Origin of the sequence: Streptomyces griseorubiginosus, from assembly GCF_001514195.1 — a bacterium.
Lineage (GTDB): Bacteria > Actinomycetota > Actinomycetes > Streptomycetales > Streptomycetaceae > Streptomyces > Streptomyces griseorubiginosus.
This window is the reverse complement of the sequence record NZ_KQ948740.1, coordinates 115344-171058: the sequence shown is the minus strand read 5'-3', so window position 1 is coordinate 171058 and position 55715 is coordinate 115344. Positions and strand designations below refer to the sequence as shown.

At 72.2% G+C, this 55715-nt stretch carries 53 protein-coding genes (1 of these 53 only partly in view); 24 read left to right on the top strand and 29 right to left on the bottom strand.

What is annotated here, in order from left to right:
• Positions 1-10 precede the first annotated feature (10 nt).
• Complete coding sequence (locus AQJ54_RS28790) at positions 11-991, bottom strand: ATP-dependent DNA ligase (protein WP_062242088.1); 981 nt, start codon at positions 989-991, stop codon at positions 11-13.
• Between the two features lie 755 nt (positions 992-1746).
• On the bottom strand, positions 1747-2496 hold the full coding sequence (locus AQJ54_RS28785; RefSeq protein ID WP_062242086.1) for an SDR family oxidoreductase: 750 nt from the start codon (positions 2494-2496) through the stop codon (positions 1747-1749).
• 114 nt (positions 2497-2610) lie between these two features.
• Here AQJ54_RS28785 and AQJ54_RS28780 point away from each other — a divergent pair, with 114 nt between their 5' ends.
• Positions 2611-3300 carry a TetR/AcrR family transcriptional regulator gene (locus AQJ54_RS28780; protein ID WP_062030590.1) on the top strand — a complete coding sequence of 230 codons (690 nt, stop codon included), beginning with the start codon at positions 2611-2613 and terminating at the stop codon, positions 3298-3300.
• A gap of 4 nt (positions 3301-3304) precedes the next feature.
• Here the strand turns inward: AQJ54_RS28780 and AQJ54_RS28775 are convergent, their stop codons facing one another.
• The 3 genes from AQJ54_RS28775 to AQJ54_RS28765 form a co-directional block, all read right to left on the bottom strand.
• On the bottom strand, positions 3305-3988 hold the full coding sequence (locus AQJ54_RS28775; RefSeq protein ID WP_062242084.1) for a response regulator: 684 nt from the start codon (positions 3986-3988) through the stop codon (positions 3305-3307).
• Positions 3985-4176 (bottom strand): hypothetical protein, encoded by a 192-nt coding sequence (locus AQJ54_RS28770; protein WP_062242082.1) that lies wholly within the window; start codon positions 4174-4176, stop codon positions 3985-3987. Before AQJ54_RS28770 ends, AQJ54_RS28775 begins: the two co-directional genes overlap by 4 nt.
• A gap of 235 nt (positions 4177-4411) precedes the next feature.
• Positions 4412-5896: an MFS transporter gene (locus AQJ54_RS28765; protein WP_062242080.1), complete on the bottom strand. Its 1485-nt coding sequence runs from the start codon at positions 5894-5896 to the stop codon at positions 4412-4414.
• Between the two features lie 281 nt (positions 5897-6177).
• Between AQJ54_RS28765 and AQJ54_RS28760 the strand changes: the two genes are divergently transcribed.
• The 4 genes from AQJ54_RS28760 (at position 6178) to AQJ54_RS28745 (ending at position 10273) form a co-directional block, all read left to right on the top strand.
• Entirely contained in the window at positions 6178-6831 is a 654-nt protein-coding gene (locus tag AQJ54_RS28760; protein ID WP_062242429.1) for a TetR/AcrR family transcriptional regulator, read from the top strand.
• Between the two features lie 175 nt (positions 6832-7006).
• Positions 7007-7387, top strand: coding sequence for a DoxX family protein (locus AQJ54_RS28755; RefSeq protein ID WP_062030598.1), 381 nt, complete (start codon positions 7007-7009; stop codon positions 7385-7387).
• Positions 7384-7851 (top strand): peroxiredoxin, encoded by a 468-nt coding sequence (locus tag AQJ54_RS28750; protein ID WP_062030600.1) that lies wholly within the window; start codon positions 7384-7386, stop codon positions 7849-7851. The genes AQJ54_RS28755 and AQJ54_RS28750 overlap by 4 nt, the downstream gene beginning before the upstream one ends.
• A gap of 64 nt (positions 7852-7915) precedes the next feature.
• Positions 7916-10273, top strand: coding sequence for a SpoIIE family protein phosphatase (locus AQJ54_RS28745; protein ID WP_062242078.1), 2358 nt, complete (start codon positions 7916-7918; stop codon positions 10271-10273).
• Positions 10274-10315: 42 nt separating this feature from the next.
• Here the strand turns inward: AQJ54_RS28745 and AQJ54_RS28740 are convergent, their stop codons facing one another.
• A complete protein-coding gene (locus tag AQJ54_RS28740; RefSeq protein ID WP_062242076.1) occupies positions 10316-10750 on the bottom strand; it encodes a cupin domain-containing protein in 435 nt (144 codons plus the stop codon).
• Between the two features lie 134 nt (positions 10751-10884).
• Here AQJ54_RS28740 and AQJ54_RS28735 point away from each other — a divergent pair, with 134 nt between their 5' ends.
• Positions 10885-11271, top strand: a complete 387-nt coding sequence (locus AQJ54_RS28735; RefSeq protein ID WP_062242074.1) for a VOC family protein — start codon at positions 10885-10887, stop codon at positions 11269-11271.
• Between the two features lie 52 nt (positions 11272-11323).
• Here AQJ54_RS28735 and AQJ54_RS28730 read toward each other — a convergent pair whose 3' ends face one another.
• Positions 11324-11911 carry a DNA polymerase ligase N-terminal domain-containing protein gene (locus tag AQJ54_RS28730; protein ID WP_062242072.1) on the bottom strand — a complete coding sequence of 196 codons (588 nt, stop codon included), beginning with the start codon at positions 11909-11911 and terminating at the stop codon, positions 11324-11326.
• A 25-nt stretch (positions 11912-11936) separates the two neighbouring features.
• A complete protein-coding gene (locus AQJ54_RS28725) occupies positions 11937-12767 on the bottom strand; it encodes an aldo/keto reductase (protein WP_062242070.1) in 831 nt (276 codons plus the stop codon).
• 95 nt (positions 12768-12862) lie between these two features.
• Here AQJ54_RS28725 and AQJ54_RS28720 point away from each other — a divergent pair, with 95 nt between their 5' ends.
• Entirely contained in the window at positions 12863-13927 is a 1065-nt protein-coding gene (locus AQJ54_RS28720; protein ID WP_062242068.1) for a LacI family DNA-binding transcriptional regulator, read from the top strand.
• Here the strand turns inward: AQJ54_RS28720 and AQJ54_RS28715 are convergent.
• From AQJ54_RS28715 to AQJ54_RS28695, 5 genes are all read right to left on the bottom strand, one after another.
• Positions 13890-15269: a glycoside hydrolase family 32 protein gene (locus tag AQJ54_RS28715; protein ID WP_062242066.1), complete on the bottom strand. Its 1380-nt coding sequence runs from the start codon at positions 15267-15269 to the stop codon at positions 13890-13892. The two genes, AQJ54_RS28720 and AQJ54_RS28715, sit on opposite strands and share 38 nt — an antisense overlap.
• Positions 15266-16120, bottom strand: a complete 855-nt coding sequence (locus AQJ54_RS28710; RefSeq protein WP_062242064.1) for a carbohydrate ABC transporter permease — start codon at positions 16118-16120, stop codon at positions 15266-15268. The genes AQJ54_RS28715 and AQJ54_RS28710 overlap by 4 nt, the downstream gene beginning before the upstream one ends.
• A gap of 16 nt (positions 16121-16136) precedes the next feature.
• A complete protein-coding gene (locus tag AQJ54_RS28705) occupies positions 16137-17099 on the bottom strand; it encodes a carbohydrate ABC transporter permease (RefSeq protein ID WP_062242062.1) in 963 nt (320 codons plus the stop codon).
• On the bottom strand, positions 17096-18505 hold the full coding sequence (locus tag AQJ54_RS28700; RefSeq protein ID WP_062242060.1) for an extracellular solute-binding protein: 1410 nt from the start codon (positions 18503-18505) through the stop codon (positions 17096-17098). Before AQJ54_RS28700 ends, AQJ54_RS28705 begins: the two co-directional genes overlap by 4 nt.
• A gap of 233 nt (positions 18506-18738) precedes the next feature.
• The gene (locus tag AQJ54_RS28695; RefSeq protein WP_062242057.1) at positions 18739-19365 is read right to left on the bottom strand and encodes an HIT family protein; all 627 of its coding nucleotides are present in this window, start codon (positions 19363-19365) and stop codon (positions 18739-18741) included.
• Positions 19366-19449: 84 nt separating this feature from the next.
• Here AQJ54_RS28695 and AQJ54_RS28690 point away from each other — a divergent pair, with 84 nt between their 5' ends.
• The 4 genes from AQJ54_RS28690 to AQJ54_RS28675 all read left to right on the top strand — a co-directional run bounded on the left by AQJ54_RS28690 (position 19450) and on the right by AQJ54_RS28675 (position 24667).
• A complete protein-coding gene (locus AQJ54_RS28690; protein WP_062242055.1) occupies positions 19450-20415 on the top strand; it encodes a TauD/TfdA dioxygenase family protein in 966 nt (321 codons plus the stop codon).
• Between the two features lie 596 nt (positions 20416-21011).
• On the top strand, positions 21012-21599 hold the full coding sequence (locus AQJ54_RS28685; RefSeq protein WP_243659826.1) for a TetR/AcrR family transcriptional regulator: 588 nt from the start codon (positions 21012-21014) through the stop codon (positions 21597-21599).
• Between the two features lie 64 nt (positions 21600-21663).
• Positions 21664-22335 (top strand): enoyl-CoA hydratase-related protein, encoded by a 672-nt coding sequence (locus AQJ54_RS28680; protein ID WP_062242053.1) that lies wholly within the window; start codon positions 21664-21666, stop codon positions 22333-22335.
• An 82-nt stretch (positions 22336-22417) separates the two neighbouring features.
• Complete coding sequence (locus AQJ54_RS28675) at positions 22418-24667, top strand: molybdopterin-dependent oxidoreductase (RefSeq protein WP_062242052.1); 2250 nt, start codon at positions 22418-22420, stop codon at positions 24665-24667.
• 152 nt (positions 24668-24819) lie between these two features.
• Here AQJ54_RS28675 and AQJ54_RS28670 read toward each other — a convergent pair whose 3' ends face one another.
• The 3 genes from AQJ54_RS28670 to AQJ54_RS28660 form a co-directional block, all read right to left on the bottom strand.
• Positions 24820-25848 (bottom strand): LLM class flavin-dependent oxidoreductase, encoded by a 1029-nt coding sequence (locus tag AQJ54_RS28670; protein ID WP_062030625.1) that lies wholly within the window; start codon positions 25846-25848, stop codon positions 24820-24822.
• Between the two features lie 74 nt (positions 25849-25922).
• Positions 25923-27425 (bottom strand): metallophosphoesterase family protein, encoded by a 1503-nt coding sequence (locus tag AQJ54_RS28665; protein ID WP_062242051.1) that lies wholly within the window; start codon positions 27423-27425, stop codon positions 25923-25925.
• A 43-nt stretch (positions 27426-27468) separates the two neighbouring features.
• Positions 27469-28383 (bottom strand): MHYT domain-containing protein, encoded by a 915-nt coding sequence (locus AQJ54_RS28660; protein WP_062242049.1) that lies wholly within the window; start codon positions 28381-28383, stop codon positions 27469-27471.
• Between the two features lie 298 nt (positions 28384-28681).
• Here AQJ54_RS28660 and AQJ54_RS28655 point away from each other — a divergent pair, with 298 nt between their 5' ends.
• Entirely contained in the window at positions 28682-29455 is a 774-nt protein-coding gene (locus AQJ54_RS28655; protein WP_062242047.1) for an SDR family oxidoreductase, read from the top strand.
• Between the two features lie 24 nt (positions 29456-29479).
• Here the strand turns inward: AQJ54_RS28655 and AQJ54_RS28650 are convergent, their stop codons facing one another.
• The 3 genes from AQJ54_RS28650 to AQJ54_RS28640 all read right to left on the bottom strand — a co-directional run bounded on the left by AQJ54_RS28650 (position 29480) and on the right by AQJ54_RS28640 (position 32056).
• Positions 29480-30244: an alpha/beta fold hydrolase gene (locus tag AQJ54_RS28650; RefSeq protein ID WP_248845453.1), complete on the bottom strand. Its 765-nt coding sequence runs from the start codon at positions 30242-30244 to the stop codon at positions 29480-29482.
• Between the two features lie 125 nt (positions 30245-30369).
• On the bottom strand, positions 30370-31131 hold the full coding sequence (locus tag AQJ54_RS28645; protein ID WP_062242043.1) for an ABC transporter permease: 762 nt from the start codon (positions 31129-31131) through the stop codon (positions 30370-30372).
• The gene (locus AQJ54_RS28640) at positions 31118-32056 is read right to left on the bottom strand and encodes an ABC transporter ATP-binding protein (RefSeq protein ID WP_062242041.1); all 939 of its coding nucleotides are present in this window, start codon (positions 32054-32056) and stop codon (positions 31118-31120) included. Before AQJ54_RS28640 ends, AQJ54_RS28645 begins: the two co-directional genes overlap by 14 nt.
• A 67-nt stretch (positions 32057-32123) precedes the next feature.
• Between AQJ54_RS28640 and AQJ54_RS28635 the strand changes: the two genes are divergently transcribed.
• The 4 genes from AQJ54_RS28635 to AQJ54_RS28620 all read left to right on the top strand — a co-directional run bounded on the left by AQJ54_RS28635 (position 32124) and on the right by AQJ54_RS28620 (position 37300).
• Complete coding sequence (locus AQJ54_RS28635; RefSeq protein WP_062242039.1) at positions 32124-32786, top strand: TetR/AcrR family transcriptional regulator; 663 nt, start codon at positions 32124-32126, stop codon at positions 32784-32786.
• A 161-nt stretch (positions 32787-32947) separates the two neighbouring features.
• A complete protein-coding gene (locus AQJ54_RS28630) occupies positions 32948-34117 on the top strand; it encodes an ABC transporter substrate-binding protein (RefSeq protein ID WP_079070062.1) in 1170 nt (389 codons plus the stop codon).
• Positions 34118-34257: 140 nt separating this feature from the next.
• Complete coding sequence (locus AQJ54_RS28625; RefSeq protein WP_062242423.1) at positions 34258-35094, top strand: phosphotransferase; 837 nt, start codon at positions 34258-34260, stop codon at positions 35092-35094.
• Between the two features lie 61 nt (positions 35095-35155).
• Entirely contained in the window at positions 35156-37300 is a 2145-nt protein-coding gene (locus AQJ54_RS28620) for a S9 family peptidase (protein WP_062242037.1), read from the top strand.
• On the opposite strand, the gene AQJ54_RS28615 is transcribed toward AQJ54_RS28620, so the two are convergent.
• Together AQJ54_RS28615 and AQJ54_RS28610 are read right to left on the bottom strand one after the other, a co-directional pair.
• On the bottom strand, positions 37297-38052 hold the full coding sequence (locus AQJ54_RS28615) for a dienelactone hydrolase family protein (RefSeq protein WP_062242035.1): 756 nt from the start codon (positions 38050-38052) through the stop codon (positions 37297-37299). The genes AQJ54_RS28620 and AQJ54_RS28615 overlap by 4 nt on opposite strands.
• A gap of 123 nt (positions 38053-38175) precedes the next feature.
• A complete protein-coding gene (locus AQJ54_RS28610; protein WP_030325138.1) occupies positions 38176-38796 on the bottom strand; it encodes an L-threonylcarbamoyladenylate synthase in 621 nt (206 codons plus the stop codon).
• 102 nt (positions 38797-38898) lie between these two features.
• On the opposite strand from AQJ54_RS28610, the gene AQJ54_RS28605 reads away from it, so the two are divergent.
• The 3 genes from AQJ54_RS28605 (at position 38899) to AQJ54_RS28595 (ending at position 41603) form a co-directional block, all read left to right on the top strand.
• Positions 38899-39492, top strand: coding sequence for a GNAT family N-acetyltransferase (locus AQJ54_RS28605; RefSeq protein WP_248845044.1), 594 nt, complete (start codon positions 38899-38901; stop codon positions 39490-39492).
• 90 nt (positions 39493-39582) lie between these two features.
• Positions 39583-41181: a helix-turn-helix domain-containing protein gene (locus AQJ54_RS28600; protein WP_062242033.1), complete on the top strand. Its 1599-nt coding sequence runs from the start codon at positions 39583-39585 to the stop codon at positions 41179-41181.
• 185 nt (positions 41182-41366) lie between these two features.
• Positions 41367-41603: a hypothetical protein gene (locus AQJ54_RS28595; RefSeq protein WP_020138240.1), complete on the top strand. Its 237-nt coding sequence runs from the start codon at positions 41367-41369 to the stop codon at positions 41601-41603.
• A 67-nt stretch (positions 41604-41670) separates the two neighbouring features.
• On the opposite strand, the gene AQJ54_RS28590 is transcribed toward AQJ54_RS28595, so the two are convergent.
• Positions 41671-42303, bottom strand: coding sequence for a class I SAM-dependent methyltransferase (locus AQJ54_RS28590; RefSeq protein ID WP_062242031.1), 633 nt, complete (start codon positions 42301-42303; stop codon positions 41671-41673).
• Positions 42304-42402: 99 nt separating this feature from the next.
• Between AQJ54_RS28590 and AQJ54_RS28585 the strand changes: the two genes are divergently transcribed.
• Entirely contained in the window at positions 42403-42855 is a 453-nt protein-coding gene (locus AQJ54_RS28585) for a flavodoxin family protein (protein WP_062030649.1), read from the top strand.
• Positions 42856-42980: 125 nt separating this feature from the next.
• On the opposite strand, the gene AQJ54_RS28580 is transcribed toward AQJ54_RS28585, so the two are convergent.
• Entirely contained in the window at positions 42981-43685 is a 705-nt protein-coding gene (locus AQJ54_RS28580; protein ID WP_062030651.1) for a response regulator, read from the bottom strand.
• The gene (locus AQJ54_RS28575; RefSeq protein ID WP_062242029.1) at positions 43670-44980 is read right to left on the bottom strand and encodes a sensor histidine kinase; all 1311 of its coding nucleotides are present in this window, start codon (positions 44978-44980) and stop codon (positions 43670-43672) included. The genes AQJ54_RS28580 and AQJ54_RS28575 overlap by 16 nt, the downstream gene beginning before the upstream one ends.
• 253 nt (positions 44981-45233) lie before the next feature.
• Here AQJ54_RS28575 and AQJ54_RS28570 point away from each other — a divergent pair, with 253 nt between their 5' ends.
• Both AQJ54_RS28570 and AQJ54_RS28565 read left to right on the top strand, forming a co-directional pair.
• Positions 45234-45926 carry an ABC transporter ATP-binding protein gene (locus tag AQJ54_RS28570; protein ID WP_062242027.1) on the top strand — a complete coding sequence of 231 codons (693 nt, stop codon included), beginning with the start codon at positions 45234-45236 and terminating at the stop codon, positions 45924-45926.
• Positions 45923-48268: an ABC transporter permease gene (locus AQJ54_RS28565; RefSeq protein WP_062242025.1), complete on the top strand. Its 2346-nt coding sequence runs from the start codon at positions 45923-45925 to the stop codon at positions 48266-48268. Before AQJ54_RS28570 ends, AQJ54_RS28565 begins: the two co-directional genes overlap by 4 nt.
• Before the next feature lie 3 nt (positions 48269-48271).
• On the opposite strand, the gene AQJ54_RS28560 is transcribed toward AQJ54_RS28565, so the two are convergent.
• Together AQJ54_RS28560 and AQJ54_RS28555 are read right to left on the bottom strand one after the other, a co-directional pair.
• Positions 48272-49435: an alanine--tRNA ligase-related protein gene (locus AQJ54_RS28560; RefSeq protein WP_062242023.1), complete on the bottom strand. Its 1164-nt coding sequence runs from the start codon at positions 49433-49435 to the stop codon at positions 48272-48274.
• A 247-nt stretch (positions 49436-49682) separates the two neighbouring features.
• Positions 49683-50012, bottom strand: a complete 330-nt coding sequence (locus tag AQJ54_RS28555; protein WP_062030661.1) for an ANTAR domain-containing protein — start codon at positions 50010-50012, stop codon at positions 49683-49685.
• A gap of 225 nt (positions 50013-50237) precedes the next feature.
• Between AQJ54_RS28555 and AQJ54_RS28550 the strand changes: the two genes are divergently transcribed.
• Positions 50238-51197 (top strand): helix-turn-helix transcriptional regulator, encoded by a 960-nt coding sequence (locus AQJ54_RS28550; RefSeq protein ID WP_062242021.1) that lies wholly within the window; start codon positions 50238-50240, stop codon positions 51195-51197.
• A 146-nt stretch (positions 51198-51343) separates the two neighbouring features.
• Positions 51344-53059 (top strand): hypothetical protein, encoded by a 1716-nt coding sequence (locus tag AQJ54_RS28545; RefSeq protein WP_062242421.1) that lies wholly within the window; start codon positions 51344-51346, stop codon positions 53057-53059.
• Positions 53060-53134: 75 nt separating this feature from the next.
• On the opposite strand, the gene AQJ54_RS28540 is transcribed toward AQJ54_RS28545, so the two are convergent.
• From AQJ54_RS28540 to AQJ54_RS28530, 3 genes are all read right to left on the bottom strand, one after another.
• On the bottom strand, positions 53135-53776 hold the full coding sequence (locus AQJ54_RS28540) for a cutinase family protein (protein WP_062030669.1): 642 nt from the start codon (positions 53774-53776) through the stop codon (positions 53135-53137).
• A gap of 84 nt (positions 53777-53860) precedes the next feature.
• Positions 53861-55093, bottom strand: coding sequence for a PucR family transcriptional regulator (locus tag AQJ54_RS28535; RefSeq protein WP_062242019.1), 1233 nt, complete (start codon positions 55091-55093; stop codon positions 53861-53863).
• Between the two features lie 122 nt (positions 55094-55215).
• Positions 55216-55715: the 3' portion of an alpha/beta hydrolase gene (locus AQJ54_RS28530; RefSeq protein ID WP_062030673.1), read on the bottom strand. It continues 424 nt past the right edge of the window; the window shows 500 of its 924 coding nt (coding positions 425-924); its start codon lies off the right edge, out of view; the stop codon is at positions 55216-55218.

Sequence of the window (55715 nt, the reverse complement as noted above, 5' to 3'; positions counted from 1 at the left end):
AACAACCGGATCACGCAGGTGGCTCCGGGAGATCGGCGGCCGAGTCCTCCGGGGCGAGATCGGGACGCAGCCGCAGCCAGGACGGCTGACGCAGCAGCCCGGCCCTCGTGCGGGTGCTGTAGCGCACCTCGCCGACCAACCGGGGCAGCACCCAGCGGGCACCCGGAGTCGGCGGCACGGGATCGAAGGGGCACACGTCCGTCGCCGCGGCCGCCAGCAGCGCGGCGAGTTCGCTGCGCTCCGCCGCGCTCCAGCCGGTGCCCACGCTGCCCACGAACCGCAGCCGCCCCTGCGCCCGCTGACCCACCAGCACCGCGCCCGGCAGCCCCGTGAGCCGCCCCTTGCCCGGCATCCAACCACCCACCAGGACGTCCTCGCTGCGCATGTTGCGAATCTTGATCCAGGCCCGGGAGCGCACCCCGGGTTCGTACACCGAGTCCAGCCGCTTGCAGACCAGCCCCTCCAGTCCGTGCTCCCGCGTGGCACGCAGGGCCTGCTCGCCGTGGCCGACGAGGGCGGCGGGCGTCGACCAGCGGGGCCCCGCGAGCTCCAGCTCCTCCAGCCGCGCGCGCCGCTGCGAGTAGGGCAGGGCCAGGAGTGAACGCCGGCCGAGGTGCATCAGGTCGAACAGCACGAGATGCACGGGCGCCTCGGCGGCTCTACGTGCCGCTCTGTCCGGGGCGTGAGCCAGTCCCATCCGCTGCTGGAGCAACTGGAAGTCCGCGCGTCCCTGTTCGTCCAGGGCCAGGATCTCCCCGTCGAGTACCGCCGGGGTGGAGCCGAGGGCACCGCCCAGCGGCGCGAGCTCGGGGTAGGCGCCGGTGATCTCCTCCCCGGACCGGGCCCGCAGCACCGCGCTGCCGTCCCCGGCGAGGTACACCACGACCCGCTGGCCGTCCTGTTTGGTCTCGTAGGCCCACCGGGCGTCCTGCGCCGCGGACGGCAGGGTGCCTGGTGTGGCCAGCATGGGGGCGATCAACGGGAGGGTCACGGGTGAGGTGTCGACACGACCACCGGTCCCCACGCACCCCGGGCGCGGGGTTCCCCTGAACGGGCGCGGGCCGGAGGGCGTTCTCCGCGGGAGGCCACGGGTCCGGTGGTCCGGGTGAGCGCTGGACGGGGGCGGTGTGTTGTGGCGCGGAAGGAGGGACACCATGTGGCGGGCGAGGGGCGAGGGGCGAGGGGCGAGGGGCGAGGGGCGAGGGGCGAGGGGCGAGGGGCGAGGGGTGCGGGGCGGGCGGCGGTGGCGCGGGGTGCGAATCGCGGGGTGAGCGGCACCTGCTCAGCCGTCCCGTCGGCCGGCCCAAGCCCGAGGACTTCGCCCTGGTCGAGGCGGAGGTCCGGCAGCCCGGCGAGGGACAGGTTCTGTCGTGGCGCGTGGCCCGTGGCGCGGGGCGCGGGGCGCGAATCGCGGCGTGAGCGGTGGTGGCGGGGTGAGCGCGGTGTTCGGACGCGCCGTCGGACATCCTGGTGCACGCCGACGACGTCGCCGTCCGGGACCCGCACCACCCCGGCCGGCGCCCTGCGGCTGGGGGGTCGGTGGCATCCAGGTCTCAGAAGCGCGGCGTGGCCCCCGGCCCCTCAGAGCGGCGTGGCTCCGGCGGGCAGGGCGGCGTGCCCCCGGCCGATCGGGGCGGGCGTGACTCCGGCGGGCGTCGCGGCTGGGCCCCGGCCGGTCAGGGCGGCGTGGCTCCGGCAGGCAGCGCGGTGTGGTCTTGGCAGGCACCGCGGCGTGACCCTGGCCGGTCAGATGATGCCCCCGTTCGCCCGGAGCACCTGGCCGTTGACCCAGTGGCCGGCCGGGCTCGTCAGGAACGACACGACGTTGGCTATGTCCTGGGGTGTGCCCAGCCGCTCCAGCGGGGGCTGGGCCGCGAGGCGGGCGACGGTCTCCTCGTCCTTGCCGTCGAGGAAGAGGTCGGTCGCGGTCGGGCCGGGGGCCACGGCGTTGACGGTGACGTCGCGGCCGCGGAGTTCACGGGCGAGGATCAGCGTCACCGCCTCGACCGCTCCCTTGCTGGCCGCGTAGGCGCCGTAGCCGGGAAAGGCGAGGCCGACGACCGAGCTGGAGAGGTTGACGAGCGCCCCGCCCGGTCGCAGCCGGCGCGCTGCCTGCTGGTCGACGACGAAGGTGCCGCGGATGTTGGTGCGGTACAGCGCGTCGAGTTCGGCCAGGTCGAGGTCCGCGATCGGGGACAGAGGCATCCGGCCCGCGGAGTGCACCACCGCGTCGACACCGCCGTAGGTGGCCTCCGCCAGGTCGAACAGGGCGGCGACCTCGGTCTCGTCGGCGACGTCCGCGCGGGCGGCGTACGCGGTGCCGCCCGCCTCCTCGATGGCCCGCACGGCCTCGTCGGCCGCCTCCTTGTTGCCCGCATACCCGACGACGACCGCGAATCCGTCGGCCGCCAGCCGCTGGGCGATCTGCCGCCCGATGCCGCGCGATCCGCCGGTCACGATGGCGACGCGCCGGTCCGTCCCGGGGTGAGTGGTCATGACCGCATCCTTTGTTAGCGCTGATACGAACGAGTCGTATCGACGATAACACGGGTTCGTAGCATTGGTAACCCCCCACTCGTAACGACGCTACGAATGTCGTACGGTAGGGGCATGGATGCGAGGGAAAAGATCCTGGAAGCCGCCACCGAGCTGCTGGCCGGCGCGTCGGCCGCCGACGTCTCCACGCGGGCCGTGTGCGAGCGGGCCGGGGTCGGGGCGCCGATGCTCTACCGGCTCTTCGGCGACAAGGCCGGTCTGCTGGCCGCCGTGGTCGACCGGGGCTTCGAGCAGTACCTCGCGTCCAAACGCGCGGCACGGCCGAGCGAGGATCCCGTCGAGGACCTCAAGGACGGCTGGGACAACCACATGCGCTTCGCGCTGGAGCACCCCAGCCACTACCGCCTGATGTACTCGCCCGAGCTCACCGTGCCCCCGGCCGCCGCCCAGGAGGCCCACGACCTGCTCCACGGCATCCTGGAGCGCTGCGCCGCCGAGGGGCGGCTGACGGTGCCGCCCGCGCTGGCCACCCGCATGATCATGTCGGCCAATGTCGGGGCGGCCCTGTCCATGCTGACCAGACCCGAGCAGTACACCGACGGGAAGTTCGCGGAGCGGCTGCGCGACGCCGTGCTGGACTCGGTGACCCGGCCCGCCGGCACCGCCGTACGGGACGAGGGACGTCAGGTGTCCGTCGCGGCCGCCACCCTGGCCGCTAGGCTCCGGGCCGAGCTGCCGCCGACGCTCACCGTGGCGGAGACGGCCCTGCTCCAGCAGTGGCTGGAGAAGCTGTCCGACAGGTGAGCGGTCAGCGCTCCTCGGGCGGCAGGGCCTGCACCAGACCCGACTGGTAGGCCATCACCACGAGCTGGGCGCGGTCCCGTGCGCCCAGCTTGGTCATCGCGCGGTGGACGTGGGTGCGGACCGTCAGAGGGCTGACGAAGAGCTTCGCCGCGATCTCCTCGTTGGAGTGCCCTTCGGCGACCCAGGCCATCACCTCGCGCTCCCGGGTGGTGAGACCCGTCAGGTCGTCGGCGGCCGCGAGCCGGGTGCCGAGTCCCGGGGCCGACAGGAAGCGGGTGATCAGGGTGCGGGTGGCGCCGGGGGAGAGCAGGGAGTCACCTGCCGCCACGGTCCGGATCCCGGCGAGCAGGTCCTCGGCGGTGACGTCCTTGCCCAGGAAGCCGCTGGCCCCGGCCCGCAGTGCCTGGGCCACGTACTCGTCGATCTCGAACGTGGTCAGGATCAGCACCCGGGTGCCGGAGAGCTCGGGATCCGCGCAGATCGCGGACGTGGCGGCCAGGCCGTCGGTCCCCGGCATCCGGATGTCCATGAGGATCACGTCGGGGTGGTGGACGCGTGCGAGGTCCAGGGCCGCGGCACCGTCGGGGGCCTCCGCGACCACCTCCATGTCGTCGCACGAGTCGATGAGGATCCGGAAGGTGGCCCGCAGCAGGGCCTGGTCGTCGGCGAGCAGCACGCGGATGGTCATGGTGTCCGTTCCTGGCGTTCCGGGCCGGTGGGGAGCAGGGGGAGCCCGGGGTGTGCCGCCTCGTCGGGCCGATCGGTGACGGGTTCGCCCTCGTCGTCCTGCGGTGGCGCGGGCAACCGCAGCCCGGTCGCCGCGGCGACGACCGTACGGACATGATCGTCGGCGTAATCCCGCAGGGGCATGCTCATCCGCTCTCCGGTCGCGTGCTGGACGGCTCCATTCTTCCTGGTCCCGGCCTCCCCGTCGTCGTACCTCCGCCGACCATCACGGCTACTGAGAACGCAGTACGCGCCGGGGTGCGTCTCCTCCCTGGGCAGGACCCATGACGTCTGCGCGGGATGCGGGCGGGCCTCAGGAACCTGCCGGGCGTGCGGGCCGGAGAAACCTGCCGGCCACCGCGCGGTGGCCGGCAGGGCGTACCTCTCAGTTGCCGGACGGCGCTCCCGCCGAGGTCGCCTCCGTGGTGGGTGCGGCGGAGGCCTCCGGCGTCGCGACGCGCGGGCGGGGGATGAACGACGCGATGGCGAAGGCGAGAAGGGCCGCTCCGGCGCCGATCGCCATGACGGTCCTGAAACCGTTCTCGGACGGCAGTGCGTAGCCGCCGAGATCGATCGTCATCTGTGCCAGGACCACACCGGCGATGGCGCTCGCCGTCGACGTACCGATGGATCGCATGAGCGTGTTGAGGCTGTTCGCGGCCGCCGTCTCCGAGGCGGGCACGGCGCCCATGATGAGCGCGGGCATCGAGCCGTACGTGAACCCGATACCGGCCCCGATCACGCACGAGACCATCACCAGGTGCCACACCTCGGACATCAGCACGATGTTGAGCCCGTAGCCCGCGGCCACGATCAGCGCGCCGATCATCAGCGTCACCTTGGGGCCCTTGGCCTTGGAGACCGCCGCCGAGACCGGGGCCAGGGCCATCATCACCAGGCCTGACGGGGCCATGACGAGACCGGCGGTCAGCAGGGACCTGCCGAGGCCGTAGCCCGTTTGGGTGGGCAGCTGGAGCAGCTGCGGCAGGACCAGCGACATCGCGAACATCGAGAAGCCGATCGCGATCGAGGCGAGGTTGGTGAAGAGCACCTGGCGGCGGGCGGTGGTGCGCAGGTCGACCAGCGGCTGGGCGGTGCGCAGCTCGAAGAAGCCCCAGGTCAGCAGGATGAGCACGGCCGCGGCGAACAGGCCGAGTGTGGTGCCGCTGGTCCAGCCCCAGTCGGCGCCCTTGGAAATGGCCAGCAGCAGCGAGACCAGTCCCGCGGCCATGCCGACCGCGCCGACCGCGTCGAAGCGGCCGCCGGTGCGCACCCGGGACTCCGGCACGAACGCCAGGACCAGGATCAGGGCTGTCGCGCCCATGGCGGCCGACGCCCAGAACAGGACGTGCCAGTCGAAGTTGTCCGCGATCAGCGCGGCGGTGGGCAGTCCCAGGGCGCCGCCGACACCCAGGGAGGCGCTCATCAGCGCGGTGGCGCCGGCCAGGCGGTCGGCGGGCAGTTCGTCGCGCATGATGCTGATGCCGAGCGGGATGACGCCGGAGGACAGGCCCTGGAGGGCACGGCCGACGATCATCGGGACCAGGGCGTCGCTCAGGCCGCAGACGACCGATCCGGCGACCAGCATCACCACACTGACCAGCAGCATCCGGCGCTTGCCGAACATGTCGCCGAGCCTGCCGACCACCGGGGTGGCCACGGCGGCGGCGAGCAGCGTCGCCGTGACCGCCCAGGCGGTGTCCGAGGCCGGCGCGTCGAGCAGCTTCGGCAGCTCCGGGACGATCGGGATCACCAGGGTCTGCATCAGGGAGACGACGATTCCGGCGCAGGCCAGCACCGCTACCACGGCGCCCGTCCGCGGCGGGGTCACGGCGCCCGCGTCGGCGGAACTGGCGGGAGCGTCGGTCATGAAAGGCCTCCATGGGGGGCGAGGCGGCAGGGTGCCGGGGGGAGATTAAGTCAGGTGCTTGACTTACCATAAGGGCTCCGGCTGGGTCGGTCGTACGGCGGTCGGGTGTGCCCTGTCGGTCGGACGTGGCGAGGCGGCGGGTGTGCCGAGAGGCCGGTTCGGCTCCGGCGTGCGGTTGCGTAGGCTTCCCGCACTGGAGACCGTCGCACCGCCGACGGCCTCGGGCGGCTCGTGGGACTGGCCGTCGGAGGGGTCAGCGAAGTCCCGGTGCGGTGGTGGTCATGGCGGGCAGGACGGTACGCGAGGAGCAGGTCAGCGCCACCAGGGAGCTGATCCTGACCGCCGCGGAGCGCCTCTTCGCCGAGCGCGGTGTCCTCGCGGTGTCCAACCGTCAGGTCAGCGAGGCGGCCGGGCAGGGCAACAACACCGCGGTCGGCTACCACTTCGGCACCAAGGCGGACCTGGTCCGGGCGATCGCCCGCAAGCACCAGGTCCGCATCGAGGAGATCCGGGCACGGCTGCTGGCCGAGACGGGCGACTCCACCGACGTACGCGACTGGGTGGACTGCCTGGTCCGGCCCGTGCCCGAACACCTGGCCGCGCTGGGCAGCCCCACCTGGTTCGCCCGGTTCTGCGCCCAGGTCATGACCGACCCGGTGCTCCAGCAGATCATGGTCGAGGAGTCCATGACCTCGCCGTCGCTGCGGAAGATCGTCGAAGGGCTGAACCGCTGTCTGCCCGAACTGCCCGCCGACGTGCGTGCCGAGCGCGGTGAGATGGCCCGCCATCTGATCGTGCACATGGCCGCCGACCGCGAACGGGCCCTCGCGGAGAACACCCCGACCCCACGCGCCAGCTGGCACGACGCGGCCACCGGCCTCGGTGACGCGGTGGTCGCCCTGTGGACGGCCCCCGTCACACCGACGGGACGGTAGGGGGCCCTTACGTCCGCCGGGTCCTGCAACCCCCTAGGGGCGCGGGGAACTCCGCGACCAGCCACGACGAACCCGCACCCGCCCGACAAGCGAACCCGGCACTACCTCACAGCCCGCCGCCGGAGGCCGCCGTACCGTCCAGTAATGTGCGCGGCAGCCCCCCGAAGGAGGAACCGTGTCCCGGTCCCCACGTTCGCCCCTGGTGCTCGCCGGACTGCTGGCCACCGCCGGCGTCGCCCATTTCGCCACCCCGCGTTCCTTCGACGCGACCATCCCGCGGGCCCTGCCCGGCGAGCCCCGCACCTGGACCTACGCGAGCGGCGCCGTGGAACTCGCGCTCGCCGCCGGTCTCGCGCTGCCGAAGACCCGGCGTACGGCAGCCCTGGCCACCGCCGCCTTCTTCGTCGGCGTGTTCCCCGCCAACGTCAAGATGGCCGTCGACTGGCGCCACCGCCCCGCGCCCCAGAAGGCGGCGGCCATCGGACGGCTGCCGCTCCAGATACCGCTCGTGCTGTGGGCACGCAGCATCGCCGAGAACGGGAAGGGCCAGGCATGAGCAGGACGATCGAGACCGGGGACATCGTCGAGGACTTCGAGCTCCCCGACGAGACCGGCACCGGCCGCAAGCTCTCCGAGCTGCTCGCCGACGGCCCGGTCGTCCTCTTCTTCTACCCCGCCGCCCTGACCGCCGGCTGCACCGCGGAGGCCTGCCACTTCCGCGACCTCGCCGCGGAGTTCGCCGCGGTCGGCGCCCGCCCGGTCGGCATCAGCGGCGACACCGTGGAACGGCAGCAGGAGTTCGCCGGACAGCACGCGCTCGGCATGCCCCTGCTCTCCGACGCCGACGGCACCGTGCGTGAGCTGTTCGGCGTCAAGCGCGGCTTCTCCCTGGCCCCCACCAAGCGGGTCACCTTCGTCATCGCCGAGGACCGCACGGTCCTGGAGGTCGTCCGCAGCGAACTGCGCATGAACACCCACGCCGACCGCGCCCTCGAAGCCCTGCGCGCCCACCGGTCGTGACGCACGGGGCCCGGTTGCCCCGTTTCGGTTGATGCGGTCCGACAAAGGGACCATCCTGGACGATATGGAGCACGTCTCCGCTACGGCGGTCATCGATACCGCAGGCGTTGTGACGGGCTGGAGCGAGGGCGCTCGGAGGCTGACGGGGTACACGGCCGAGGAGGTCGTGGGACGGGCGGCCCGGGAGCTGCTCGCCGAGGACCCGCCGGGGCCCGCCGTGGCGGCGCTGAAGGGGACCGTCGTCCTGCGACACCGCGACGGTTCCCCTCTCACGCACTTCGTGGAGGGGTGTCCCCTCGCAGGCTCCGACGGCACCCCCGTCGCGTACGTGCTCACCGCCCGGCCGCCCGCCTCAAGGGAACCTTCCGTCGCCGAGCAGGCCTTCCAGCAGGCGTCCATGTCCATGTCGGTGTTCGACCCCGACCAGCACTACCTGCGCCTCAACGACGTGGCCTGCCGGGTGATGGGGGTGCCCGAGGAGGCCCTGCTCGGCCGGCATTTCCCGGAGACCATCGAGGACGCCGAGCACAGCCGGGGATTCCACGCGCATCTGCGCCAGGTCGCCGAGACGGGCCTGCCCGTGCGCTACGAGAGCTTCACCGGCGCCCCCTCCCTCAACCGGGAACACGCCTGGAGCATCGAGATGTGGCCGGTCCGGGACGAGGACTCCGGAGAGGTGACCGGCGTCGCCCTGGCCGCCTTCGACAGCAGCAACCAGTACTGGGCCCGCCAGCGACTGGCCCTGCTCAACGAGGCGGCGACCGCCATCGGCACCACCCTCGACGTGGTGCGCACCGCCGAGGAACTCGTCGAACTGCTCGTGCCCCGCTACGCCGACTTCGCCAGCGTCGACCTCCTCGAATGGGTGCTCGGCGCCGACGAACCACCGACCGTGCTCGAGGGCGACATCGTCCTCCAGCGCGTCGCCCACGGCTCCGGACACGAGGGCACCCCCGAGGCCGCCGTCCGCCTCGGCGCGGCCGACACCTACCACGCCTCCTCGCCCCCCGCCCGGTCCCTGCGGAACGGCCGGGCGGTCGTGAGCCAGGCCGGCGAACCCGAATTCATCAGCTGGGTCGCCGAACGCAACGCCCGCGCCCCGGCCGGCCGCTCCTTCCGCGAGGGCGTCCACTCCATGCTCGCGGTGCCGCTCAAGGCCCGCGGCACCACCCTCGGTGTGGTGGTCGCCGTCCGCATCGCCCACCCCGACGACTTCGGCGAGGACGACGCCGTCCTCGGCGAGGAACTCGCCAGCCGGGCCGCCGTCTGCATCGACAACGCCCGCCGCTTCGCCCGCGAGCGCACCACCGCCCTGGCTCTCCAGAACAGTCTTCTGCCGCGCGGGCTGCCCGGACAGGCCGCGGTCGAGGTCGCCCACCGCTATCTGCCCTCCGGCTCGCTGGCCGGCATCGGCGGCGACTGGTTCGACGTCATCCCGCTCTCCGGCAGCCGGGTCGCCCTCGTGGTCGGTGACGTCGTCGGCCACGGCATCCCGTCCTCGGCGACCATGGGCCGCCTCTGTACGGCCGTGCGCACCCTCGCCGACGTCGATCTGCCGCCCGACGAGCTCCTCACCCACCTCGACGACCTGGTGACCCACCTCGCCTCCGACGACCGCCCCGACGAGGGCATCGAGGTCGCCGAACTGGGCGCCACCTGCCTCTACGCCGTCTACGACCCGGTCTCGCGCCGCCTGACCGCCGCTGCCGCCGGTCACCCGCCGCCCGCCCTCGTCCTGCCGGACGGCACCACCCGGCTCCTCCCGCTGAGCGCGGGGCCGCCGCTCGGCGTCGGGGGCCTGCCCTTCGAGGCCACCGAGATCGAACTGCCCGAGGGCGCCGTCGTCGCCCTCTACACGGACGGGCTCATCGAGGACCGGGACCGCGACGTCGACCACGCCACCGAGGAACTGTGCCGGGCGCTGGCGGCGAGGACGGACACCCTCGACGACCTGTGCGACTCCGTCCTGAAGGCCGTACTGCCCGAGGAGCCCGGCGACGACGTGGCCCTGCTGCTGGCCCGGACCCGGGCCCTCGGCGCGGACCGGGTCGCCACCTGGGACGTCGAACCGGACCCCGCGCACGTCGCCGCGACCCGGCAGGCCGCCACCGAGCAACTCGCCGCCTGGGGACTGGAGGAGGCCTCCTTCGTGACCGAACTCGTCGTCAGCGAGCTGGTCACCAACGCCATCCGGTACGGGGCACCGCCCATCCAGCTGCGGCTGATCCGCGACCGCACCCTCATCTGCGAGGTCTCCGACGGCAGTTCCACCTCGCCGCACCTGCGGCGCGCCCACGCCTTCGACGAGGGCGGCCGCGGGCTGCTGCTGGTCGCCCAGCTCACCCAGCGCTGGGGGAGCCGGCAGACGGGCAGCGGCAAGACGATCTGGGCCGAGCAGTCGCTGGAACCGCTCGACCTCTGATCGCCGTGTCCAGGCCGCTCACCGGGCCGTCCACCGGGCCGCTCACTGGAAGGAGCAGCCGGGGTTCGGCACGTCCTCCGAGTACGGCGAGCCGTGCGGCAGCACGTAGAGCACCTCCAGGACGAGCGGGGTGGTGCCCTCGTTGCGGCCCAGGTGCACATCGCCCGGTCCACCCGGCTCGCGTACGACCGTGCCCTGCGGATAGACGCCGTCGCTCGCGCAGTCGGCGTGATAGTGGCTGAGCGTGCCCTGCTTGACGTACCCGTAGACCGGGCCGTCGTGGTAGTGCCAGCCGGTGGCCTGCCCCGGTGGCACGGTGATCTCCCTCAGCACGTAGTCGGTGTCGCCCACGGTCTTCTGGGCGATCAGCGTGCCGACCACTCCGGGGCCCGGCGGGGTCGCGTGGGCGGTGCCGCCGGCCAGCACGGTGGCGGTGACGACCGCGCCGGTCAGTGCGGTACGGAACGCTGTGCGCATGGGGAAGGCCTCCTGGCTCGGAATGCGTGAGCGACGACGTGTCGTGGACGTCGTTGCGAACATAGAGGCAGAGAAGCGGAGTTGGGGCCGAAAACCCGGATGACACCGCGTGTCGGCACGGCCGGCATGAAGAGATGGCGCGACTCCACGACATCGTCTTCGACCGCGCCAGCCCCGGGGCCACGGCCCGCTTCTGGGCCGCCGCCCTGGACGACCATGCCGTCGCGCCCTACGACGAGGCGGAACACGCCCGTCTGCGCTCCCTCGGGATCGACAGTGCCGAGGACGACCCGACGGTCCTGGTCGAACCGGCGAACGGCGGACCCCGCCTGTGGTTCCAGCTGGTGCCGGAGGGCAAGCGAGTGAAGAACCGGGTGCACCTGGATCTGCGGGCGGCGGACCTCGATGCGGAGATCGAGCGTCTCAGCGGGCTCGGCGCGGCCGTGCGAGCCCGGCACGCGGGTCATGTCGTTCTGACCGACCCCGAGGGAAACGAGTTCTGTCTGGCCCCGGCCGGGTAAGGGACCGCAACGGCCCCCGCAGCTCAGTAGGGACCGCAACGGCCCCCGCAGCTCAGTCCTCCGCCCCCTGCACCGCGACCTGGGCGAGGGTGCGGCCCGTGCGGGCCGAGCGGGCGCGGTGGGGGTCCGGGGTGCCGTGGCCGCGGGACGGGCCCTTGGTGGTCCGGACCAGCAGCCAGTTGTTCTCACGGAACCGGGTGAGGGCGTACTCGCCCCGCAGCTTCGTCCCGTGGAGACGGAACGTGGCGTGCCCGTGCTCCAGCGACTCCGCGAAGTCGACGGGGTTCCCCCTGCGGTCGTGGCTGAGGGGCTCGTACGTGCCGTGGTCCCACACGATCACCGTGCCGCCGCCGTACTCGCCCGCCGGGATCACCCCCTCGAACTCCTCGTACTCCAGCGGATGGTCCTCCGTCGGCACGGCGAGCCGCTTGTCCTTGGGGAGATCGGAGGGGCCCTTGGGGATCGACCAGGACTTCAGCACGTCACCGACCTGGAGCCGGAAGTCGAAGTGCATCGTGCTCGCGTCGTGGATCTGCACGACGAACCGCGGCTCCTCGCCGCCAGGCCCGCCCCGGCCCTCGGGCTCACCGGTCCGGCCGAAGTCCCGCTTGCCGTGGTAGTCCCGCAGACGCTCGTTCATGCACCCCGAGTGCCCCTCCCGCGGCTCAGAACTCCTCGTGCGTCTCCGGGTCCCCGCCCAGGCGCCGGTGTGCGCGGTCGGTGAGCGCCGCCATCTCCGCCTCGGTCAGCTCGAAGCCGAAGACGTCGAGGTTCGCGCGCTGCCGGTCCCGGTCGCCGGACTTCGGGATCGGCAGCGCCCCGAGCTGCACGTGCCAGCGCAGCACCGCCTGACCGGGGGTGACCTCGTGCGCCCGCGCCACGGCGGCCACAGCCGGGTCGTCCAGGACGTCCGATCCCTGGCCCAGCGGGCTCCAGCTCTCGGTCACGATCCCCTTGTCGGCGTGATACGCGCGCAGCTCCTCCTGCGGGAAGAGGGGGTGCAGTTCGATCTGGTTGACGGCCGGCAGGACCCCGGTCTCCCTCTCCAGCCGCTCGATGTGGGCCGCCGTGAAGTTGGAGACGCCGATCGACCGCACCAGACCGTCCTCCCGGAGCCTGATCATGGCCTTCCAGGAGTCGACGTACTGGTCGACGCGGGGCAGCGGCCAGTGGATCAGGTACAGGTCCACGTACTCCAGGCCGAGGCGGGCCCGGGACTCCTCGAAGGAGGTCAGGGTCTCCTCGTAGCCGTGGTGGCGGCCCGGGAGCTTCGTCGTCACGACGACCTCCTCGCGCGGGACCCCGCTGCCGGTAACGCCTCGGCCGACACCCGTCTCGTTGCGGTAGTTGGTCGCCGTGTCGACGAGCCGGTAGCCGCTCTCCAGGGCGGTGCCGACCGCCCGTTCCGCCTCGGCGTCGTCCATCGGCCAGGTGCCGAGCCCGAGGGCGGGGATCTTCGTACCGTCGTTCAGCGTGTGCGCCGGGATGCTGATCACGTGCGGACCTTCCCTTGACTGTGTCGTGCCTCCAGCCTCACGGATAGGGTGAGCGGTGATCAACCTGACGGGCGGGGACGAGGACAGCGGACGGCATGGGAAGCACCGAGGAGCAGCGGTCGGCGGGATCCGGGCGGGCCACGTCACGGGACGTCGCCCGGCTCGCCGGGGTGTCCCACACGGCGGTCTCCTTCGTGTTCAACGGCCGCGCCGAGGGCAACCTCTCACCCGCCACCCAGGAACGCATCCGTGAGGCCGCGGCCGAGCTCGGCTACCGCCCCGACCCCGTCGCCCGCGGCCTGCGCCGCCGCCGTACGGCCGTGATCGGCCTGGTCACCGACGAGATCGCCTCCTCGCCGTTCGCCGGGCGGCTGCTGCGCGGGGCCATGGAGACGGCCTGGGACAGCGACCACCTGGTCCTGACCGTCGACTCCGGCGGCGACCGCGCCAAGGAGGACGCCGCCGTCGCCGAACTCCTCGACCGGCGCGTGGACGGCATCATCTACGCGGCCATGTCCCTGCGCCGGGTCCGGGTCCCCGAGGGCCTGCACCGCACCCACTCGGTGCTCGCCAACTGCGTGCCCGACGACGACTCCCTGCCGTCCGTCGTCCCCGCCGAGCGGGCCGGCGGCCGTACGGCGGCCCGGCTCCTCCTCGACCAGGGGCACCGCAGGATCGCGCTGGTCGGGGGCCAGGACGACATCGCCTCGGTGGAGCGGCTGCGGGGCTTCCGGGACGCGCTGCGCGCCGAGGGGATCACCGTCCCCAAGGAGTGGATCGTCCGCACCGGCGGCGAGATCTCCGGTGGCCACGAGGGTGCCACCCGGCTCCTCGACGGCGTCCCGGCGGACCGGCGTCCCACCGGGATCTTCTGCTACAACGACCGCGTCGCGGCCGGCGCCCTGCACGCCGCGACCCGGCTCGGCCTCACCGTCCCGGGCGACCTCTCGGTGGTCGGCTACGACGACCAGGAGCACATGGCCGCCTTCCTCGACCCGCCCCTCACCTCGGTCGCGCTGCCGCACCGGGCGATGGGCGAGGCGGCCGCCCGGCTGCTCCTGGACGCCATCGACACCGGCAGAACACCGCCCGCGACGGTACGGCGCCTCGCCTGCCCGGTGATCAGCCGCTCGTCGGTGGGACCTGCTCCCATCCGGTGACCTCGGCGTCCTCGCCCGTGACCAGGAGCTCGGGCACGTCGTCGGCGCGCCAGTAGATCCGCTCCGTGACACTCACGCGGTCGTCGACGAAGAGTTCGAACAGCGAGCCGTCGACCAGGAGCCGGACGGTCACTGCCCCGCCGTCGGCGCGGGCAGGACCGAGGGTGACCGGTCCCTGTCCGCCGGTACGCGGCCAGCCGTCGCGGTCCAGGGTCACGCTGCCTGCCTCCGGGTCCAGCGCCACCGTCAACTCCGCACCCGACGCCGAGCGGGCCAGGGACACGGTGGTGCGGGAACGGGCGGTGACCGTCAGGTCGTAGGCCCCGGGCAGCGGCACCCGGACACCGGGGTTCGTCGCGAACGGCTCGGCGGCGCGCAGGAGTTCGAGCTCGGGAGCGGGGGCCACGCGGAGCGTTCCGTCCGGGCCGACATCCATGACGCGGGGCGCGGTGAGGACCCCCGCCCAGCCGGCCCGGTCCGCCTCCTCCTGCTCGCGCGCCTCCCAGGACCAGCCCCACAGCAGGGCCCGCCCGGGCTCCTGGAGCGCGGTGGCCGCGTAGAGGTCGCGGCCGTGGTCGAGCCGGCCGCCGCCGCGCGGCACGAACCGCCCGGACTCCACCCGGCCCGTCAGATACGCGGTCCGCAGCGGCGATCCGTCCCAGAGCGACAGCACCAGAACCCAGTCCCCGCCGGGTGTCTCGAACAGCGCGGGGCACTCCCAGCCGGTCGCCTTGTCACCCAGCACCTCGGCGGCGACCGGGTCCCGGCCGTCGAGGAAGACGCCGGTGAACCGCCAGTCGAGCAGATCCTCGCAGTCGTACAGCAGGACCGACGGTGTCCCGTCGGCGTGCGCGGCGCCGACGAGTGCCTGGCGCCTGCCCTCCGCTCGGAAGACGAACGGGTCCCGGAACATCACCACGTCGAGCCCGGGCGGCGGGCCGCCGACCACCGGTGCGGGCAGCGGCTTCCAGTCGGTGAGCGTCTCGTCGTCCGGTACGACCGCCCGGGCCAGGCAAATGGTGCCGAGACCGGTGTGCCGGCGGTCGACGCCGGTGTACACGGCGGTCGGCACGCCGTCGTCGTCCACCACGCACCCCGACCAGCAGCCCGCCTCGTCCGGGCCGCCCGGTGTCGGGGTGAGGGCGAGGGGATGGTGTTCCCAGTGCGCGAGGTCGGGGCTGGAGACATGGCCCCAGTGGACGTTCGTGTGCCGGGGTTCCTGCGGGTTGTGCTGGTAGAAGAGGTGGTACCGGCCGCGCCAACGGAACGGTCCGTTGGGGTCGTTGACCCAGTGTGCGGGCGGACGGACCCGGAAGCGCGGGGCGTTGCGGTCGTGCGTCAACGGTTGACTCCTGCGGAGGTGATGCCCTCGCGGAGAGGGCGCTGGCCGACGAGGAACACGGCCACGGCGGGGATCATCGAGAGCACGACACCGGCGAGGACCACCGAGATGGAGCCGGTGCCGAGGTTGCCCTGGAGGGAGACCAGGCCGAGCGGGAGGGTGTAGTTCTGGCCTGAGGTCTCCAGGATCAGCGGCCGGAAGAACTCGTTCCAGTGGTAGTTGAAGGCGAGGACGCCGACGATCGCGAGGCCGGGCGTGGCCAGCGGCGCGTACACCGAACGGAAGGTCCGCCAGGGCCCGGCGCCGTCCAGCATCGCCGCCTCGCCCAGGTCCTTGGGCATGCCCAGGAAGTACTGGCGCATCAGGAAGGTGCCGAAGGCGGTCGGGAAGGCCGGGATGATCAGCCCGAGCAGGGTGTCGGTCAGGTGCATCGACTTCAGCACCAGGAACACCGGCACGATCGTGACCTGCAAGGGCACCATCATGGTCGCGAGCACCAGCCCGAACAGCGGCTTCTTGAAACGGAACTCAAGGCGGGCGAAGGCGTAACCCGCCAGCCCCGCGGTGATCATCTGGCCCACCGCGATCAGGGCGGTCACCAGCGTCGAGTTGAGGGCGAGCAGCCACACGTCGATCTGGTCGAAGACCCCGCGGTAGGAGTCGACCGTCGGGTGCGTCGGGATGATCCTCGGTGGCAGGTCGAAGGACTCGGCCGGGGTGCGCAGGGAGGTGGAGACCGTCCAGATGACCGGGCCGAGAGTCAGCAGGGCGCACAGGGTCAGACCGGCGATCCGCGCCCAGGGCGCGAGTGCGTGCCGGGTCCGGTTCATGGTCAAGGTCGCTTGGCTCATGGGGAGTTCACCCGGCTCACTGGTAGTGGACGAAACGCCGGCTGAGCCGGAACTGGAGGGCGGTGACCGCCATGATCAGCACGAACAGCAGCACGCCCACCGCGGACGCCTCGCCGAAGCGCAGCTGCTCGAACGCCGACTCGTAGATGACCATCACGACGGTGCGGGTGGAGTCGCCGGGACCGCCGTCGGTCAGCACGTACGGCTGCTCGAAGACCTGGAGCGCGTTGATGACCCCGACCACGGTCGCGACCAGCAGCGTCGGCGACAGCAGCGGCAACGTCACGTGCAGGTGCTTGCGCAGGCCGGTCGCCCCGTCGAGGGAGGCCGCCTCGTGGATCTCCTTGGGGATGTTGTTCAGACCGCCCACGAACAGCAGGAACGAGAACCCGAACTGCTGCCAGACATAGACCAGGATCACCGCCGCCATCGCCGAGTTCTCCGACGTCAGCCACGGCACCGGGGCGATCCCGATCAGCCCGAGCGCCCAGTTGACGACCCCGAAGTCCTGGTTGAACAGGTACTTCATCACCACCGAGATCGACGCCGCCGACAGCACCAGCGGGAAGAAGAACGCCGAACGGAACACCGAGCGCAGCCACATCGGCATCCGCCCGTTCACCGCGAGCGCCAGCGTCAGGGCGATCAGCAGCTGGAGCGCCACCGCGAGCACCATGAAGACGAGCGTGTTGCGGAAGGACACCAGCACCGTCGAATCGGTGAACACCTCACGGTAGTTGGCTGCCCCGGCCCACCGCGGCGAGTCGATGACGTTCCAGTGGAAGAGGCTCAGCACGAGCGAGCCGACGATCGGCACCACCGTGAAGACCACGATGCCGACGATCGTCGGAGCCAGGAACAGCGTGGCCAGCAGCCTGGTCCCGCGGTCCCGGGCGGAGAGCCGCACGGGGGCCTCGGGGGGAGCGCTTGCCGCCGTGGCGCGGGGCGGTCGTACGTCGGGTACCTGAGTGTTCGTCATACGTCACGCTCCATGGCCTTCTCCAGATCGCGCTGCATCCGGCGCAGCGCGGGGCCCACCGAGCGCCGCGAGGACAGGGCGGTCCCGGTGTGCTTGAGCAGTACCTGCTCCACCTCCGCGACCTGCGGCGGCGCCGGGATCGGCCCGGTGTCGGGGAACTTGTCGAGGGTGTCGTAGAAGACCTGCCAGTGCCGGGGGCCGATCTCCCGGTAGCGGTCCGCGGTCAGCATCGAACGGCGGGCCGGGGTGGTCTGGTTGGTCTCGAACAGCCGCATCAGGGTGTCCCGGCGGGCCGCGAACTTGATGAACTCCCACGCCTCGTCCTGCATCTTCGACGTACGCAGCAGTGCGTAGCCGGCCGCGCCGAACTGCATGCGCTGGGTGCGCCAGCGCGGGAAGTACTGCACGTCGAAGCTGCCGGGCTCCATACCGGCCAGATGCAGACCGCCCGCCCAGAAACCGCCTGCGGGCGTCACGCCGACGCGGCCGGTGGAGAACACCCCGATGAGGTTCTGGCCGTTGCCGCCCTCGGGGCGGGTGCACAGGTCCTCCTGGATGAGGGAGGCGAGATAGTCGTACGACTCCTCGACCCGCGCGTCCGTGGCCTGCGGGGTCGTCCACCGGAAACCGCCCCCGCGCCCCTGGCGCTCGGCGCTCGGGTAGAAGCCGTCCCACAGCCACGCGCCGCCCGGGGCCTTCGACTCGGCGAGCAGGTTGGTGCCGTTGGCGAAGAGCCAGGGGACGACCCCGCCCCAGAGGCGGTTGGTCCAGAAGTAGGGGGTGAACTGCGAGCCGCTCGACTTCTTCATGTCCCGCAGGAGTTCGGTGAAGTCGTCACGGGTCCAGTCGGCGGCCGGGAAGCCCGCGGCCGCCCGCTTGAGCACCTGGTCGTTGAGGTACATGTCGGCCGCGTTGAACTCGACCGGGAGCTGGTAGAGGCTGCCCTCGTACATCATCGACTCCACCAGCGAAGGGTGGACGTCGGCGAAGTACTCGCGCAGTTCGGCCGCGTCCCGCTTCACCCACTTGTCGAGGGCGACGCCGAGACGCTGGGCGAACAGCTGGACGCCCTCGGTGGCGACGTAGACGAGGTCGGGGGCGGTGCCGGCGGCGATCTGGGTGAGGATCTTCGCGAAGAAGTCCGACCAGTCGGTGGCCTGCACCGCGTTGATCCGCAGCTTGATGTCGGGGTGGACCTTCTTGAAGCCCTCGGTGAGCGTGCGGATCGCCTCGGGGCCGTAGGCGGGTCCGAGGGTGGCGACGACGAGGGAGCCGTCGTCGCGTCCGGGAATGTCGGCTCCGGTGAGCCGGTCCCAGCTCGCGGCGGTACCGGCGAGCGCGGCGGCGCCCGCACCGTAGGCGCCGTACCGCAGCAGGGTGCGACGGGTGACGTGCGAGTCGGTCATCCAACAGGGCCTAACTCGTGTTAGTCGGCAAGGGATGCCCCAGATGATGTGAGCGTGTCAGTGCGGTGTCAAGGTGCTGGGAGACTTGACCTTTAACGAGTTAGGTGAGGGGTGTTTCAGGTGAGGGGAGTGGATCGAGCGCACGGCGACGGGGGCGTGGGGCTCAGGGAGTGGGCGCCTGGGACGGGGGGCGTTTGGCTCAGGGAGTGGGCGCGTAGGGCGGGGGTTGGGGCTCAGGGAGTGGGCGCGTAGGACGTGCCGCCACCCGCGGCCATCGACTCGGCGATCAGCCGGTGGGTCTGCCGTCGCTCCTCGTCGGGGACGGGCGGCAGGAGTTCCTCCCACACCGGCAGGAAGGTGCCGCGCAGCTGGAGCAGCCCCGCCGGGCGTGCCAGCAGCCAGAAGTGCAGATGCGCGGCGCCGTCACCCCAGCGGTTGACGTGGACCCGGGCGACCCCGTCGAGGCCGAGCAGGGCCCGCTCGGCCCGCTGGAGCAGGGGGCCGAGTTCTGCGGCGCGCTCGGCGGGGAGGTCGGCCAGGTCGTGGTGGCCGCGGGGTTGCAGCAGGACGACCGCCGGGAGCCTGGACTCGGTGCCGATCGCGTCCAGGCGCCAGTGGTCGTCGGCCCACAGCGCCTCCGTGACCGGCTTGAGGCAGGTGCGGCACTGCTCGGGGCCGTGCTCCCCGTGGCGGTCGGGTTCGGGCAGGACGGGCGGCTGCAAGGGCCTGACCCGGAGGTCACCCTCGAAGGGAAACGTCTCCCAGGCGGCCACCGAGTCGGCGGGCAGGGGCAGCCGCTCGCCCGTGGGGAGGCGCCGTACGAACGCGCTCGGTTCCTGGGGAGTTGAGGAAGTGGCCACGGTGGGAAGTCAACCATGGGTGACACGCCCCGCGGGGCGCGTACCCGCGGTCGCACCACGGACACGGCGAGCTACGGAGCATGCATGACGACGGACAACGCCACGGCGGAGCGGGACCCGGGGATCGAGGTGAGCCCGGTCGCCGGGCACATCGGGGCCGAGATCACCGGCGTCGATCTCGCGGACGACCTCGACGACTCGGTGGTCGCCGCGATCCGGGCCGCGGTGCTGCGCTGGAAGGTGGTGTTCTTCCGCGGGCAGAAGCTCGACCACACCGGGCACGTGGCCTTCGCCCGCCGGTTCGGTGAGCCCGTCGTCCTGCGCAAGCGGGGCGGTGCGTCGCCCGCGGACTTCCCCGAGGTCGAGACGACGGCCGACCGGCTGGAGCTGGGCGGCAAGTTCGGCATGGAGCACGAGGAGTGGCTGCGGCGCAGGCGGCACACGCTGCTGCGCGGCTGGCACTGCGACCACGGCGCCCGTGTCGACCCGCCCGCCGCGACGATCCTGCGCGCCGAGACCGTCCCGCCGTACGGCGGCGACACGCAGTGGTCCAACCTCGCCGCCGCCTACGCCGGACTCTCCGGACCGGTACGGGAGTTCGTCGACGGACTGCGCGCGGAACACCGGCTCGGCGTCGGCTACCAGCCCCGTCCCGGGGACGACGCCTACGTCCGGCATCTGCTGGAGCACCAGGTGGCCTCCCTGCACCCGCTGGTGCGGGTCCACCCCGAGACGGGGGAGCGGATCCTCTACGTCAACGGCTACTACGTCGAGCAGATCGCCGGACTCTCGCGCCCCGAGAGCCGAGCCGTCCTTGACCTGCTCCTCGAACAGGCGGTGCGCCCCGAGTACACGGTCCGCTTCCGCTGGGAACCGGGCAGCGTGGCCTTCTGGGACAACCGCGCCACCATCCACCTGGCCCCCAGCGACAACGCCCACCTGGACTTCCCCCGCACGATGCACCGGGTGATGTTGGCCGGCGACTTGCCGGTGGGCGTGGACGGCAGGGCGTCGGAGGCGATCACGGGGACGGAGGTGGGGCGGTGGTGACGGAGGGTTCGGCCGGGGCTCGGGCTGCGTAGACCCGGGCCCAGGTCGCCCCGAGCAGGCAGGGCTTGGGCTGTCACCTGGACAGACGCAGGCCCTGCCTCGCTACCCGAGCGGACGCCCTTCCCGGATGCGCCGGGCGTCCTGTGTGCCGGGCGAGCACGGGCAGACGCGGGCGCCTGGCGCCACCCGAAAAGGCCCGGCCCCAGGACGCCTCCCGAGCGGACCCACCCAGACGGACGCTCGGGTCGGCCAGGCCCGGACCCGGACGGTCGGGCAGACGTCGCTTCCGGTGCGGCACCGGTCGCGCCGGCAGCCGACGTCGTCCACCTCGACCCTGCCCCGGCGATGTCCTCGGACGGCGCAGCCCGCCATGTCGATGTCGGCCCGGCCCGGCCCGCGCAGGGCGCCGACAGGGCTGCTGTCGGCCTTGGTCGAGGTCGTGAGGGGAGGCGTCCTGTCCAACTGCTCGACCTCGCCAGGACATTAGCTCCCCCGGAAAGCGCCGCACCCTCTTGCATGTTCTATGTCATCCACCTTAAGTTACTAACTGGTAGAGGCATCGCTCGATGCTTCGCCGTAGGCGGGAAGGGAGCGGGATGACCCCACGCAAGGGTGGCAGCCGGGACCGCATGGTGCTCAGCGCCGCCGCGCTGCTGGGCGAGTTCGGGGCCGGCGCCACGAGCATCGACCGGGTGCTCGCGCACAGCAATGCCCCGCGCGGCTCGGTCTACTACCACTTTCCCGACGGGCGAGCGCAACTGATCGACGAGGCGGTCGCGCTCGCGGGCGACTTCATCGCGGGACTGATCGACGCCGCGACGCAGGCCGACGACGCTCTCACGGCGATCGACACGTTCTTCGGGTTCTGGCGTCAGCGGCTCGTCGACAGCGACTTCCGCAGCGGCTGTCCGATCGTGGCGGTGGCCGTGGAGGCAAACGACGACGCTCCGCAGCTGGCCCGCTCGGCGGCGGCCGTGTTCGCCCGCTGGCAGGAGGCCCTCGCCGGCCTGTTCCTGAAGAACGGTCTGCCGGAGGAGCGCAGCAAGCGATTGGCCGCGTTCGTCATCGCCGCCGTCGAAGGCGCGGTGATCATGTGCCGGGCCGAAGAGAGCACCGTCCCCTTGGAGGCAGCCGCCGCCGAGATCCACGAGCTGCTCGCCGCTGCCCTGCCGCGCCGACCCTGAGGCGTGCCACGCGCATCGGCGTGCCGCGCTTTCCCTCCCCATCCCACCGCACCCAGGAGGCCCCATGCCCACTCTCGACCGGCAGGGAAGCGTCTTCGTACTCGACCTCGGGGACGACGAGAACCGCTTTCATCCGGACTGGATCAACGCCGTCAGTGCCGCACTCGACGAGGTGGAGAAGGCGGACGGCCCCCGTGCCCTGGTCACCGCCGCCACCGGCAAGTACTACTCCAACGGCCTCGACCTGGACTGGCTGTTCGCCCACGCCGACCAGCACCAGGACTACGTCGTCTCCGTCCACGAACTGTTGGCGCGGATGCTGTCGCTGCCGGTCGTCACCGTCGCCGCACTACAAGGGCACACCTTCGCCGCCGGCGCGATGTTCTCCCTCGCCCACGACTTCCGCGTGATGCGTGCCGACCGCGGCTACTGGTGCCTGCCCGAAGCGGACATCAACATCCCCTTCACCCCCGGCATGGCCGCACTCATCCAGTCCCGGCTGGCGCCGCAGACCGCCCACGCCGCCATGCTCACCGCCCGCCGATACGGGGGCGCCGACGCCGCGGCCGCCGGCATCGTCGACCAGGCGGTCAGCGAGGACGCCGTGCGTTCCACCGCGATCGAGATCGCCGAGGCGCAGGTGAACAAGGCCGGCGACACCCTCGGCACCATCAAGGCCCGCATGTACGCCCCGGCCCTGGCCACGCTGCGCGACACCGTCCACCCCCTGGGCTGACGGTCCGCACATCCCTGCCCGCCGCCCTCGGCCGCGGGTTCCCACGCCGCGGCTGGTTGGCGGTGCTGACGAGGAGAACCACATGACCGACCAGGCCGACACTGCCAGGTGGCACAAGACGGCGTGCATTCTGTGCGAGAACAACTGCGGCATCCAGATCCAGACCGACGGCCGGCGCTTCGCAAAGATCCGCGGCGACAAGGAACACGTCGCCACCGGCGGCTACACCTGCAACAAGGCCCTGCGTCTGGACCATTACCAGAACGGCATGGAACGTCTGACCACGCCTCTGCGCCGCGAGCCGGACGGCAGCTTCACGCCCGTGGACTGGGACACCGCGGTACGCGAGATCTCCGCTCGGCTCACGTCGGTGCGCGACACCCACGGCGGCAAGTCGATCTTCTTCTACGGCGGCGGAGGCCAGGGCAACCATCTCGGCGGCGCCTACAGCGGGGCCCTGATGGGTGCCCTGGGCGCTCGCTACCGCTCCAACGCCCTGGCCCAGGAGAAGACGGGCGAGGGCTTCGTCGACGCCCATCTGACCGGTGGTCACACGGTGGGGGACTTCGAGAACGCCGAGGTCTCCGTCTTCATCGGGAAGAACCCCTGGCAGACGCACGGGGTCTCCCGGGCCCGTACCGTGCTCAAGGACATCGCCAAGGACCCCCTCCGCACCATGATCGTCATTGATCCGGTGCGGACCGAGACCGCCGACCTCGCCGACATCCACCTGCAGCTGCGGCCCGGAACCGACGCCTGGTGTCTGTCGGGCATCCTCGGCGTCCTGGTCCAGGAGGACCTCGTCGACCACGCCTTCCTCGACTCCCGCACCACCGGGGCGGCAACCGTGCTTGATCAGCTGAAGGCCGTGGACGTCGGCCACTGTGCCGCCACGTGCGGACTCGACGAGGAACTCCTGCGCACGACGGCCCGCCGGATCGCAGCCGCCTCCAGTGTCTCGACGTACGAGGACCTGGGCGTCCAGCAGGGCCCCAACAGCACCCTCGTCTCCTACCTCAACAAGCTGATCTGGCTGCTGACCGGCAACTTCGGCAAGCAGGGCGCGATGCAGCCGCATTCGTGGGTCGCCTCGCTCTTCCAGTACAGCACCCGCCCCCGCCGCACCCCCGTCACGGGCGCGCGGATGCCCGGCGGCCTGGTGCCCTGCAACGTCATCGCCGAGGAGATCCTCAACGACCATCCCGACCGGTTCCGGGCGATGATCATCGAGTCCTCCAACCCGGCGCACTCCCTTGCCGATTCCGCGACCTTCGCCGAGGCACTCGACAGACTCGACCTGGTCGTCGTCATCGACGTCGCGCTCACCGAGACCGGGCGCCGGGCCGACTACGTGCTGCCGGCCGCGTCCCAGTACGAGAAGTGGGAGGCCACCTTCTTCACCTTGGAGTTCCCGCACAACACCTTCCACCTGCGTGCCCCGGTGCTCGACCCGCTGCCCGGCACGCTGACCGAACCCGAGATCTACGCCCGCCTGATCCGGGAACTCGGCACCGTCCCCCGCAGCCGCCTCTCCCTGCTGCGTGCCGCGGCGCGCCTGGGCCGCACCCCGTACAAACTCGCGTTCGCCGCCCTGGCCGTCCTCGACAGGAGCACCATCAAGGCGGCCCCGTATCTGCTGTACGAAACCCTCGGTCCCACCCTCCCGGACGGCGCCCGCTCCGCCGCCGTGCTGTGGGCGCTCTGCCTGCGCATCGCCCACAAGTACCCCAAGGCCATGCGCCGTGCCGGGCACGTCACCGCGGAAGCCCTGTTCGACGCGATCCTCAAGGGCCGTTCCGGGGTCGTCTTCACCGAGGACGAGTACGACGACGCCTGGGACTACGTGCCGCACCCCGGCCGGCGCATCCCGCTGCCCATTCCGGAACTGCTCGATCTGCACGCCGAGTTGGACACCACTGCGGCCGTGCACACCACCGAGGAGTTCCCCATCGTCCTGGCCGCCGGACAGCGGCGTGCGTTCACCGCGAACACCATCATCCGCGACAGCACCTGGCGCCTGCGCGACAAGGGCGGCACGCTGCGCATCAGCCCGCAGGATGCCGAGCGGCTCGGACTCGACGACGGGGCGCCCGCCCGGATCACCACGGAGCGCGGCACCGCGGACACCACCGTCGAGATCGACGACCGCATGCAGGCCGGGCACGCCGCCCTGCCCAACGGCTTCGGTCTCGATCTCCCCACCGGCGACGGCGGGACCGAACGCACCGGTGTCGCCCCCAACACCCTCACCGACCTGCGCCGGCGCGACCCCATAGCGGGCTCCCCCTGGCACAAGCACGTACCCGCCCGCATCGAGGCTCTCCCCGTCTGACCCGCCGCCCAAAAAAGTCAGACCGGTCCGCGGACTCCGGTGTGCCCAGGTCCGCGGACCCGGGCACACCCGCGAGGAACGACCGTGCCGTGTGAGCACCCCGGCTGACACGCGGCGACGGCGAAGACCTTCGCCCAGGGCCCGGAGCAGATCTAGGCCCCGGGGCGCCATCCCAGTGCCGGGCCCAGCTTCGTTGCCATGTCTGTCAGGATCTGTACGTAGTCCTCGTGTTCGAAGGTGAACGGGAGGGCGAAGGCCACCTCGTCCACCTCGCGGAACGCCGCGTGTGCCTGGAGGCGTTCGGCGATCTCCTGGGACGTGCCGACGATGTCCGGTGCGAACATCATCCGGGCCGGGCCCTGGGGCGAGGCCGTTCGAGGGGTGCGCTTCGCGGCGTACTCCTCGTACCTGGCCCGCTGCTCGGAGGAGGCGGAGTCGGTGGGGATGACGACGAGACCCTGCGAGACACGGGCCTGATCGCCGTCGGGGTGGGCGGCGCGGAAGGCCCGGATGTGCGAGAGCTGGATCTCGGCGAAGTCGTACGGCCCCTCGGGCGCCTCCGCCTTGACGACACTGCTGGTCAGGAAGTTCATGCCGTGCTCGCCCGCCCAGCGCGCCGACCGCAGGCTGCCGCCGCCGTACCAGAGCCGCCGGCCCAGGCCGGGGGAGTGCGGCTGGACCCGGTCGGAGAAGACCTCGAAGCCCCGCGTCCCGCTGAAGTCGCTCGCCGGCTTGCCGCGCACCAGGTCCAGGAGGCGTCGCACCCGCTCGTAGGAGAAGTCCTCGGCGTCGGCCGTGTCCGGGTACAGTGCCCCCTTGATGTCGTCGAAGTGCATCGGCGGCCCCACGCTCACACCCGGGTTGATCCGGCCCCCGGACAGGACGTCCACGGTCGCCAGGTCCTCGGCCAGCCGCAGCGGGTTCTCCCAGCCGAGCGGGATGACGGCCGTGCCCAGCTCGATGCGCCGGGTCCGCTGGGAGGCCGCTGCCATGACGGCGACCGGGGACGAGATGCCGTACTGGAGATGGCGGTGGCGCAGCCAGGCACTGTCGAAACCGAGCTGCTCGCCGAGTTCGATGATCTCCAGCGTCGACTCGTGGCCGCGTCGCGGGTCCGACTCGTCGAACAGTCCGATGGTCAGGAAGCCCAGCTTGCGCAGGGGGCGGGGGGTGGACGGCACGGGCTCCTCCGGGAAGCTTGATGAATCAAGTAGTCCTGCTGGGGGAACTCCCGCGCCGCCCACCGTGTTCCCGGTCAGCGCAGCGGAATGATCACCTCGTCCTCGACGGGGGGTTCGACCTCCTGGGCGAGATTGCCGGTGGCCGCGAAGCAGCGCAGACGTACGGCCTCCGGGGTGACGTCCAGCCGCAGGAAGCACTTGAAGAACGGCGGGCTGTAGGTCGCCGAGCTCGGCGAGAACAGCTGGGTGTAGATCTTGCGCACCGGAAGTCGGAACCGTGAGGTGCGGTCGGGCCGGCCCCCTGCGCCCAGGAGACTCGCGACGAGGCGGGTGCGGAAGGTGACCCGGGCGGGCTCGCCGGGGAGCCGGGTGGGCGGGATGCCGAGCCGCTCCGCGATCACCGCGGTGGCCTCGGCCTCGGTCAGGGTGAAGAACCGGCGCAGGTGCAGACGGCGGCCGTAGAGCCTGCTGTAGAAGGCCAGCGAGTCGCCGCGCAGCGGATAGCACCGGAAGTCCTGCTCGGTGACGTCGGCGATCGACACCCGGGGGATGGTGTGGGTGGCGTGCATGAACGCGCCGCCGCCGCCCGAGACGACGTACTGGACGGTCCTGCCGTCCACGTCGACCGGGTAGCGCTGGTAGTTGTGGATGTCGCCGCCTATCGCCGCGACGAAGTGGTGCTCCGGGGCGCGCACGATCTCGTCGACCGTGCCACCGCCCTCGATGGCACAGGGGTGGTGCTCGCCGTCCACGTACAGGGGCGAGCCGGTGATGAGGATCTTCGGGCGGGGGCCCTGGGAGACCTCGCGCAGCCACGCGCCCTGTTCGGCGTCGATGGTGCCGAGCAGTCCGGTGTCGATGCCGATGATGCGCAGCGGACCTGCGTCGACGGCCCAGTACGGGCCCGGCTGTACGGCCTGTTGAGCCGGGTCCGCACGCAACCGGCGTGCCTGGTCGAGGTGTTGACCGTCGTGGGGGCGAGGCCGGTGCCACAGCAGCGAGCGCAGCCAGGAGCGGCTGAGGGGGCGGGCCCGAGGTTCGGGATCGAGGGGCGGGGCGTCGTCGCAGAAGACTCGCATGAACGCGCCGAGGTCCTCGTACCAGTCGTGGTTGCCGGGTATCGCGTAGATCGGCGCCGGATAGTCCTGGTAGGGACGGAAGAACTTGGTGTCGTAGTCGTCCGCGCTGCCGACGGGGTAGATCACGTCACTGGCGACGACCGTGAACCTGGTGTCCTGACTGATTCTCAGAAACCCTGGCACGACGGCGTACTGGGGGTCGTCGCCCTCGCCGGTGTCGCCGATGACCATGAAGGAGAAGCGTTCCGGGTCCGCGCGCCGGATCACCTTGTCGGCGGGTGCGCCGGCCGCCGCGCGCTGGGCCACCCAGCGGTTTCGGGTACGGCCCGTGGGGTCCCCGAGCCAGGAGGCGACCACGCCGTTGCGGGCGGCCCACAGCGTCTTCGGGTTCAGCCACGAGATCTTCTCGACCTTGGGCGGCATCAGCCGCTTGTACTCGCCGAGTCGGGTGGGGCCCCAGCCGGCGCCTTCGGCGGTATCGCGTGAGGAGTCAGACACCGGTGCACCGTAACAACGATCTAGAACCGGCCCGACGGGGGAGTCACCTTCGCGGGCCGCGGGGCACGGCCCACTGCGGATCCTGCGGCGCGCGGGCCTGGACCACCCTGGGCGCCTCATCCTCCCGGAGCGACTGGTTCTCCTGGTTCTCCGAGTGCTCGAAGAGCGAGCCGGACCGCGGGGCGGCGACGACGGCCGACGCCGTTGAGCGGTTCCAGTCGCCGTCGCCGAGCACCAGCAGCGGGTCGAACATGACGACAACTCCCGCCAGGAGCAGGAAGATCGCAGGACCCACCAGCATGGGCAGGAGCAGCGAGGTGGGGGAGTCACCCGCCCACGATCCGCCGGTCCGGCCGTGCACATGGACGCTGACCGCGGACATGCCCGTGTAGTGCATCCCCGTCACCGCGACGCCCATGATCAGGCTGGCGCCCAGGCTCGTCAGGAAACCCCGGATGGTGACGGCCGCCCACAGAGCCGCGGTCGCCGCGACGACGGCGATGGCCACGGAGAGCGCGACGACCAGGGGGTCGTAGTGGATCGTCCCGTTCAGGTGCAGCGCCGCCATGCCGAGGTAGTGCATGGCCGCCACGCCGAGCCCGGTGATCACGCCCGCGAAGGACAGGTTCAGGGTGCTGGCGCCCCGGTAACCGACGATGAACACGCCGATGCCGACGACGACGATCGCCACGGCGAGACTGAGCACCGTGAGCGCGACGTCGTAGCGGATCCGGGTCTCCACGACCTGGAAACCGATCATGGCGATGAAGTGCATCGTCCAGATGCCGCAGCCGATCGAGGCGGCGCCGAGGGCCAGCCAGCCCGGCTTCCACGACTCGCTGCTGAGCAGGGTCCGCACGATGCAGCGCAGTCCCAGGGCCCCTCCCAGGCACGCCATCACAAACGCGGCGACCGGGGTCACCAAGCCGTAGCGGAATCCGTCGACGGTGCCTTCCATGAGCCAACTCCCCCCAGAGTCTTGGCCGGTAGTGGAGGAAGGGTTACGGCTGCGGATCGCGTAAATCAAGCCATTACCGTGGGTAAGAGAGAAACTCGCCGGTGACGGCGTTGAACTTTAGTCACATGAGGGCGAGTTTCGGCCAAGCGTGCTCATGGGGCTCAGGAGTGTGCCAGAGTTGAGCGATTTTCGGCATTTCCGTTGCGGAGACGCCCGGGGGCCGACGGAGAAAAACTGGTGTCGGTCCACGGAGAAAAGCGGTTGTCGCTCCGTCGTCCGGCATGGACGATCTCAGCCCGTGACGACACGCACCGAATCCCCCGCCCGTCCGCTCGCCCTGATCACCGGCGTCGGGCGCACCGTCGGCATCGGCGCCGGGCTCGCCCTGCAACTGGCCTCCTCCGGATGGGACATCGCCTTCACCTACTGGAACCCCTACGACGCGCGCATGACCTGGGGCGCCGAACCCGGCGCGACCGCGAAGATCGAGGGACTGCTGACCGAGCGGGGCGCCGCCACCGCCGCCATCGAGGCGGACCTCGCCGAACCCGACACCCCGGCCCGGGTCTTCGACGAGGTGGAGCGCCGGCTCGGTCCCGTCACCGCGCTGGTCTTGAGCCACTGCGAATCCGTGGACTCCGGGCTGTTCGACACCACCGTCGAGAGCTTCGACCGGCACTTCGCCGTCAACACCCGGGCGACCTGGCTGCTGATCCGGGAGTTCGGACGCCGCTTCACCGCACCGCCGGGCACCGGGCGGATCATCAGTCTCACCAGCGACCACACCGTGGGCAACCTGCCCTACGGGGCGAGCAAGGGGGCGATGGACCGCATCACCCTGGCCGCCGCCCATGAACTCGCCCACCTGGGCGTGACCGCCAACGCCGTCAACCCCGGCCCCGTCGACACCGGTTGGATGTCCGAGGAGGACCGGGCGCACTGCCTCGCGGCCACCCCCCTCGGCCGTCTCGGCACCCCGCGGGACACCGCGCACCTGGTGGACTTCCTCTGCTCACCGGAAGGCCAGTGGGTCAACGGCCAACTGCTGAACAGCAACGGGGGTTTCGCGTGAGCGCGGCCGTGCCGTGACGCACGCCTAGGAGAAGAACTCGCCCAGCAAGGGCAGCAGCAGCGATGTCCGCCGCATGAGCGTCATGTGCCTGGTGGCGGGGAGTACGGCCAACTGCGCCCCGGGGATCAGGTGTTGCATCTCCGCCGCGTGCTCCACGCGTACGAAGTCGCTGTCTCCGACGACCAGCAGCGTGGGCGCCCGCAGTCCGCGCAGCTCGTCGGCGGTCCAGGGAAGCGGGGCCTGTGCCGCCGCGGAGGTCTTCGCGAGGAACTCCTGGAAGTGCTCGGGGTGCGGTGCCACGGCCGCGTAGGCGTCGGCCATCTCCTGGAAGTCCGCCTGGCTGGGCAGCAGGGGCGAGCTGTAGTCCGGTACGCGCACCTCCTCGTGGACGCCTTCCTGGGTGTACATGGTGGAGGCGAGCGCCAGCCGTCCGACGCGCTCGGGGTACCGGACGGCGATCTCCAGCGCGGTCAGGCCGCCCAGGCTGAACCCGAGGAAATCGGCCTGTCGCACACCGAGTTCGTCCAGCAGCGCCACCACGTCGGAGGCCAGACCGGGCACGGAGATGTCACGGTCGATGTCGGCGGTGTGTCCGTGCCCCTGGAGTGCGGGAGCCACCACCCGCCGGTGGGCGGCCAGTTCGGGCAGCACACCCGCGAATGTCAGATCCACGGTGAGGACGCCGCCGTGCAGCAGCACCAGCGGACGGCCCTCCTCGTGGTCCGCGCCATGGATCTCGTAGTACATCTCCAGACCGTTGACCTTGGCGTAGGCGGAGCTGCTCGGCATCGTCATCACATCCGTTCTGCGGAAGTCGTATGTGAGGTAGACCGTGGCAGCGCCGGAAAGTCATCGCGGCCCCGACGGGGAGAGGGGGCTTCGCGGACCTGTCCGGTTAGAGGGCCACCATCCGTTTAGAGGGCCACCATCCGTCCGCTGCGGCCCTGGAGCCGGACCGAGGCCAGGACCGAGCAGACCGCGGCCGTGCCGAAGAGGGTGCCGCAGGCAGTCGCCGCGGTGGGGGTGTCGCCCGCCAGTGCGGCGCGCAAGCCGTGTGCGGCCCAGTAGCCGGGGGAGGCCGGGGCCACGTCCGCGACCCAGCCGGGCAGGACGGCGAGCGGGACGAGCGCGCCGCCGACGCTGCTGAGGAGCATCCCGCCGATGTCGTAGGCGGCGGAGAGCTCGCCCATCGTGCGGACCAGCACCCCGAGCAGCGCCCCGAGGCCGAGCAGCGTGCAGCTCCAGCTGAGCAGGACCCCCAGCAGCAGGAACGGATGCGGCACGCGCAGTCCGAACACGCACACCCCGAAGCCGACGATCAGCAACTGCTGCGCGAGCAGAGCGGTGAGCACGGGCACGGCCTTGCCCAGCAGCAGCTCCGCCGGGTGCAGAGGAGTGCCGCGCAGCCGGTCCCAGGTGCGGCCGAGGCGCTCGGAGAGGATCGCGTTGCCGGAGATGCTGAGGGCGAGCAGCGAGAACGTGACCAGCGTGCCGACGACCGCTTGCTCGGTACCGGCCGCGTGGCCCTGCGCGGACAGATAGAGCGGGCGCAGCAGGGTCATGAAGACCAGCGGCAGGATCATCCGGCTCAGCAAAGGGCCCGGTTCGCGCAGCATCAGCAGCGTGTTGTGGCGGATCAGGACGCCCAGACGGGTCGCGGAGTCACGCGGCTGCATCGTGGGACTCCGTCCGCGTGGGCGCCGCGGCCTGGGCGACCGTGGACTGCTGTGTCGTGGGCTCCGTCGGTCCGGCCTCCGGTGTCGTGGTCTCCAAGGAGTGGTACAGGTCGTCCAGGCCGGGCCGGTGGACGTCGACGGAGGCGGGCGTGCGGCCGGAGGCGAGCAGGGCCGCCAGATCGGCGCCGGGATCCTTGGTCGGCGTGCGGAGTTCGGGTTCGGCCGGGTCGGCGAAGGTGACCCGGAGTTCGCCGGGAAGGTGCCGGGTGAGCTCCTCCTGGGTGCCGCGCGCGATGACCCGGCCGGCTCGCGCGATCGCCAACGTGGCGTCCAGGTCGACGAGTTCGGGGAGGTAGTGGGTCGTGTAGACGACGGCGGCACCGGTTTCGGCGCGAGCCCTCACCGCGGCCAGCAGAGCCGAGCGGGTCTCCGGATCGGCACCGGCCGTCGGCTCGTCGAGCAGCAGGAGCGGCGGTGAGCCGACCATCGCCGTGGCCGCCTGGACCCGGCGCCGCTGTCCGCCGGACAGGATGCCCACGGGCCGGTCCGCGACCGCGGACAGCTGGAGCTCCTCCAGGACCCGGGTGATCCCCGCGTCCCGGCGCCGGCCCCGGAGCCCGGCCAGCCCGGCGAGCAGCCGCAGGTTCTCCCGCACGGTGACACTGCCGTAGAGGGCCAACTCCTGCGGAGCCACCCCGACGAGCCGCCGGGCGTCCCGGCCCTCGCTCAGCGCGTCGAACGGCCCGATGCGGACGCTTCCCGCGTCGGGCCGCACCAGACCGGTGACGATCTCCACGAAGGTCGTCTTGCCCGCGCCGTTGTGACCGATCAGACCGACGATCTCGCCCGGCTCGACCGTCAGATCGAAACCGTCGAGCGCGCGATGACGGCCGTAGGACTTCACCAACCCGTTCGTGACGAGCATCCGCCCCCCTTTGTCTGTTTGTCTGTGCACCAGATGTCTACGGTGTATACGTCTACACTGTAGACCCATGAGTGGCAGACGGGAAGAGATCCTGGACGCGGCCCTGGCCATCGCCGACGAGCGGGGCCTGGAGGCGGTGTCGATGCGCGCGCTGGCCGAGCGTGTCGGGGTCACGCCGATGGCGCTGTACCGGCACGTCAAGGACAAGGCGGCGCTGCTGGACGGGATGGTGGGACGCCTGCTGTCCGCGCTGCTGCCGACGGACGGCGCGGACGGCGGTGACGGGGTGCTCTCGGGCGAGGAGCCGACCTGGGACCAGCGGCTCGACGCTCTCGCCCATGCCTGCCGGGCGGTGACCCAGCGTCACCCCTGGGCGGCGCACCTGCTCTTCTCGCGCCCCGCCGTCACTCCGGACGCCGTGCGTGCGGTGGACATCATCTATCTCGCGCTCGTCGAGGCCGGGGTCCCGGAGTCGGAAGTGCCCCGACTGGAGCGGCTGATCAGCACCTTCGTCATCGGCTTCGCCGCCTCCGAGGCGTCCGGCCGCTTCACCCCCGGTGCCCTCGATCCGCGCGGCCGCCGCGGCCAGCTCCCGGCCGGCGAACTCCCCGGCCACAGCAGGGTCGGACGGTGGCTGGACCTCCCGGTCGACCTCACGGCCGAGTTCGAGGCGGACCTGGCGGACATCCGGCGGATGGTGGTGGGGGCGGCGGCGCGCGGAGGGGAGTGAGGGGCTGAGAGGCGCGGACTGCGGGACGGGTGGCGCACGGCGTCCGCCGGGTCGGGAGCCTTGTGGACGCGAGAGCCTCCGGTCCCTGCGTCACGCCGATGCCCTGTGATGTCCGCCGGGTCGGGAGCCTTGTGGACGCGATGTCCGGCAGGATCAGGCAGATGGACTCACCACAGGGGGACGAGGTGGACGGTGCCGGCGTGGCCGTGCCGTCGGCTGGAGCGGGCCCGGACAGGGACGCCGTATCTGCCGTACGGATCGGTGTTCTCGTTCCGCTGACCCGGCCCGGCTGGGTCGAAGCGGGCCAACACCTGCTGGCCGGGATCGAGTGGGGCGCCGACTCGGTCAACGGCAGCGGGGGAATCGACGGCAGACCCCTCGAGCTGGTCGTCCGGGACACCGCAGCGGATCCGGGAAGGGCCGAAGCCGCCGTGGACGAGCTGGCCGGACTGGGGGTGGCCGCCCTGGCAGGGGAGTACCACAGCGTCGTCGCGCGGGCGGCCGCGGCCCGCGCGGACGCGCTCGGTCTGCCGTTCCTGTGCTCGTCGGCGGTTCTGGACGCGCTCACCGAGCGGCCGACGGACCGGGTCGCGCGCCTCTCGCCACCGCAGTCCCACGGTTGGCGGGTCTACGCCGACTTCCTCCTCGACGCGGGCCACCACCACATCGCCGTGGCGACCCAGCCGAGTGTGTACTGGGCCTCCGGAGTCCGCGTCCTCAGGGACCACCTCGCCACTCGCGGCGGCACCGTCGTCGAACTCGACGTGCGGGAACACTCCCCGACCGTCCTGTGCGACAAGCTCGTCGAGCAGCGCGCGACGGCACTCCTGCTCCTGGTCGGTTCCCCGGTCCCGGCGGTGCCGATCGTCCGTGCGGTCCGCCGCGACCGGCGTCTCGCCGGGATCCTGGTCGGCGCCCCGGCCGGGCAGCCGGAGTTCGCCTCATGGGGGACGACGCTGGGCGACGACGGTGCCGGGATCCCGTTCCTGCGGTACCTGCCGGACGAACTCGGCCCGCTCGCCATGCAGGTCGAGGCGGGCCTTCGTGAGCGGCTGGGCGGACCGCCGTCGTTCGTGGCGTACGAGGGCCACGACACGGTCGCCTTCCTCGCCGCGCTGCTCAGGGAGCACGGCACGGACCGGGCGCGCATCGCCGAGGCCTGGCCGGTTGTCACCGTCGAGGGCACCCGGGGCCCGATCCGGTTCGGGCGTACTCCGGGGAGCGGCGTGTGGCAGTGGACCGGGGCGCCGATCCAGGTGGTGGACCGGGACCCGGAGTGTCCGGACCGCTTTCGTGTCCTGCGGTCCTGGAGGCGTGGCCAGGACCGCTGAGTCTGCCCGAACCGCCGCCTCCCGGCCCCGGAGCCAGCAGGTCTTATTCGGTCCGGCCGGCGCGCTCGTCTTGGTACCGTGCGCCTTCCGCACCGCCATGAACCGGCATGAGGGTGCTCACGGGGGAGGGGCGCTCGGCGATGCAGGTCTCGGAGCTTCCGCGTGCGGTGGCCGCGGCGAGGGCGACGGCCGCGTCACTGGGCCTCGCGGCCGACGAAGCGATCGTGCTCCAGGACTCGAACAAGTTGACTCTGCGACTGCTGCCCTGTGACGTCCTGGCCCGGGTGGCGCCGGTCGCGGACCAGGTCGCTCAGCTCGAAGTCGACATCGCTCAGCGGCTCGCCGAGGTGGGAAGCCCGGTGGCCGCGCTCGCACCTCGCGTGACGCCGGGCGTCCACGAGCGCGACGGCTTCGTGGTCACCTTGTGGACCTACTACGAACCGGCCGTACCCCGAGAGGTCCCACCCGCCGCCTATGCCGACGCGCTCACGAGACTGCATGCCGGTATGCGCCAACTCGACGTCCCCGCACCGCACTTCACGGTCCGCGTCGACCAGGCGCAACGCCTGCTGGCGGACCGCGACCGCACACCCGCGCTGGCCGACGCGGACCGCCGACTCCTCGACGGGACTCTGAGAAGTCTGCGGCGAGCGATCGGCGAGCGCGGTACCGCCGACCAGCTGCTGCACGGCGAGCCGCACCCGGGAAATCTGCTCGCCACCGCGAGCGGGCCCCTCTTCATCGACCTGGAGACCTGCTGCCGGGGCCCCGTCGAATTCGATCTCGCCCACGCGCCCGACGACATCGCCGAGCACTACGCGAACGCCGACCAGGACCTGCTGCACGACTGCCGCCTCCTCGTCCTCGCGATGATCACGACCTGGCGATGGGACCGCCACGACCAACTCCCCAACGGCCGCGGGCTGGCCGCGGAGTGGCTCGGACGGCTGCGGGCGGCATCCGGCGAGGTCCGGTGAGCAGACCCCCTCTTTAATCGAACACGCGTTTTATTCACAGGACCGGTGGTAGGACACCTTCATGTCCCTCACCACCCTCCCCGAACAACTCGTCCGCACCCTCCGCTTCACCCGTGGTGTCCCCGGGCGGTTCGCCGTCGGTGCTGGTGGGGAGACCGTGCTGTTCCTCCGCGGGCGCACCGGCGACGACCCGGTGACCTGTCTGTGGGCCCTGGACGTGGCCTCCGGCAGGGAACGCCTGCTGGCCGATCCCGTTCGGCTGCTCGGGGGTGGGCGGTCGGAGCGCAGGGGGCGGGTGGGAGGTGTCGAGGCGTACGGCGCCGACGCGGCGGCCGGGGTCGTCGCCTTCGCCCTCGGCGGCGGGCTGTGGACCGTGGACTCCGGCAAGGGCGAGCCGCGGCGGCTGCCCGTCGTCGGACCGGTCTCGGACCCCCGGCCCGACCCCACCGGGCGCCGCATCGCCTACGTCTCGCACGGCACCCTGCGCGTGGTGGAGGCGGACGGGACGGGGGACCGGTCGATAGCGCAAACACCCACGCCCGACGTCGAGTTCGGGGTCGCCCCCCACACCACCGCCACGTCCCTCGACGATGCCCGTGGACACTGGTGGTCGCCGGACGGCCACCACTTGCTGTTCGCTCGGACGGACTCCAGGCGGGTCCAGCCCTGGCCGACGGCCGATCCGGCAGCCGATCCCACGGTCGACCCGGCCGGCGGAGGCGACAGGGCGGACGGGATCGACTCACCCGACCTGACGGCCCCCGGCGACCCGGGCCGCGAAGTCCGCCGCACAGCCCTCGCCGGAACGCCCAACCCCGACGTCACGTTATGGGTCTCCCGGCTCGACAGCTCACCGCTACAGGTGAGTTGGGACCGGGTCGCCTACGAATACGTCGTGGGCGCCGGATGGGACACGCACGGGCCCTGGGCTCTCGTGCAGTCACGCGACCAGCGCACCGTCCGCTTCCTCGGCATCGATCCCGGCGACGGCCGGACCGCCGTCCTGCACGAACAGTGCGACGCGTGCTGGGTGCACCTCGTCCCGGGACTGCCCGCCCGCACGGCCTCCGGTGCCCTTCTCGCCCACCACGACACGAGCGGGACCCGGCACCTCACCCGGGACGGAACAGACGTCACGCCAAAGGGACTTCAGCTGCGAGCCGTGCTCGGCATCGACGGCGACGACGTCCTGTTCACCGCCACCGACGAACCCACCGAGACCCACCTGTGGAGCTACGGCCCCAAGTCCGGCCTACGGCAACTGAGTTCGGGGGCCGGAGTCCACTCCGGCGTCCGGAGCGGCGGAACGCTGGTCCGGATCACCCGGGACGCCGAGCGGCCCGGCGGGCGGGCCGAGGTGCTGCGCGCGGGCAGACCGGCCGTCACCGTCCTGTCGTACGCCGAACGCCCGGTGCTCGACGTGCGCGCCGAGCGGTTCGTCCTGGGCCCGCGAGCGCTTCACGCCCGGCTCCACCTGCCCTCCTGGCACCGCCGGGGCAGCGGCCCGCTGCCGGTGCTCGTCGACTCCTACGGCGGCGCGGCCCTCCAGCGTGTCACCGCGGAGCTGGACTCGCGCGTGCTGCTGGCTCAGTGGTTCGCCGAGCAGGGTTGCGCGGTGCTCACGACCGACGGCAGCGGCACCCCCGGCCGCGGACCCGGCTGGGAGCGCGAGGTCCACGGCGACCTGTTCGGACCCGTCCTCGACGACCAGGTCAGCGCCCTGCGCGAGGCCGCCCGCCGGTGTCCCGACCTCGACCTCGGCCGGGTCGCCTTCCGCGGCTGGTCCTTCGGCGGTGCGCTCGCCGCGCTGGCCGTCCTGCGCCGCCCGGACGTCTTCCGCGCCGCCGTGGCCGGCGCGGGCGTCACCGACCAGCGGCTGTACCACGCGCACTGGCGCGAGCGGTTCCTCGGTCATCCCGACCTGTACCCGCAGCGGTACGAGGCCTGTGACCTGCTCCGCGACGCGCCGGGGCTGACCCGGCCGCTGCTGCTGATCCACGGGCTCGCCGACACCAACGTCCCGCCGGTCAACACCCTGCGCCTGTCCGCGGCGCTCAAGGCCGCGGGGCGCCCGCACGAACTCCTGATCCTCCCCGGCGTCGGCCACCAGCCGATCGGCTCGACCGTCACCCGGCAGCTGCTGGAGCGGCAAGTGGACTTCCTGCGCCGCCACTTGGGCGTCGAGCCGCCCCGCTCCGCCTTCTAGAACGTGCGCTTGAGCAGGTCGAGCAGTGCGGCCCAGTGCCGCTCGTCGCCCTCGCTGTGGTACGCGGCGGTGTCGGCCTGGGTGAAGCCGTGCGGGGCGCCCTCGTACACCTCGCAGCGGTGCCGCACCCCGGCCTCGGTCAGTGCGGCCTCCAGACGCTCGATCTGCTCGGGCGGCAGCGAGTGGTCGTTGTCGGCGTGACCGAAGTACAGCTCCGCGGTGATCTGCCCGGCCACCAGGTGCGGGCTGTCCGGGGTGTCGGTGGCCAGGCGCCCGCCGTGGAAGCCTGCCGCCGCGGCGACTCGGTCCGGATAGGTGCCCGCGGTGAGCAGCGACAGCCGCGCGCCCATGCAGTAGCCGGTGAGGGCGACCGGGCCGTCGGCGACCTCGGGACGCTCGGCCAGCCAGCCCAGGTACGCCCCGGCGTCCCGCATCGCGAGCTCGGGCGTCAGCGCCTGCATCACCGGCATGATCTTCTCGAAGATCTCCGGCCGGGCGCCGGGGTCGATGAACTCCGGAAGGTCGAAGACCGGCGCGCGTCCGTGCCGGTAGAACAGGTTGGGCACGAGGACCGTGTAACCGGCCTCGGCGAGCCGGTCGGCCATGGACCTCAGCTGGGGGCGCAGCCCGAACGCGTCCTGGAAGACCAGGACGGCGGGCCGGGGCGCGCCGTCGGCCGGGTGGGCCAGATAGGCGTCGGCGGTGCCGTCCTCGGTGGGGATGTCGACGTCGGTTCCCTGTACGGAGGTCATGGGGGGTGCCTCTCTGTGCATGCGACGGCGAGCAGGTCGCCGGCCCGGCGGAACCGGGCCGGGCACATGCTTGCACGCACCATCGAAGTCGCCGCCATGGCCCCCTCCCACTTGAGCGGGGCTTTACTCGAACCGGCTGGTGTCGCCCGCGCCCTTCCGGACGATCTCCGCCTCGCCGCCCGAGAAGTCGATCACCGTCGTCGGTTCGGTGCCGCAGTCGCCGGAGTCCACGACCGCGTCCAGCACGTGGTCGAGCCGGTCCTTGATCTCCCAGCCCTGGGTCATCGGCTCCTCCTCGTCGGGCAGCAGCAGGGTGCTCGACAGCAGCGGTTCGCCCAGTTCGGTCAGGAGCGCCTGGGTGACGACGTGGTCCGGGATGCGCACGCCCACGGTCTTCTTCTTCGGGTGCTGGAGCATCCGCGGCACCTCCTTCGTCGCCGGGAGGATGAACGTGTAGCTGCCGGGCGTCGACGCCTTGATCGCCCGGAACACGTCCTTGTCGACCCGTACGAACTGGCCGAGCTGCGCGAAGTCCTGGCAGACCAGGGTGAAGTGGTGCCGGTCGTCGAGATGGCGGATGCTGCGGATCCGGTCGATGCCGTCCCGGCTGCCCAGCCGGCAGCCGAGCGCGTAGCAGGAGTCCGTCGGGTACGCGATGAGGGCGTCCGACCGGATGCTCTCGGCGATCTGTGAGATGGCGCGGGGTTGCGGGTTGTCGGGGTGCACGTCGAAGTACTTGGCCATTCGCCGAGCTTATGCCGTCGCGGTGGGACGGCGACGCAGGCCGGGGAGCGGCGCCTCCGACCCGGGCGAGGCCCGACGGGGCCTGTCACCTACGCTCCGGACATGGACCGGGACCGCATGGCCGTACGACTCCACGCCCCTGCCACTGCGAAGGCACCGGCCCTCGTCCTGCGCCCCTGGCGTTCGGAGGACGCCCCCGAGCTGGCCGTCCTGCACCGTGACGCGGAGCTGCGTCGCTGGATCGGCTCCGTCGTGGACGGTGAGGCGGAGGCCGAGCGGTGGGTGCGGGAGCAGGAGCGGGGATGGCACGAGGGGGACCGGTTCGCCTTCGCGGTCGTCGAGGAGGGGGTGCGGTGCGGGCCCGGTGAAGTCGCCGCCGGAGAACGCCTCGTCGGGCACGTCGTTCTCAAACGCCCCGCCCCCGGCGGTCCTCCGGGCGAGGTCGGCTACTGGACGGCGGCGCACGCTCGGGGCCGGGCGGTGGCTCCTCGGGCCCTGGACGCGTTGACCTGCTGGGCGTTCCACGCCTTCGCGGAGGACGGGCTCGTACGGCTCGAGCTCCTGCACAGCGAGGACAACACCGCCTCCTGCCGGGTGGCCCGCAAGTGCGGATACCCCCTGACCGCCCATCTCCCCGCGGCTCCCCCACACTTTCCGCGCGACGGGCACCTTCACACCCGCCTTCTCACCTCCTGAAGGCGTCCGACCCGCCGACCCCAGACCGCACGTGAGGTAACGTACCGGGCGGTATGTCGGGAGGGCGAGAGCGGCGAGGAGAAGGGTGACGTGGCAGGTCAGGAGGGCGGGGCCGGGGGCGGCAGGGCGCAGGACACTGGGGACTCGACGTGGGCGCAGGAACTCCTGGACCATCTGAGGCCGACCGGCCGTGACATCCGCAGGCTCGTCGCCTGGCTCGGGGAGACGGTGCACGGCACGGCCTCCCTCCACGACGCCGCCGGAACCCTTGTCGCAGGCCCCCGCATGACGCTCGACGAGACCCTCGTCGCGGACATCCGCGCCGGCCGGATCGCCTCGGCGGCCTCGGCGGACGGGGACGGCCATGTGCGCCTGCTCAGGGTCGGACACCCGGCCCCGGCAGCGGCCGGCGTGCTCGCGGTGGCCCGCCCCGACCCGTTCGACCGGCGCACCTCCGACATCCTCACGCACACCGCCCAGGTCCTCGAACTCCTGCTGCGCGCCCGGGAGACGACCGCGGCCGACCGTCGCCTGAAGCGGGCCACCTCCGATCTGCGCCTGGCCATACTTCAGCTGCTGATGGTGGAGGACACCGTCGCCGCGCGCCGGGTCGCCGCGGGGCTGTGGCCCGGCCTGCTCGACACGGACACGGCCTGCGTCTACGTCCTCGAAGGCGACGCGGCCGAACGCGACCGGCTCGCCGAGGAGTGCCTCGGCGTCACCAGGGGCCGGGCACTGGTGGTGCGCTGCCCGGCCATGGACGGACACGTGATCCTCGTGGTCGTCGGGGACACCTCCGGCGAAGCCCTGCGCTCGCTCGTCGACCGCAACCCCGGCACCCTCCTCGGCGGCAGCGCCCACCAGAGCCTGGCCCGGACCGCCGCCGCCTACGGACAGGCGGTGAGCGCCCTCGCCGTGGCGCGTGTACGGCCGGACCGGGCGGCCGTGTACGCCGAACGCACCCACCCCGAACGGCTGATGGACCCGACGGCGCTGCGCGCGTGGACCGCCCGGCTGCTGCGCCCGCTCGACACCCTGCCGCACCACACCCGCGCGGAACTGCTCGCCACCACCCGCCTCGGTCTGGAGTTCACCGCCGTGAGCGCCGCGAAGGTGCTGGGCGTCAGCCGCAACACGGTCCGCGCCCGTATGGAACGCGTCGAGGCCCTGCTGCGCACCGACTTCACCGACCTGACCGTCCGCGCGACCGTCCATCTGGCCCTGAGCACGCAGGTCAGCCTCGCCGACGGACAGGACGGACCGGACGGAGAGGGGGGAGAGGGCGGACGGGACGCACAGGACGGCCAGGACGGACGGGACGGCGGCCGCGCGGACGCCCGGCAGACCCGTGCCCGGCTGGGCGACCTCCTGGCCGGACCCGCCCTGGAGGCGTGGGCACGGGAACTGCTCGGCCGCCTGGACAGCGACGCCCGCGACCTGCGCCGCACCCTGCGCCACTGGATCGCGGCCGGCGGCAACGCGGAGCGGGCCGCGCAGACACTGGCCGTGCACGCGCAGACCGTGCGGGAACACGTCCGCAGCGCCGAACCCGTCCTCGAACGCCGGCTCCTCGCCTCCGGCAGTGATCTCTACGAGGTCGTGCTGGCCCATCTCGCGACCGGAGCGCTCGAACCGCCCGTCCTGCCGCGGGACGATCCGGGCCAACCGGACGCACCTGTGCACGGGTGAGTGCTGCGCCCGGCCCAGCGGGCATCGGCGCGATTCACAGGAGTCCGCAGGTCACGTAAGTTCGGACGCACCGCAGGGGGAACGACCGGAACGGGGGACCGGTCGCGCCCCCTGCGAGGCGTTTCCTTCGCGTGCGACGGGTACTCGTCCGGCTCCGGAACGACCCCCGCTGGAGGAGGCCCGGTATGACCAGCAGCACGGAGACCGGCGGCGCGACCGGCACGCCGGACAAGGACTACAACCTGATCTGGTACGTGGAGGCGTGTCTGAGCAACGCGCTGCGGCTGGAGAGCTACATCCAGGACGCGGAACGCGCCAAGGACACCGAGGTCGCCGACCTGTTCCGCAAGGCCCAGGCGGACAGTCGCAAGGGCGCCGAGATCGGCAAGGGACTGCTGCGCTCACGGCTGAACGGCGGCTGACCCTGCGGGCACGGAAGGGCCGGACAGACGGGTGTCCGGCCCTTCCGCCCGCGCAGGGCCACCGGTGTCACACCGGAAGCCGGCCGTACACGAACAGATGCGGTTCCGGCGCGCCCTCCGGGTGGTCCGGCGTGAACTCCACGAGGTGCTCCGACTCCACCACGAGACCCGCGTCCCGCACGACGGCCACCACGTCCTCGGCGGCGAAGCTCGTGGCCCGGACCGGGCGGCCCATGAACTCGATCGCCAGATCCTCGACGTCGGCGGGGACCGTGGCCAGCACCAGACTCCCGCCCGGACGCAGCGCCCGCGCGAGCCGCCCCAGCACCTGGGACTGCTCCGCACGGGACATCTGAAGCAGGGAGAAGTACACGCACACCGCGTCGAACGTGCCTTCCTCCAGCGGCAGTTCGCGGATGTCGGCGAGGCGGAAGGTGGCCCGGGGGACCTGTCGGACTGCGAGCTCCACCATCACGGGGGAGACGTCCACCCCCAGCACCTCATGGCCCGCGTCGGCGAGCGTCGACGCCGTGGGGCGGCCGGTGCCGCTGCCGACGTCCAGGACCCGGCTGCCCGGTGCCAGCCGTCCGAGCAGCCACTCCAGGGACGCCAGATGCGCCTCGGAACGCGCGAACGCCTTCTCGTACGTCAGCCCCAGCGCGTCGAAGACCTCCGCCGCCCGCTGTCCCTCTCCGGCCACGACCTGCTCCCCCCTCGCGGTGTCCCGGCATCGTAGCCCGGCACCCGGTGGGCGTGGCCCGGCTTGCGGTCGAAAGCCGAGGCAGGGCAGGGTGCGGGCGTGGCCACCTTGCTGATCGTGCATCACACGCCCTCGCCGAACTGCCAGGCGATGTTCGAGGCCGTCGTCTCCGGAGCGACGGCCCCGGAGATCGAGGGCGTCCGCGTCGTACGCCGGGCGGCCCTCGCCGCCACCGCCTCGGACGTGCTGGCGGCGGACGGGTACCTGCTCGGCACCCCGGCCAACCTCGGCTACATGTCCGGTGCCCTCAAGCACTTCTTCGACCAGGTCTACTACCCCTGCCTCGACGAGACGCGCGGCCGTCCGTTCGCTGCCTTCGTGCACGGCGGCAACGACGTCACCGGAGCCCTGCGCGGCATCGAGTCGATCACGACGGGTCTGGGCTGGCGCCGTGCGGCCGAACCGGTGACCGTGACCGGCGAACCGGCCAAGGCGGACATCGAGGCGTGCTGGGAGCTGGGGGCGACGGTCGCCGCCGGACTGATGTCCTGACGTGCGCTCTGGGTGGCTGGACCGTGGCCTGACGCGCGCCCTGTGCGGCCGGACCGTGTCCTGACGTGCGCCCTGCACGGCTGGGACCGTGTCCTGACGTGTGCTCTCCGCGGCCGCACCGTGTCCTACCGCGCGCTCTCCGCGGGGCCGCCCGGAGTGATCAGCCCGCTCTCGTAGGCGAGGACCACCGCCTGCACCCGGTCCCGCAGCTCCAGCTTCGACAGGATCCGTCCGACATGGGTCTTCACCGTCGTCGGACTCAGGAACAGCCGCTCGGCCAGCTCGGCGTTGCTGAGCCCGGTCGCCAGCAGCCGCAGCACCTCCAGCTCACGTGGCGTCAGCCCGGACAGGTCGCGGTCCGGGGAGGCCGGCCGCGCGGCCTCCCGGTGGGCGAAGCGCTCGATCAGCCGGCGCGTGATCGCGGGCGCCAGCAGGGCGTCCCCGGACCGCACCAGCCGAACGGCGGCCACCAGATGCTCGGGCGTCACGTCCTTCAGGAGGAAGCCGCTCGCCCCTGCCGTGAGCGCCGCGTACACGTAGTGGTCGAGGTCGTAGGTGGTCAGGATGATCACCCGGATCTCGCCCGCGGAGTCCTCGGCGAGGATGCGCCGGGTCGCCTCGATGCCGTCCATGCCGGGCATCCGGATGTCCATGAGGACCACGTCGGGGCGGGTCCGCAGGACCGCGGCCACCGCCTCCGCCCCGTCGGCCGCCTCCGCCGTCACCTCGATGCCGTCCGCGGCCAGGATCATCCCGAACCCGGTGCGGACCAGGGCCTGGTCGTCGGCGATGACCGCCCTCACCACCTCTGCGCTCACGCCGTCCGCCACGGCAGCTCCGCCCTGATCCGGAAGCCGCCGGCGAGGGTCGGACCGGCCGTCAGCTCGCCGCCGTAGACCCCGAGGCGCTCGCGCAGCCCGATCAGCCCGCGTCCGTTCCCGTCCGCCGGGACCCCGTCGCGGACCCCGCCGGTGTCCCTGACCTCGATCTCCAGCAGGTCGTCGGACCAGCCGACGGTGACGACGGCCTCGGCGCCCGGCGCGTGCTTGAGGGTGTTCGTCAGCGCCTCCTGCACCACCCGGTACGCCGTCAGGTCCACCCCCGGCGGCAGCGGCTCGGCCGGCAGCGACACCGCGACCCCGACCGGGGTCCCCGCGGCCCGCACCCGGTCGATCAGTGCGTCCAACTGCCCGAGCCCCGGCTGCGGTTCGAGACCGTCGGCGGGGGAGTCCGGCCTGCCGGTGTCGGGGGCCGCCAACAGGCCCATCACATGCCGGAGTTCGGCCATCGCTGCCCGTCCGCCGGCCTCGACCGCGAGCAACGCCTCCTTGGAACGCTCCGGTGCCACGTCCATGACCTTGCGCGCCGCGCCCGCCTGGATCACCATCACGCTCACATTGTGGGTCACGACATCGTGCAACTCGGCGGCGATCCTGGCGCGTTCCTCCTCCACGGCCCTGCGGGTCGCCTCCTCGTGGGCCCGTTCCAGGGCCGCGAACCGGTCCCGGCTCGCCGCGAGCCGCCGCTGCCCGAACCGGACCACGCCGGCCAGGACCCCGGCCACCAGCAGCACCACCCCGGGACTGGACCAGCCCGGCAGCACCGGATCCGTCGACCGGAAGACCACCCCCGCCAGCACGGCTGCCACCACGAGACCGGTCATCGCCCCCGCCCGGTACCGGCTGTACATGACGGCGCTGTACGTGCCGATGACACAGGTCAGCACAGTGATCCAGGAGGCGTTGTCACCGATGCCGAGCGCCGCGCCGAGCACCACCGCGAACACGGCCAGCGGAAACCGCCGCCGTACCGCGAGCGGCAGCGCCGACAGCACGACCAGGACCCAGGGCGGGGAGGCCGGCTGCCCCACGTCCGCACCGGGCACGGGCGGCCGGGGCGGCGACGGGGGCGACGGAGGCACCGGCACTCCGTACTCGACCCGCGACACCCGCACCGGCCCGTCACCGGGATAGCGCGCCGCCACCACCAGCGCGACCACCGTCAGCAGCACGGCCAGCAGCACGTCGAAATACACCGAACGCCGCGACAGCGGGGCGCCCTTGGCCTCCGGGCGCAGCGCGAAACGCACCTGCCGACGCCATCCCCGCAGGTACTCCGTCTCCATGCGCCCATTGTGGTGGCCCCTCGGCCCGCCAGGCGTCCGCCCCGGTGACCAGAGCCCCCTCCGCCGGACGTACTCCTCGGGGATGACCCCGGCACCGGGTCCTCCCGGCGACGGGCCGCATGTCGGTGCTCCGGCCGACGCGCCGACGACCCGACCGTCCGTACCTTCGCCACGCCGACGCAACCGCGTGGCCCGGCCGCCCCGCCCGTCAGGGCGCGGACCCGCCCGACGACACCCCCGAAGGGGATCTCCCATGACCCAGGTCATCGAACTGAAGGGCGTGGCCAAGCGCTACGACAGTGCCGGCGCACCCGCGCTCGGACCGCTCGACCTCTCCGTGGCCCAGGGTGAGGCCCTCGCGGTGACCGGCCCCTCCGGCAGCGGCAAGTCCACCCTGCTGAACCTCGTCGCCGGGCTCGACAAGCCGACCGAGGGCACGGTGACCGTCGACGGCCGGCGGATCGACCGGCTCGGCGAGCACGCGCTGGCCCGGTTCCGCCGCGAACGGATCGGCATGGTCTTCCAGTTCTTCAACCTCCTCGACGACCTCACCGTCCTCGACAACATCCAACTCCCCGCCCAGCTCAACGGAGTTCCGCGGCGCACCGTGCGGGACCGCGCGGCGGAACTGATGGAGGTCCTCGGCATCCAGCAGCACGCCCGCGCCCACCCCGGCCGCCTCTCCGGCGGAGAACGCCAACGCGTCGCCGTGGCACGGGCGTTGGTGAACCGGCCCGCCCTGCTCCTCGCCGACGAACCGACCGGCGCCCTCGACAGCGCCTCGGGCCAGGACGTCCGTGACCTCCTCCTCGACCTGCACCGCGGCGGCCAGACCATCGTGCTGGTCACCCACGACCCGGCCCTGGCCCAGGCCTGCGCGAGCCGTACCGTCCATCTCGTCGACGGCCATGTCGCCCTCGACTCCCGTGCGGAGGCCCTGCGATGACCGGACCGCTCGTCCGCGTGGTCCGCTCCGGGGTGGGCCGGCGCCGGGTGCAGACCGCGGTCATCGCGATCGCCACGATGATGGCCGTTGCGGCTGCCGTGGTCGCGGGCTCCCTCATGGTCGTCGCCAACGCGCCCTTCGACCACGCCTTCGCCGCGCAGAAGGGCGCCCACCTCACCGCCGGGTTCGACCCGGCCGAGGTGACCGACGCACAACTGGCCGCCACCGGGCGGCTGGACGGAGTCACCGCGAGCGCCGGGCCCTACCCCACGGCGCTCCTCCAGGTCACGGACTCGGCCGGCCGCAAGCCCCCGGCGATGACTTTCGTCGGACGCACCGGCCCGCACGCCACCGTCGACGACCTGGACCTCACGGCCGGCCGATGGGCGAAAAGACCGGGCGAGGTCGTGCTGAGCTCCTCCTACCAGGGGCCCGCCTTCACGGTGGGCGACACCCTGACGGCCTCCGGCACGACCCTCAGTGTCGTCGGCTTCGCCACCTCCGCCGGCCGGAGCGCCGACGCCTGGGTGACTCCCGCACAGCTCAGGGCGCTCGGTTCGAAGGACGCCCCGGTCACCCGTCAGATGCTCTACCGCTTCGAGGAGGCCGGGTCGACGGGTGACATCGCCGCCGACCGCAAGAAACTCACCGCCGCCGTCCCCACGGGGGCACTGCTCGGCACCCGGTCCTACCTGGACACCAAGCGCGCCGCCGACAGCGGGGCCGCCCCGACCATCCCCTTCCTGATCGCGTTCGGCGTCCTCGGCCTCGTCATGTCCGTGATCATCGTCGGCAGCGTCATCAGCGGCGCGGTCGGCACCGGCCTGCGCCGGATCGGCATCCTCAAGGCCATCGGCTTCACCCCGCGCGAGGTCGTCCGCGCCTACGTGGCGCAGGCGCTCGTCCCGGCGGGCGCGGGCATCGCGCTCGGCGTCGTCCTCGGCAACCTGCTGGCCCTTCCCCTCCTCGACGAAACCGAGCAGGCGTACGGCACGGCCGCCCTGTCGGTCGCCTGGTGGGTGGACCTCGTGGTCCCGGCCGGTGCCCTGCTGGTCGTCGGCGTCGCGGCCTTCGTCCCCGCGCTGCGGGCCGGGCGGCTGCCCACCGTCGAGGCCATCGCCGTCGGCCGGGCCCCGCGCACCGGACGCGGCCGGTGGGCGCACCGGGCGGCGGGCCGCCTCCCGCTGCCCCGGGCCGTGACCTACGGCCTCGCCGCGCCCTTCGCCCACCCGGTCCGCGCCTTCGCGATGCTGCTCGCGGTCGCGTTCGGCACGATCGCGGCGACCTTCGCCGTCGGACTCACCTCCTCGCTCGACGAGGTCGGCCGTATCCAGGACCCCGAGGACCGTGCCGCGGTCACCGTCTTCACCGGCGGCCCCGGCGTGGCACACGGCGAACACGTCCCCGCGCCCGGCACCCAGGAGCCCCGGCAGGCCGACCCGGCACAGGTGAGCGCCGCCATCGAGGCGCAGCCGGGCACCGCCTCCTACTACGGCGAGGCCCAGCAGGACGCCACCGTGGTCGGGATCACCGGAAACGTCCGGGCCGGCCTGTTCACCGGCGACTCGGGCATCGGCGCGTACGCGATGACCGCCGGGCACTGGCTCGACGGCACCGGCCAGCTGGTCGTGCCCCGCCAGTTCCTGGAGACCACCGGGACGGAGATCGGCGACACCGTGCGGGTGACGGTCGGCAAGGAGACGGCCGCCCTGCGGATCGTCGGTGTGGCCTTCGGCAGCGCGGAGGACCAGCTGGAGATCCAGGTGAACGCCGCCGACTTCCCCGCGACCAGGCCCCAGGTGTTCCTGGTCGACGTGAAGGGGGGCGTCTCGCCGACCGTGTACGCCGAGAAGCTCTCCGCGCGGATCCAGCCCCTCGGCGCCGAGGCCACGGCCACCTCCCCTTCCCGGCAGCACAACATGGTCCTCGTCCTGAACACCATGGCCGCGCTGCTCACCCTCATGCTCGTCTCCGTCGCGGGCCTCGGCGTGCTCAACTCGGTCGTCCTCGACACCCGGGAACGCGTTCACGACCTGGGCGTCTGCAAGGCCGTCGGCATGTCGCCCCGGCAGACCGTGAGCCTCGTCCTCGCCTCGGTGGCCGGGATCGGCGTGCTGGGCGGCCTCGTCGGCGTCCCCGCCGGATACGCGCTGCACGGGTTCGTGCTCCCGGTGATGGGACACGCGGCGGGCACCGACCTGCCCCCGTCCGTCCTCGATGTGTACGGAACGCCGCAGCTGCTCCTGCTGGGCCTGGCCGGTCTGGTCATCGCCCTGTTGGGCGCGATGCTCCCGGCGGGCTGGGCGGCCGGGGCCCGTGCGACGGCCCTGCGCACCGAGTAGCCGTCACCCCTGCTGTCGCAGGCCGATCACCAGGTCGCGTGGGAGGCCGTGGGTGTCGTGGAGGTAGTCGTAGTCCTCCTCGCTCAGCGGCCCCCGGTACCTGGGCCCCGACAGCAGACGGCGACCGCGCTCCAGCAGCCGGTCGAAGCCGCGTTCCTCCTCCAGCAGTACCTCCCTGAGGTGATCCGTCCCGCCGGTCTGCCGGAAGTGGTCCAGAGTGTGCCGGAGGAGCTCCACCGGCAGGTCGGACAGGGCACGGGAGGGGTCCTCGCGCCGTAGCGTGGTGAGCAGCCGGCGGACGAGCCGGCGCAGGACGTAGCCGCGCCCCGTGTTGGACGGCCGCACCCCGTCGCCGATGACCACGACGGCGGAGCGCAGATGGTCGCTGACCAGGCGCAGCGAAGGCTCGTCCAGCGACCACGGCAGCAGCCGTTTCCAGGGCTCGAACAGGTCGGTGTCGTGGACCGAGTCACGGCCCTGGAGGACGGTGACCAGTCGCTCAAGACCCATGCCGGTGTCGACAGCGGGACGCTCCAGGGGCTGGAGGGAGCCGTCGTCGAGACGGCGGTACCGCATGACGACGTGGTTCCAGATCTCCACCCAGCGCGGGTCCGTCGTGGGCGTGCCCCGCGGCGGGGTGTCGCCGGTCCACACGAAGATCTCCGAGTCCGGGCCGCACGGGCCCACGGGACCGTTGGACCACCAGTTGTCCTCCCCGGTGAGCTCCACGGGCACGCCCGACTCCTCCCAGGTGCGCAGGGCGTCCAGATCCGGGCCCACCTGCTCGTCGCCGCCGAAGACCGTGGCGTGGAGTCTGTCGTGGGGGATGCCGAAGCCGTCGCGGAGCAGCTCGTACCCCCAGCGCAGGCTCTGCGAGTGGCCGTAGTCGCCGAGCGACCACGAGCCGAGCATCTCGAACACCGTCAGGTGCGTGGAGTCGCCGACCTCGTAGAGATCGGTGGTGCGCAGACAGCGCTGCACGTTGACCAGTCGCCGGCCCCGGGGATGGGGGCGGCCTTCCAGATACGGCGTGAGGGGATGCATCCCCGAGGTCGTGAACAGCACCGGATCGCCGGGCGGCGGCAGCAGGGTGCTCCCGGTGATCAGGTGGTGTCCGCGCTCGCGGTAGAAGTCGGTGAAGACGCGTACGGTCCGGTCGGATTGCATGGCGGGGTCCTTCGGTCTCGTGGGACCGGAAACGACCGCGGCGACGGGAGGCGACCAGGAGATCCTGCACCGGCGGTCCGTTTCCGGCCGCCGGGGGAGTGGGTGAGGTCAGGCGTCGGCAGCCGGCGAGCTGGTCGCTCGCGCGGCTGCGGTGTGGTGCGTACGGCTGATGACCTTCATGCGGCTGACGGTACGCACGGGAACGCCGGTCCGTCACCCGGTTTTCCCCGGACTTTGACCGCGCGCATCAGTACTCCCGGTGCACCAGGGGCCGGCCCCCGTGCTCCGCGCGTGCCTCGGTCAGCGCGACGCGCAGTGCGGGGCGGATCTCCGGGGGCAGCGCGCCGACGGCGGGCCAGTGCACGACATGCAGGGCCACGTCCCGCAGCTTGGTGTTGGTGCGCTGGGAGACGGTCTTCAGGATCTCCCACCCCTGCTCGGACCGCAGGCCGCTCAAGGCGACGATGACCCCGATCGCCTGGTCGACGACGGCGTGCGAGACAAGGGCTTGCTGGAGCTGGGCGACCTCCTCCTGGAGTTCCTCGATCTTCCCGACCAGCTCTTCGCGATCCGTCATGTACCGCCCTGTCGCCCTCTCCCCCCGGTGCCGCCCGGTGACTCCCCGGTCACCGACTCTCCAGTTTCGAAGACGGCGGCCCCGGACCACGAGCCACCCAGCGCACACCTTGTGACCAGGCAGGACAGAAAACGAAACGCGCCCGTGCAGCTTTACGGCTTTCCCGGGTAGGGGGGAAGGAAAAGGCCGAGCGCCGCCGATCAACGAGAGGAAGGACCTGGCCGCGTGGAGACGCTCACCTTCGAGAGCGAGGACCTGGAGCGCACCGAGGAGTTCCTCAGTCACGCCTACGCGAAGATGCGCATCGGCAACGGCAGCCCGGACAGCAGCCGCGCGCTCATCCACCGCAGCGCCATCGCTGGGATCAGCGTCGACGAGCTCGACCTGGACTTCGACATGAGCTACGCCGTGACCCCGCTGGGCCGGATCTGCCTGTGCGTGGTCCACGAGGGCACCATCGAGGACCACGTCTACCAGGGCGTCTCGGACTCCTTCGGGCCCGGCGACGTGGTGTCCTTCGCGCCGCCGGAGCTGTCCTACGCGGGCCGCATCCACGCGGCCCGCTACAACATCACCATGCTCGACCCCGACCTGCTCACCCAGGTCGCGGGGACCGCGGACCCGCTGCGCCCCGAACCGGTACGGCTGACCGGGCACCGGCCGCTCAGCGTGGCCGCGGGGGAGCGGCTGCGCTCGACCATCCGCTATGTCCAGGACCACGTCCTCGCGGACGCCGCCGTCGCCGACCAGCCGCTCGTCGCCTCCACCGCCGCCCAGCACCTGGCCGCGACCGTCCTGGCCACCTTCCCCAACACCGCGTCCGTCGACCCGACGGGCCTCGACCGGCAGGACGCCCGTCCGGCCGCACTGCGACGCGCCCTGGCCTTCATCGAGGGCCACCCCGACCGGCCCCTCACCGTCGCCGAGATCGCGGAGGCGGCCCACGTCAGCGTCCGGGCGCTCCAGTACGCCTTCCGCCGGCACCTGGAGTGCACCCCGCTCGCGTACGTCCGCCAGGTCCGCCTGTCCCAGGCCCACGCCGAGCTGGTGGCCGCGGACCCCGAGACCGGAGCCACCGTCACGGACATCGCCGCCCGCTGGGGCTTCTCCCACCCCGGCCGCTTCGCCACCCTGTACCGCCGCACCTACGACCGCTCACCGCGCCGCACCCTTCAGGACGGCTGACGTCCCGGCCGTCCGCACGGCTCGCCGCGGCTCATGGCAAAGGGTTCGGCGAAGGGCTCAGCGGCTGATGACAAAGCGTCCAGCGAGCCCTGCGTTCTTGTGAGCAACCGCCGGGCAGCGGGCCCGTGGCGGCCTACCGTCCCGGCATGAACACGAGTCGCAGCAGAGCAGGAACGTGGCGTACCGCGGCGCTGGCGGTGCTGCTGACCACCGGGGTGATCACCGGGACGGCCACCGGGTCGGCGTCCGCCGGGAGCGCGCGCACCGAGACGGCCGTCGGATCGAGCGGGGGTGTGACCGAGACTGTCGTCCGCGTGAAGGCACCCCTGCCGGCGTCCTTCGGGGCCCGGCCCGCGGCGTGCGACTGGCTGTCGTACCTGCGCTACCGGTCCTCCGCGGGTCCGGCCTCGGCGGCCGACGCCGACCGGGTCCTCGTCGCCCAGCCCGGCATCCTGGAGGGCGCCGGAGCCTTCGACAGCGTCGCCCGCAACACCGTCACCCGCGCCGCCCAGCAGGGCCGGAACCTGGAGTTCTGGGCTCTGGACCGGCGCTCCAACTGCCTGGAGGACCACACCGGAACCGCCTCCGGCGACCAGCACACCGCCGTCGACTACTACTACCGGGGCAAGCAGGTCGCGGGCCGCACCTTCGCCGGGTTCGTGGGCGACGACCAGCTCGGCTGGATGGCCCGGCTCGGCATCGAACAGACCGTCCGGGACCAGTACGACCTGCTCGCCGCCGAGTTGCCCGACCAGAAGGTCCGCAAGGAGAAGGTGCTGTGCGGCGGGCACTCGCTCGGCGGAGTCGTCACCGGCTACTTCGCCACCGCCGACTTCGACGGCGACCCCGCCACCACCGCCGACGCGGGCCAGAACCAGTGCGCCGGGTACTTCGCCCTCGACACCACCGTCTCCACCTCGCTCGGCGACCTGAGCGGCAGCATCCCGGACGACACCGGCCTGCCCGACATCGGCCTCGGCTACGGAGTCGTCCAGGCCGGACTCGACAGCGGCCTCTTCCCGCGCTCCCTGTCCGCGCCCGTCCTGCTCAACCCCGAGACCATGACCCTGCTCGCCATCGCCGGCGTGGGGGCCGTACAGGACCCGGACGGCGAGTCCGACCTGCCGGGTTACCTGCCCCGGAACACCAACATCGAGGCCACCAACCGGTTCCTCTTCTCCAGGGACCCCGCCACCTTCCTCACCGGCTCACCCGCCGTGAAGGACTTCAGGCTCACCAACGAGGCCGTGCTCGGCGCGCTCATGGACGACCAGTCCGTCCCGCTCGCCTTCCTCCAGAGCAGCGTGGGCTTCTTCGACGGCGGACCGATCACCGACAAGAACTTTCCCGTCACCAACGGGAGTTCAGCACAGCCGGGTCTCTTCGGCACCGAGTACAAGGCCATCCCCGCCGAACCGCACGGCCCGCTCTACACCTGGCGCGACTACGACCGGGTCGGCGACGCCGACGACCCCGGGTACCGGTCCTCCGACGGGACGCCCTTCACCGCCGCGGGCAAGGAGGTGACCGACATCCAGGAACTGGCGCGCAGTATGGGCACGCAGCCGCTGGACTTCACCGAGCAGTACTTCCCGACCAAGCTCGTCACCGACCTCGAACTGTCCACCTCCCCGCAGGTGAAGCGGCTCGTCGTGCACCCCGGTGGGCTCACCGCCCGTCCGACGCTCACGGTTCTCGCGGGCGACGGGCTGCTCGCGGGCCGCATCCCCGCCGATCTGCACCCCGTGGTCGCGGACGGCTACCAGCACCTCGACGTGCTTACCGCGGCACCGGTGCAGAACAACGGCCGGCCCGAGCCGGTGTCCACCGCGCTGACGGAGTTCGCCCGCGATCCCCGGTAGTGGCCAACAGGGAGGAGGGGCCCGGGAGTTCGACTCCCGGGCCCCTCCTCTCGTGCCGAGGCCGCCTGTCGGGACTCAGACCTTGCCCGCCGCGAAGGCCGCCGCCGCGTCCGCGTTCGCGGTGTAACCGAGGTGCGCCAGGGTGTCGTTGCCGCCCGCCTCGCACACCGGGTCGCCCTGGGCGCAGAAGTCGATCGTGCGGCTCTGGTACGTGCCGGTGACGCTCTTGCCGATGGCCCGGATGGGGTTGCCGAACAGCAGCACCGCGGCGACCTTCGGCTCCACCGCGGCGGGCAGCGTGGCCACGATGGGACTGCCCACCACCGCGCCCGCGCTGCTGATACCGATGGAATTGTCGACGACATTCGCGCCCTGTGAATAGCCGACCAGGATGAAACGCTGGTTCGGACACGTGGACGCCTGGCTTTTCACGTGGTTCACCAGATCGGCGTTGCCCTGCGCGGCCGAGGTGGGGGAAAGGTCCGCGGGATAGTTCACCCGGTAGCTCGACAGATTACGGCCCGTCAGTTTCCTTTGCAGGGCCGAGAACACCGGGTCGCCGACGATGAAGCCGAGCGTGCCGGGCTCGAACGTGCCGCGAGCTGCGACGACGTCGAAGTCCGAGCAGGCCGCGGCGGTCGCGGACGGCGCCGTGACGGTGGCCACCGTGGCCCCGCCGACGAGAGAGAGTGCCGCGAGGCACAAGCGAATACGCATGGGGGGGGGATCCTTTGCGGGTGGGGCGTGTGAAACGCCTGTGGAAAGGATGTCCCGAACGTATTCGCTTGGGCGACGGACCTGTTATGGACGGGAATTCAGGAATTCCTCGTTCTTTTGTGCCGTGGTGAGTGCCAGGATGAGATCCAGACGCGCACCGGGATCGTGCAGCGCCTCGCCGAACACCTTGTCCAGCTGACGCAGCCGATAGCGCACGGTCTGCGGATGGACATGGAGACGGGTGGCGACCTCCGGCACGTTGCTGCCGCTGAGCAGCCAGGCCAGAAGGGTCTCGGCGAGCCGCTCGCGCTGCCCCTCCGAGACCGCGTCGAGCGGCGCCAGGGCCCGCGCCCGCAGCCGGCCGAGCATCGGTTCGTCGCTGTGCAGCAGGAGGGTCGACAGGTGGTCCGCGCAGCGCACCACCCCTTGCCGGGGCAGGAGTCCGCGTCCCATCAACCCGAGGGCCCGGACGGCCCAGCGCAGCGAATGGGCGGCCTCCGCGACCGGCACGGTCGGCCCGATCGCGGCCGGCCGCCCACGCAGCGCGAGCCCGAAGGCCCGGCTCCCTGATCGTCCGGAGCCGTCCGGGTCGGGGATCAGCATCCGCGGCGGCCGTGAGTCCATGTCCACCAGTGCCCCGGCGGTGGCCAGCGGCCACTCCTCGACCCGTTGGTCAGGGGTGGCCGCGAGCGCGACCACCGCGACCTGCTTCGGCACCGACCACCGGGCGCCGTGCGCCAGGTCCTGCACCGCCGCCGGCGCCACGGGCCCGTCGCCGAGGAGCAGGTCAAGGAGCCGTCTGCGCCGCCGTTCCAGCTCGTCCGTGTGCTGCGCGCGGGCCTCGGAGTAACCGGCGGCGGCCGCCTCCGCGACCTCGTGCACGGTACGGAAGGCGAGTTCGCCCAGCGCGGTGACGACCGCGGTGTCCAGGCCCAGCTCCTCCGCGGTACGGCCCATCAGCCGCCAGGCGTGCAGTCCGCCCACCCGCAGCGCGGACTGGAGGGCGTCCAGGCTGCGCCCCTCCAGGGCCTCGCCGCGCCCGAGTTCGTAGTACGTCGCCGCGATGGCCTCCCCGCGGCCACGCGGGTCGGCGATGTGGTCGACGAACAGCGTGAGCGCCTGCACGACCCCGGCTCTCAGGTGCTCGCGGTAGGTCCCGTCGGCGGGTCGGGCGTACTCGGGCACCTGCCGGCGGACCTCCTCCTCGACCTCGTCGGCGACCCCCTCCAACTGGGCGCGCAGCAGGTCGGCCAGATCGGGCGGCACCGCGGGGTCACCGCGGCCCTCCGGTACACCGTGCGGGGCGGGGCTGGCCAAGGGGGGCCCTCCTTTCACCCGGAAGCGGCTCACCCTCGGGCCGTTGCCCGTGGGGCGAGGGGTAAGTCCTGTGTTGGACGGACGTCCCCTGCGTTGCGTTCCGTGACCCGACGGTACCGACATCACACCGGCACCCCCAGACCCCGCGCGAGCATCGGCCACGACGAGGTGAACTCCTGCTTCCAGTAAGCCCAGCTGTGTCCTCCGCCGGAGTAGAAGTGAGTGGTGACCGGAACACGCAGCAGCGCGAGGGCGTCGGCGAAGCCGTGCGAGGACGGCCACAGGGTGCTCTCCAGCGCCTCCGGCAGCCAGTCGCCGGTGCCGCCCGCCAGCCCGCTGCCCTGGGAGACGTACAGGGCGGTGCCGCGCAGCCCGGTGGCGCGGGAGCGCGGATTGAAGTCGAGCCAGGTGAGCAGGTTGAGGATCGGACTGCCCCACAGCGAGGCCGGCGCCAGGTTCTCCCGGGCCACGATGGCGTCCATCAGGGTCGGCACACCGGGCGCCAGGGTGTCGAGGATCCCGCTGTAGGAGGCCGCCGCGGCGAACAGGCCCGGGTGTCTGGCCGCGTGCGCCATGGCGCCGTAGCCGCCGGTGGAGACCCCGGCGACGGCCCGCACCCCGG

Coding starts and splice junctions, on each gene's coding strand:
- AQJ54_RS28710 (WP_062242064.1), bottom strand. CDS start 16,120: ATGAGCCAAGCGACCTTGACCATGAACCGGACCCGGCACGCACTCGCG.
- AQJ54_RS28650 (WP_248845453.1), bottom strand. CDS start 30,244: ATGCCGAGCAGCTCCGCCTACGCCAAGGTCAACGGTCTGGAGATGTAC.
- AQJ54_RS28630 (WP_079070062.1), top strand. CDS start 32,948: ATGGACTCACCACAGGGGGACGAGGTGGACGGTGCCGGCGTGGCCGTG.
- AQJ54_RS28545 (WP_062242421.1), top strand. CDS start 51,344: ATGAACACGAGTCGCAGCAGAGCAGGAACGTGGCGTACCGCGGCGCTG.
- AQJ54_RS28740 (WP_062242076.1), bottom strand. CDS start 10,750: ATGCGCACAGCGTTCCGTACCGCACTGACCGGCGCGGTCGTCACCGCC.
- AQJ54_RS28730 (WP_062242072.1), bottom strand. CDS start 11,911: ATGAACGAGCGTCTGCGGGACTACCACGGCAAGCGGGACTTCGGCCGG.
- AQJ54_RS28720 (WP_062242068.1), top strand. CDS start 12,863: ATGGGAAGCACCGAGGAGCAGCGGTCGGCGGGATCCGGGCGGGCCACG.
- AQJ54_RS28690 (WP_062242055.1), top strand. CDS start 19,450: ATGACGACGGACAACGCCACGGCGGAGCGGGACCCGGGGATCGAGGTG.
- AQJ54_RS28625 (WP_062242423.1), top strand. CDS start 34,258: ATGCAGGTCTCGGAGCTTCCGCGTGCGGTGGCCGCGGCGAGGGCGACG.
- AQJ54_RS28620 (WP_062242037.1), top strand. CDS start 35,156: ATGTCCCTCACCACCCTCCCCGAACAACTCGTCCGCACCCTCCGCTTC.
- AQJ54_RS28680 (WP_062242053.1), top strand. CDS start 21,664: ATGCCCACTCTCGACCGGCAGGGAAGCGTCTTCGTACTCGACCTCGGG.
- AQJ54_RS28785 (WP_062242086.1), bottom strand. CDS start 2,496: ATGACCACTCACCCCGGGACGGACCGGCGCGTCGCCATCGTGACCGGC.
- AQJ54_RS28770 (WP_062242082.1), bottom strand. CDS start 4,176: ATGAGCATGCCCCTGCGGGATTACGCCGACGATCATGTCCGTACGGTC.
- AQJ54_RS28775 (WP_062242084.1), bottom strand. CDS start 3,988: ATGACCATCCGCGTGCTGCTCGCCGACGACCAGGCCCTGCTGCGGGCC.
- AQJ54_RS28675 (WP_062242052.1), top strand. CDS start 22,418: ATGACCGACCAGGCCGACACTGCCAGGTGGCACAAGACGGCGTGCATT.
- AQJ54_RS28565 (WP_062242025.1), top strand. CDS start 45,923: ATGACCGGACCGCTCGTCCGCGTGGTCCGCTCCGGGGTGGGCCGGCGC.
- AQJ54_RS28760 (WP_062242429.1), top strand. CDS start 6,178: ATGGCGGGCAGGACGGTACGCGAGGAGCAGGTCAGCGCCACCAGGGAG.
- AQJ54_RS28645 (WP_062242043.1), bottom strand. CDS start 31,131: ATGCAGCCGCGTGACTCCGCGACCCGTCTGGGCGTCCTGATCCGCCAC.
- AQJ54_RS28685 (WP_243659826.1), top strand. CDS start 21,012: ATGACCCCACGCAAGGGTGGCAGCCGGGACCGCATGGTGCTCAGCGCC.
- AQJ54_RS28640 (WP_062242041.1), bottom strand. CDS start 32,056: ATGCTCGTCACGAACGGGTTGGTGAAGTCCTACGGCCGTCATCGCGCG.
- AQJ54_RS28635 (WP_062242039.1), top strand. CDS start 32,124: ATGAGTGGCAGACGGGAAGAGATCCTGGACGCGGCCCTGGCCATCGCC.
- AQJ54_RS28555 (WP_062030661.1), bottom strand. CDS start 50,012: ATGACGGATCGCGAAGAGCTGGTCGGGAAGATCGAGGAACTCCAGGAG.
- AQJ54_RS28595 (WP_020138240.1), top strand. CDS start 41,367: ATGACCAGCAGCACGGAGACCGGCGGCGCGACCGGCACGCCGGACAAG.
- AQJ54_RS28735 (WP_062242074.1), top strand. CDS start 10,885: ATGGCGCGACTCCACGACATCGTCTTCGACCGCGCCAGCCCCGGGGCC.
- AQJ54_RS28560 (WP_062242023.1), bottom strand. CDS start 49,435: ATGCAATCCGACCGGACCGTACGCGTCTTCACCGACTTCTACCGCGAG.
- AQJ54_RS28745 (WP_062242078.1), top strand. CDS start 7,916: ATGGAGCACGTCTCCGCTACGGCGGTCATCGATACCGCAGGCGTTGTG.
- AQJ54_RS28570 (WP_062242027.1), top strand. CDS start 45,234: ATGACCCAGGTCATCGAACTGAAGGGCGTGGCCAAGCGCTACGACAGT.
- AQJ54_RS28615 (WP_062242035.1), bottom strand. CDS start 38,052: ATGACCTCCGTACAGGGAACCGACGTCGACATCCCCACCGAGGACGGC.
- AQJ54_RS28605 (WP_248845044.1), top strand. CDS start 38,899: ATGGACCGGGACCGCATGGCCGTACGACTCCACGCCCCTGCCACTGCG.
- AQJ54_RS28750 (WP_062030600.1), top strand. CDS start 7,384: ATGAGCAGGACGATCGAGACCGGGGACATCGTCGAGGACTTCGAGCTC.
- AQJ54_RS28705 (WP_062242062.1), bottom strand. CDS start 17,099: ATGACGAACACTCAGGTACCCGACGTACGACCGCCCCGCGCCACGGCG.
- AQJ54_RS28575 (WP_062242029.1), bottom strand. CDS start 44,980: ATGGAGACGGAGTACCTGCGGGGATGGCGTCGGCAGGTGCGTTTCGCG.
- AQJ54_RS28610 (WP_030325138.1), bottom strand. CDS start 38,796: ATGGCCAAGTACTTCGACGTGCACCCCGACAACCCGCAACCCCGCGCC.
- AQJ54_RS28780 (WP_062030590.1), top strand. CDS start 2,611: ATGGATGCGAGGGAAAAGATCCTGGAAGCCGCCACCGAGCTGCTGGCC.
- AQJ54_RS28700 (WP_062242060.1), bottom strand. CDS start 18,505: ATGACCGACTCGCACGTCACCCGTCGCACCCTGCTGCGGTACGGCGCC.
- AQJ54_RS28660 (WP_062242049.1), bottom strand. CDS start 28,383: ATGGAAGGCACCGTCGACGGATTCCGCTACGGCTTGGTGACCCCGGTC.
- AQJ54_RS28765 (WP_062242080.1), bottom strand. CDS start 5,896: ATGACCGACGCTCCCGCCAGTTCCGCCGACGCGGGCGCCGTGACCCCG.
- AQJ54_RS28540 (WP_062030669.1), bottom strand. CDS start 53,776: ATGCGTATTCGCTTGTGCCTCGCGGCACTCTCTCTCGTCGGCGGGGCC.